Origin of the sequence: Geomonas diazotrophica (genome assembly GCF_018919385.1) — a bacterium.
GTDB lineage: Bacteria > Desulfobacterota > Desulfuromonadia > Geobacterales > Geobacteraceae > Geomonas > Geomonas diazotrophica.
In genome coordinates this window covers 114,181-165,198 of the sequence record NZ_JAHLMF010000015.1, presented here as the reverse complement: position 1 = coordinate 165,198, position 51,018 = coordinate 114,181, and the positions used below count along the sequence as shown (strand labels likewise).

The 51,018-nt window shown below is 60.1% G+C and carries 59 protein-coding genes and 5 tRNA genes (1 of these 64 only partly in view); 2 read left to right on the top strand and 62 right to left on the bottom strand.

Translation table 11 applies throughout. The features are described from left to right. A partial coding sequence (locus KOM00_RS16765) for a hypothetical protein (RefSeq protein WP_216500061.1) occupies positions 1 to 208 on the top strand: 208 nt, incomplete at its 5' end. Between the two features lie 160 nt (positions 209 to 368). On the opposite strand, the gene tyrS is transcribed toward KOM00_RS16765, so the two are convergent. The 59 genes from tyrS to KOM00_RS16470 all read right to left on the bottom strand — a co-directional run bounded on the left by tyrS (position 369) and on the right by KOM00_RS16470 (position 47,819). Then, a complete protein-coding gene (gene tyrS, locus KOM00_RS16760; RefSeq protein ID WP_216500060.1) occupies positions 369 to 1,580 on the bottom strand; it encodes a tyrosine--tRNA ligase in 1,212 nt (403 codons plus the stop codon). A gap of 102 nt (positions 1,581 to 1,682) precedes the next feature. Next, complete coding sequence (locus KOM00_RS16755) at positions 1,683 to 2,471, bottom strand: TIGR00282 family metallophosphoesterase (protein WP_216500059.1); 789 nt, start codon at positions 2,469 to 2,471, stop codon at positions 1,683 to 1,685. Continuing rightward, positions 2,461 to 4,056 carry a ribonuclease Y gene (gene rny / locus KOM00_RS16750; protein WP_407931693.1) on the bottom strand — a complete coding sequence of 532 codons (1,596 nt, stop codon included), beginning with the start codon at positions 4,054 to 4,056 and terminating at the stop codon, positions 2,461 to 2,463. Before rny ends, KOM00_RS16755 begins: the two co-directional genes overlap by 11 nt. Positions 4,057 to 4,058: 2 nt before the next feature. After that, entirely contained in the window at positions 4,059 to 4,640 is a 582-nt protein-coding gene (locus KOM00_RS16745; RefSeq protein WP_216500057.1) for a 5-formyltetrahydrofolate cyclo-ligase, read from the bottom strand. Between the two features lie 320 nt (positions 4,641 to 4,960). After that, entirely contained in the window at positions 4,961 to 5,242 is a 282-nt protein-coding gene (locus KOM00_RS16740) for a cell division protein ZapA (RefSeq protein WP_216500056.1), read from the bottom strand. 4 nt (positions 5,243 to 5,246) lie between these two features. After that, a complete protein-coding gene (locus KOM00_RS16735) occupies positions 5,247 to 5,423 on the bottom strand; it encodes a hypothetical protein (RefSeq protein WP_216500055.1) in 177 nt (58 codons plus the stop codon). 55 nt (positions 5,424 to 5,478) lie between these two features. Further along, positions 5,479 to 6,696, bottom strand: a complete 1,218-nt coding sequence (gene ftsY / locus KOM00_RS16730) for a signal recognition particle-docking protein FtsY (RefSeq protein ID WP_216500054.1) — start codon at positions 6,694 to 6,696, stop codon at positions 5,479 to 5,481. Next, positions 6,696 to 7,055, bottom strand: a complete 360-nt coding sequence (locus KOM00_RS16725; RefSeq protein ID WP_216500053.1) for a roadblock/LC7 domain-containing protein — start codon at positions 7,053 to 7,055, stop codon at positions 6,696 to 6,698. The genes ftsY and KOM00_RS16725 overlap by 1 nt, the downstream gene beginning before the upstream one ends. 134 nt (positions 7,056 to 7,189) lie before the next feature. Beyond that, on the bottom strand, positions 7,190 to 10,723 hold the full coding sequence (gene smc / locus KOM00_RS16720) for a chromosome segregation protein SMC (RefSeq protein WP_216500052.1): 3,534 nt from the start codon (positions 10,721 to 10,723) through the stop codon (positions 7,190 to 7,192). A 194-nt stretch (positions 10,724 to 10,917) separates the two neighbouring features. Then, positions 10,918 to 11,451 carry a 50S ribosomal protein L17 gene (gene rplQ / locus KOM00_RS16715; RefSeq protein WP_183351007.1) on the bottom strand — a complete coding sequence of 178 codons (534 nt, stop codon included), beginning with the start codon at positions 11,449 to 11,451 and terminating at the stop codon, positions 10,918 to 10,920. Positions 11,452 to 11,493: 42 nt separating this feature from the next. Beyond that, positions 11,494 to 12,513 carry a DNA-directed RNA polymerase subunit alpha gene (locus tag KOM00_RS16710; RefSeq protein ID WP_199396291.1) on the bottom strand — a complete coding sequence of 340 codons (1,020 nt, stop codon included), beginning with the start codon at positions 12,511 to 12,513 and terminating at the stop codon, positions 11,494 to 11,496. A 33-nt stretch (positions 12,514 to 12,546) separates the two neighbouring features. After that, positions 12,547 to 13,173: a 30S ribosomal protein S4 gene (gene rpsD, locus KOM00_RS16705; protein ID WP_216500051.1), complete on the bottom strand. Its 627-nt coding sequence runs from the start codon at positions 13,171 to 13,173 to the stop codon at positions 12,547 to 12,549. Between the two features lie 59 nt (positions 13,174 to 13,232). Further along, the gene (gene rpsK, locus KOM00_RS16700; RefSeq protein WP_216500050.1) at positions 13,233 to 13,628 is read right to left on the bottom strand and encodes a 30S ribosomal protein S11; all 396 of its coding nucleotides are present in this window, start codon (positions 13,626 to 13,628) and stop codon (positions 13,233 to 13,235) included. A 15-nt stretch (positions 13,629 to 13,643) separates the two neighbouring features. Further along, positions 13,644 to 14,012 (bottom strand): 30S ribosomal protein S13, encoded by a 369-nt coding sequence (gene rpsM, locus KOM00_RS16695; protein ID WP_183351001.1) that lies wholly within the window; start codon positions 14,010 to 14,012, stop codon positions 13,644 to 13,646. A gap of 15 nt (positions 14,013 to 14,027) precedes the next feature. Continuing rightward, positions 14,028 to 14,141: a 50S ribosomal protein L36 gene (rpmJ, locus tag KOM00_RS16690; protein WP_012529389.1), complete on the bottom strand. Its 114-nt coding sequence runs from the start codon at positions 14,139 to 14,141 to the stop codon at positions 14,028 to 14,030. A 32-nt stretch (positions 14,142 to 14,173) separates the two neighbouring features. Next, positions 14,174 to 14,920 carry a type I methionyl aminopeptidase gene (map, locus tag KOM00_RS16685; protein WP_216500049.1) on the bottom strand — a complete coding sequence of 249 codons (747 nt, stop codon included), beginning with the start codon at positions 14,918 to 14,920 and terminating at the stop codon, positions 14,174 to 14,176. After that, positions 14,917 to 15,567 carry an adenylate kinase gene (locus tag KOM00_RS16680; protein ID WP_216500048.1) on the bottom strand — a complete coding sequence of 217 codons (651 nt, stop codon included), beginning with the start codon at positions 15,565 to 15,567 and terminating at the stop codon, positions 14,917 to 14,919. The genes map and KOM00_RS16680 overlap by 4 nt, the downstream gene beginning before the upstream one ends. A 9-nt stretch (positions 15,568 to 15,576) precedes the next feature. Then, positions 15,577 to 16,884 (bottom strand): preprotein translocase subunit SecY, encoded by a 1,308-nt coding sequence (gene secY, locus KOM00_RS16675; RefSeq protein WP_183350996.1) that lies wholly within the window; start codon positions 16,882 to 16,884, stop codon positions 15,577 to 15,579. 2 nt (positions 16,885 to 16,886) lie between these two features. Beyond that, positions 16,887 to 17,327 carry a 50S ribosomal protein L15 gene (rplO, locus tag KOM00_RS16670; RefSeq protein WP_216500047.1) on the bottom strand — a complete coding sequence of 147 codons (441 nt, stop codon included), beginning with the start codon at positions 17,325 to 17,327 and terminating at the stop codon, positions 16,887 to 16,889. Between the two features lie 21 nt (positions 17,328 to 17,348). Continuing rightward, complete coding sequence (gene rpmD / locus KOM00_RS16665; RefSeq protein WP_199390454.1) at positions 17,349 to 17,525, bottom strand: 50S ribosomal protein L30; 177 nt, start codon at positions 17,523 to 17,525, stop codon at positions 17,349 to 17,351. A gap of 17 nt (positions 17,526 to 17,542) precedes the next feature. Beyond that, entirely contained in the window at positions 17,543 to 18,031 is a 489-nt protein-coding gene (rpsE, locus tag KOM00_RS16660) for a 30S ribosomal protein S5 (protein ID WP_216500046.1), read from the bottom strand. 21 nt (positions 18,032 to 18,052) lie between these two features. Beyond that, positions 18,053 to 18,421 carry a 50S ribosomal protein L18 gene (rplR, locus tag KOM00_RS16655; RefSeq protein WP_216500045.1) on the bottom strand — a complete coding sequence of 123 codons (369 nt, stop codon included), beginning with the start codon at positions 18,419 to 18,421 and terminating at the stop codon, positions 18,053 to 18,055. Between the two features lie 21 nt (positions 18,422 to 18,442). Beyond that, complete coding sequence (gene rplF, locus KOM00_RS16650) at positions 18,443 to 18,985, bottom strand: 50S ribosomal protein L6 (RefSeq protein ID WP_216500044.1); 543 nt, start codon at positions 18,983 to 18,985, stop codon at positions 18,443 to 18,445. 25 nt (positions 18,986 to 19,010) lie between these two features. Next, positions 19,011 to 19,409, bottom strand: coding sequence for a 30S ribosomal protein S8 (rpsH, locus tag KOM00_RS16645; protein ID WP_183350984.1), 399 nt, complete (start codon positions 19,407 to 19,409; stop codon positions 19,011 to 19,013). Between the two features lie 35 nt (positions 19,410 to 19,444). Next, positions 19,445 to 19,627, bottom strand: a complete 183-nt coding sequence (locus KOM00_RS16640; RefSeq protein ID WP_216500043.1) for a type Z 30S ribosomal protein S14 — start codon at positions 19,625 to 19,627, stop codon at positions 19,445 to 19,447. 21 nt (positions 19,628 to 19,648) lie between these two features. Further along, on the bottom strand, positions 19,649 to 20,188 hold the full coding sequence (rplE, locus tag KOM00_RS16635; protein ID WP_216500042.1) for a 50S ribosomal protein L5: 540 nt from the start codon (positions 20,186 to 20,188) through the stop codon (positions 19,649 to 19,651). A 14-nt stretch (positions 20,189 to 20,202) separates the two neighbouring features. Further along, positions 20,203 to 20,529, bottom strand: coding sequence for a 50S ribosomal protein L24 (gene rplX / locus KOM00_RS16630; protein WP_199396278.1), 327 nt, complete (start codon positions 20,527 to 20,529; stop codon positions 20,203 to 20,205). A 22-nt stretch (positions 20,530 to 20,551) separates the two neighbouring features. Beyond that, on the bottom strand, positions 20,552 to 20,920 hold the full coding sequence (gene rplN / locus KOM00_RS16625; protein WP_012529376.1) for a 50S ribosomal protein L14: 369 nt from the start codon (positions 20,918 to 20,920) through the stop codon (positions 20,552 to 20,554). A 21-nt stretch (positions 20,921 to 20,941) separates the two neighbouring features. Next, entirely contained in the window at positions 20,942 to 21,199 is a 258-nt protein-coding gene (gene rpsQ / locus KOM00_RS16620) for a 30S ribosomal protein S17 (protein ID WP_183350975.1), read from the bottom strand. A gap of 9 nt (positions 21,200 to 21,208) precedes the next feature. After that, on the bottom strand, positions 21,209 to 21,397 hold the full coding sequence (gene rpmC, locus KOM00_RS16615; protein ID WP_183350973.1) for a 50S ribosomal protein L29: 189 nt from the start codon (positions 21,395 to 21,397) through the stop codon (positions 21,209 to 21,211). Beyond that, positions 21,387 to 21,809 carry a 50S ribosomal protein L16 gene (gene rplP / locus KOM00_RS16610; protein WP_216500041.1) on the bottom strand — a complete coding sequence of 141 codons (423 nt, stop codon included), beginning with the start codon at positions 21,807 to 21,809 and terminating at the stop codon, positions 21,387 to 21,389. The genes rpmC and rplP overlap by 11 nt, the downstream gene beginning before the upstream one ends. A gap of 18 nt (positions 21,810 to 21,827) precedes the next feature. Then, entirely contained in the window at positions 21,828 to 22,463 is a 636-nt protein-coding gene (rpsC, locus tag KOM00_RS16605; protein ID WP_012529372.1) for a 30S ribosomal protein S3, read from the bottom strand. Positions 22,464 to 22,484: 21 nt separating this feature from the next. After that, positions 22,485 to 22,820 (bottom strand): 50S ribosomal protein L22, encoded by a 336-nt coding sequence (gene rplV, locus KOM00_RS16600; protein ID WP_012529371.1) that lies wholly within the window; start codon positions 22,818 to 22,820, stop codon positions 22,485 to 22,487. A gap of 20 nt (positions 22,821 to 22,840) precedes the next feature. Then, on the bottom strand, positions 22,841 to 23,122 hold the full coding sequence (rpsS, locus tag KOM00_RS16595) for a 30S ribosomal protein S19 (RefSeq protein WP_216500040.1): 282 nt from the start codon (positions 23,120 to 23,122) through the stop codon (positions 22,841 to 22,843). A gap of 26 nt (positions 23,123 to 23,148) precedes the next feature. After that, complete coding sequence (gene rplB / locus KOM00_RS16590; protein ID WP_216500039.1) at positions 23,149 to 23,973, bottom strand: 50S ribosomal protein L2; 825 nt, start codon at positions 23,971 to 23,973, stop codon at positions 23,149 to 23,151. Positions 23,974 to 23,996: 23 nt separating this feature from the next. Beyond that, positions 23,997 to 24,281 carry a 50S ribosomal protein L23 gene (locus tag KOM00_RS16585; protein ID WP_216500038.1) on the bottom strand — a complete coding sequence of 95 codons (285 nt, stop codon included), beginning with the start codon at positions 24,279 to 24,281 and terminating at the stop codon, positions 23,997 to 23,999. After that, positions 24,278 to 24,901, bottom strand: coding sequence for a 50S ribosomal protein L4 (gene rplD / locus KOM00_RS16580; protein WP_216500037.1), 624 nt, complete (start codon positions 24,899 to 24,901; stop codon positions 24,278 to 24,280). The genes KOM00_RS16585 and rplD overlap by 4 nt, the downstream gene beginning before the upstream one ends. A gap of 18 nt (positions 24,902 to 24,919) precedes the next feature. Further along, positions 24,920 to 25,555: a 50S ribosomal protein L3 gene (rplC, locus tag KOM00_RS16575; protein WP_216500036.1), complete on the bottom strand. Its 636-nt coding sequence runs from the start codon at positions 25,553 to 25,555 to the stop codon at positions 24,920 to 24,922. Positions 25,556 to 25,576: 21 nt separating this feature from the next. Further along, positions 25,577 to 25,885, bottom strand: coding sequence for a 30S ribosomal protein S10 (gene rpsJ / locus KOM00_RS16570; RefSeq protein WP_012529365.1), 309 nt, complete (start codon positions 25,883 to 25,885; stop codon positions 25,577 to 25,579). Between the two features lie 111 nt (positions 25,886 to 25,996). Next, positions 25,997 to 27,187 carry an elongation factor Tu gene (tuf, locus tag KOM00_RS16565; RefSeq protein WP_216500028.1) on the bottom strand — a complete coding sequence of 397 codons (1,191 nt, stop codon included), beginning with the start codon at positions 27,185 to 27,187 and terminating at the stop codon, positions 25,997 to 25,999. 34 nt (positions 27,188 to 27,221) lie between these two features. Beyond that, positions 27,222 to 29,300, bottom strand: coding sequence for an elongation factor G (fusA, locus tag KOM00_RS16560; protein ID WP_216500035.1), 2,079 nt, complete (start codon positions 29,298 to 29,300; stop codon positions 27,222 to 27,224). A 50-nt stretch (positions 29,301 to 29,350) separates the two neighbouring features. After that, complete coding sequence (gene rpsG / locus KOM00_RS16555) at positions 29,351 to 29,821, bottom strand: 30S ribosomal protein S7 (protein WP_129128342.1); 471 nt, start codon at positions 29,819 to 29,821, stop codon at positions 29,351 to 29,353. A 52-nt stretch (positions 29,822 to 29,873) separates the two neighbouring features. Beyond that, positions 29,874 to 30,245 (bottom strand): 30S ribosomal protein S12, encoded by a 372-nt coding sequence (gene rpsL / locus KOM00_RS16550; RefSeq protein WP_015719175.1) that lies wholly within the window; start codon positions 30,243 to 30,245, stop codon positions 29,874 to 29,876. Positions 30,246 to 30,403: 158 nt separating this feature from the next. After that, the gene (gene rpoC / locus KOM00_RS16545) at positions 30,404 to 34,549 is read right to left on the bottom strand and encodes a DNA-directed RNA polymerase subunit beta' (protein WP_216500034.1); all 4,146 of its coding nucleotides are present in this window, start codon (positions 34,547 to 34,549) and stop codon (positions 30,404 to 30,406) included. A 113-nt stretch (positions 34,550 to 34,662) separates the two neighbouring features. Further along, a complete protein-coding gene (rpoB, locus tag KOM00_RS16540) occupies positions 34,663 to 38,778 on the bottom strand; it encodes a DNA-directed RNA polymerase subunit beta (protein ID WP_216500033.1) in 4,116 nt (1,371 codons plus the stop codon). Between the two features lie 162 nt (positions 38,779 to 38,940). Continuing rightward, complete coding sequence (gene rplL / locus KOM00_RS16535; RefSeq protein ID WP_216500032.1) at positions 38,941 to 39,321, bottom strand: 50S ribosomal protein L7/L12; 381 nt, start codon at positions 39,319 to 39,321, stop codon at positions 38,941 to 38,943. A gap of 60 nt (positions 39,322 to 39,381) precedes the next feature. Beyond that, positions 39,382 to 39,903 carry a 50S ribosomal protein L10 gene (gene rplJ / locus KOM00_RS16530; protein ID WP_183350951.1) on the bottom strand — a complete coding sequence of 174 codons (522 nt, stop codon included), beginning with the start codon at positions 39,901 to 39,903 and terminating at the stop codon, positions 39,382 to 39,384. Positions 39,904 to 40,141: 238 nt separating this feature from the next. Beyond that, a complete protein-coding gene (rplA, locus tag KOM00_RS16525) occupies positions 40,142 to 40,843 on the bottom strand; it encodes a 50S ribosomal protein L1 (protein ID WP_216500031.1) in 702 nt (233 codons plus the stop codon). Positions 40,844 to 40,865: 22 nt separating this feature from the next. Then, complete coding sequence (gene rplK, locus KOM00_RS16520; protein ID WP_216500030.1) at positions 40,866 to 41,288, bottom strand: 50S ribosomal protein L11; 423 nt, start codon at positions 41,286 to 41,288, stop codon at positions 40,866 to 40,868. Positions 41,289 to 41,351: 63 nt separating this feature from the next. After that, the gene (gene nusG / locus KOM00_RS16515) at positions 41,352 to 41,879 is read right to left on the bottom strand and encodes a transcription termination/antitermination protein NusG (protein ID WP_216500029.1); all 528 of its coding nucleotides are present in this window, start codon (positions 41,877 to 41,879) and stop codon (positions 41,352 to 41,354) included. A gap of 12 nt (positions 41,880 to 41,891) precedes the next feature. Further along, positions 41,892 to 42,077: a preprotein translocase subunit SecE gene (gene secE, locus KOM00_RS16510; RefSeq protein WP_199390446.1), complete on the bottom strand. Its 186-nt coding sequence runs from the start codon at positions 42,075 to 42,077 to the stop codon at positions 41,892 to 41,894. A 34-nt stretch (positions 42,078 to 42,111) separates the two neighbouring features. Continuing rightward, positions 42,112 to 42,188: transfer RNA gene (locus KOM00_RS16505), tRNA-Trp, on the bottom strand. Between the two features lie 42 nt (positions 42,189 to 42,230). Next, entirely contained in the window at positions 42,231 to 42,383 is a 153-nt protein-coding gene (rpmG, locus tag KOM00_RS16500; RefSeq protein WP_012529352.1) for a 50S ribosomal protein L33, read from the bottom strand. 68 nt (positions 42,384 to 42,451) lie between these two features. Beyond that, positions 42,452 to 43,642 carry an elongation factor Tu gene (gene tuf / locus KOM00_RS16495; protein WP_216500028.1) on the bottom strand — a complete coding sequence of 397 codons (1,191 nt, stop codon included), beginning with the start codon at positions 43,640 to 43,642 and terminating at the stop codon, positions 42,452 to 42,454. A gap of 63 nt (positions 43,643 to 43,705) precedes the next feature. Then, a tRNA-Thr gene (locus KOM00_RS16490) sits at positions 43,706 to 43,781 on the bottom strand. A gap of 12 nt (positions 43,782 to 43,793) precedes the next feature. Further along, positions 43,794 to 43,870: transfer RNA gene (locus KOM00_RS16485), tRNA-Gly, on the bottom strand. A gap of 112 nt (positions 43,871 to 43,982) precedes the next feature. After that, positions 43,983 to 44,067, bottom strand: a tRNA-Tyr gene (locus KOM00_RS16480). Between the two features lie 31 nt (positions 44,068 to 44,098). After that, positions 44,099 to 44,174 (bottom strand) — tRNA-Thr (locus KOM00_RS16475). Between the two features lie 294 nt (positions 44,175 to 44,468). Next, a complete protein-coding gene (locus tag KOM00_RS16470) occupies positions 44,469 to 47,819 on the bottom strand; it encodes an FG-GAP-like repeat-containing protein (protein WP_216500027.1) in 3,351 nt (1,116 codons plus the stop codon). Positions 47,820 to 48,141: 322 nt separating this feature from the next. Between KOM00_RS16470 and KOM00_RS16465 the strand changes: the two genes are divergently transcribed. Beyond that, entirely contained in the window at positions 48,142 to 48,423 is a 282-nt protein-coding gene (locus KOM00_RS16465; protein ID WP_216500026.1) for a DUF2917 domain-containing protein, read from the top strand. Between the two features lie 8 nt (positions 48,424 to 48,431). On the opposite strand, the gene KOM00_RS16460 is transcribed toward KOM00_RS16465, so the two are convergent. The 3 genes from KOM00_RS16460 to argC form a co-directional block, all read right to left on the bottom strand. Next, positions 48,432 to 48,719, bottom strand: coding sequence for a YciI-like protein (locus KOM00_RS16460; protein WP_236027029.1), 288 nt, complete (start codon positions 48,717 to 48,719; stop codon positions 48,432 to 48,434). A gap of 14 nt (positions 48,720 to 48,733) precedes the next feature. Further along, positions 48,734 to 50,542: a YgiQ family radical SAM protein gene (locus KOM00_RS16455; protein ID WP_216500024.1), complete on the bottom strand. Its 1,809-nt coding sequence runs from the start codon at positions 50,540 to 50,542 to the stop codon at positions 48,734 to 48,736. A 134-nt stretch (positions 50,543 to 50,676) separates the two neighbouring features. Next, positions 50,677 to 51,018, bottom strand: partial view of an N-acetyl-gamma-glutamyl-phosphate reductase gene (gene argC, locus KOM00_RS16450; protein WP_216500023.1) — the final stretch only. It continues 699 nt past the right edge of the window; only the last 342 of its 1,041 coding nucleotides appear in the window; its start codon lies off the right edge, out of view — the gene reads right to left on this strand; the stop codon is at positions 50,677 to 50,679.

The window sequence follows — 51,018 nt, the reverse complement described above, 5'->3', positions numbered from 1 at the left end:
CTACTGTGGCCCTTCTTCCTGCCGGGTGGTCTATTCGGTTGCAAAGAACGTCGTGACTGCGAAGCTCAACTTTATAGCAAAGGCCGTTTCGGCTGTCAATGCTTTTTTGTTGGCCGCTGCCGAACTGAAATGCTTCGTTCGTCAGCGGAGGGTGGTTATAACAAATGCCTTTGCCTGCGTCAACGGGTTTGTTGTTTGTTTTTATTAACCAGCCAGAAGCTGCTACAAACGCTGAAGGTTTGGCTTTTGAGTGAACACTAGTGGCCCCGATGGAAGCGGTGGACACAATGGACCGAGCAACTGCTACAAACAACAAAGGGCGACGCAATTTGCGTCGCCCCCATATTATCGGACCGCTTTTTTAAAACTTAAGAGAAAAGAACCTTGGCAAAGCGACGCTTGCCTACCTGGATGATGTACTCGCCGCTGCAGGCTATCTCGAGGGTCTCATCAGAAATCTTCTCACCGTTTACTTTGACACCACCACCCTGAATGGAGCGGCGACCTTCGCTGTTGGACTTTACGAGTTGCGCCTCTGCCAGGACTTTGCACAGCAGAACCTTCTCCCCCTCTGTCTTGAGTGCAAACTCGGGCATCTCGTCTGGGGTCTCGTTGTTCTTGAAACGCTTGACAAAGTTCTCGTCTGCCTGAGTTGCTGCCTCGGCCCCATGGTAACGGGTGACCATCTCGCGCGCCAATTGCTTCTTGGCTTCCATCGGATGCACCGCCCCGCTCTTCAGGTCGGCCTTCAGTTTCTCAAAGTCGGCCATGGTCAGATCGCTCAATAGCTCGTAGTAACGAACCATCAGTTCATCCGAGATCGACATCACCTTGCCGTAGATCTCGTCAGCCGGCTCATTGATGCCGATGTAGTTGCCTAGGGACTTGCTCATCTTGTTGACGCCGTCAAGACCTTCGAGGAGCGGAACCGTGATGACGCACTGCGGCGCCTGCCCCCACTCCCTCTGCAGTTCACGCCCCACCAGGAGATTGAACTTCTGGTCGGTGCCGCCCAATTCCACGTCGGCCTTCAGCGCCACAGAATCGTAGCCCTGCACCAGCGGGTACATGAACTCATGGATACTGATCGGCAACTGGTTGGAGAAGCGGTTGCTGAAATCTTCGCGCTCGAGCATGCGAGCAACGGTGTACTTGGAGGCGAGACCGATCATGTCCGATGCGGTCATCTTCCCCAACCACTCCGAGTTGAAAACCACCTTGGTCAGCTTCGGATCGAGAACCTTGAAAACCTGCTCTTTGTAGGTTTCGGCATTCTTGAGGACATCTTCCCGGGTAAGAACCTTGCGGGTCTCCGACTTGCCGGTGGGGTCACCAATCATACCGGTGAAGTCGCCGATGAGAAAGTACACCTCGTGGCCAAGCTTCTGGAATTGACGCATCTTGTGCAGAAGCACGGTGTGCCCCAGATGCAGGTCCGGCGCGGTCGGGTCGAAACCGGCCTTGATCTTGAGCGGCACGCCGGTCTTGACGGATTTCTCGAGCTTCTCAACCAGCTCTTTTTCCACCAGGATTTCTACGGCACCCCTCTTGATAATTTCCATCTGCTCTGCAACGGTCATCACTTTCCCTCCAGATTGTATTTCAGCCACCTCCGCACGAGGCTGCGGTGGCCAAGCTCCACGTAGGCAGAAGGCTTCCGTGGGGGAGTCATTTCACTACACTTAGCCGCAGGCGATGTTGAGTCTCTCGATGTTGAGCGCCAGGCCGGACTTTTCATCAACCTCAATGACAACAGCGTTGATCCGGATGTCCTTCTTCGCTACCTCGAACTTCGAGGGGCGTTGGGTGACGAACTTCAGGATCGCCTCTTCCTTCTTGACACCAATAACGGAATCGAAAGATCCGGTCATGCCGGCGTCGGTCATGTAAGCGGTGCCGGCGGTAAGGATGCGCTCGTCGGCAGTCTGCACGTGGGTGTGGGTTCCGATCACCGCTGAAACCCTCCCGTCCAGGTACCAGCCCAGGGAGACCTTCTCGCTGGTGGCCTCGGCATGGAAGTCGACGAAGATAATCGGAGTTTCTTCCTTCAGCCTGGCGATCTCCTTGTCCGCGCAGCGGAAGGGACAGTCCAGGTTGTTCATGAAGACCCGCCCTTCCAGGTTCAAAATGGCGACCTTTACCCCGCCCGGCGTCTTGACGATGGTCGTCCCTTTGCCGGGGGTCCCTTCCGGATAGTTGGCCGGACGAACTATCCGGTCCTCACGCTTTATGTACTCGAGGGCGTCCTTCTTGTCCCAGATATGGTTGCCCGAGGTGATCATCTGGACGCCACACTTGAAGAGGTCCTGGGCGGTCTCTTCGGTCAGGCCGAAACCGCCGGCTGCGTTCTCGCCATTGGCTATCACCAGGTCAACCATGTGCCGGTCGACGATCCGGTGCAGCTCGCGGGAGAGCGCCTCCCGCCCCGGCTTGCCGATCACGTCCCCTATGAAGAGAAGCTTAACGGGCATATTCGGTTGCCCTGGTTTCCCTGATCACGTTGACCTTGATCTGGCCAGGGTAGGTCATCTCGGTTTCGATCTTCTTGGCGATATCCTTGGCCAGAACCAGTGCGCGGTCATCGGTCACCTGCTCGCTGGATACCATGACACGGATCTCCCGGCCGGCCTGGATGGCGAAGGAAGTGAGGACTCCGTCGAAGGAGGTGGCGATCCTTTCCAGGTCGTCCAGGCGCTTCACGTAGGTTTCCATCATCTCGCGGCGGGCACCCGGACGAGCGCCGGAGAGCGCATCGGCGGCCTGTACCAGGACGGCAAGGACCGTCGCCGGTTTCTCGTCCTCGTGGTGCGCCATGATGGCATGGACGATCTTCGGAGACTCGCCGTATTTCTTGGCGATGTCCGCGCCGATGACTGCGTGGGAACCTTCGATCTCGTGGTCCACGGCCTTGCCGAGGTCGTGCAGGAGGCCGGCCCTCTTGGCCTGCTTCACATTGATGCCGAGCTCGGCGGCCATGATGCCGCAAAGGAAAGCGACTTCCAGCGAATGCTGGTAAACGTTCTGGCTGTAGGAGGTGCGGTACTTCAGGCGCCCGATGAGCTTCAGGATCTCCGGGTGGATGCCGTGCACGCCCAAGTCAAAGGCGGCCTGCTCACCTGCCTCCTTCATGGCCTGCTCGATCTCCTCCTGGGATTTCGCTACGACTTCCTCAATGCGGCCGGGGTGAATCCTGCCGTCGGCGATGAGTTTCTGCAGCGACAGCTTGGCAACTTCCCTCCGGACCGGGTTGAAGCCGGAAAGGATGACCGCCTCGGGGGTGTCGTCGATGATCAGGTCAATGCCGGTGGCTGCCTCGAGAGCCCTGATGTTGCGCCCTTCGCGGCCGATGATGCGCCCCTTCATCTCGTCGGAGGGGAGGGTCACCACGGAAACGCTGCGCTCGGCAACGTACTCGCCGGCGTAACGCTGCATGGCAAGAGCCAGAATTTCCTTGGCCTTCTTGTCCGCGGTTTCCCTGGCCTCTTCCTCCATCACCTTGATCAGCTTGGCGACATCGAGCTTCGCTTCGTCTTCCATGGAGTCCATCAGGAACTTCTTGGCCTCGGCGGCAGTCATGCCGGCAATCTGCTCAAGCTTCGCCTTCTGCTCGCCCACCAGGGCGTCCAGTTTCTCTTCTTTCTGGGCAAGCCCCTGTTCCTTATTCACCAGGGACTGCTCGCGTACGGCAAGCGCCTGCTCTCTTTTCAGGAAGTCGGCGTCACGCTGGTCGAACAGGTTGGTCTTCTTGTCGAGATTCTCTTCTTTTTGCTGCAGCCTCTTCTCGAGAGTCTGCAGGTCGCGACGCTTCTCGCGGCTCTCTTGTTCAAATTGCCTTTCCAGCTCTTCCTTTGCCTGGTACACCACGTCTTTGGCCTGAACCGCGGCCTCCATGGCCACGACCTCGGCCTGACGCTTGGCATCCTCGATCATCTTGGCAGCAAGCGTTTCCGCGTTGGTCACCAAAGAATCCGATAGTTTCTTGCGCAGGACGTTGCCTATCACGTACCCGATGGCGGCCGCGACAAGCACCAGCAATATGGCAATAGTTATGTCGATTTTCACCGTTGCTCCCCCTCACATATATGTTTATTAACGCGAACCACCCGACTCTCGGTGACGATCAAATCCATCGTCACGTCGTGCGGCTCGCCGGCTATCTCTTGAAGCAGTTGGAAGTCGTAGCAAAACGCCACCAGCTTCCCGCTTCCTTCCAGGCGGTGCAGCGACCGGTCATAGTACCCCTTGCCATAACCGATGCGGCGCCCGCACAGGTCAAAGGCCACTCCCGGCACCACGATGAGGTCCGCCCCCGCTGGATCATACCCTTCACCCTGAGGCTCCGGGATGCCGTACCTGCCGGCGGCGAGCTCGGTGAGAGCGGCCACCTGGCAGAACTTCAAATCATCACCCACAACTGCCGGATAGAGTAAGCGCTTGCCTGATGCCAGGGCCGCGGCAGCTACCGCCGCGGTATCCACTTCGTGGTGGATCGGCGCATACAGCACCAGCGTCCTGGCCGCTCGGTACTCGGGCAGATCAAGGAAACGCTGTTGCAGGGCCAGGCTCAACGACGCCACCTGCGGCTTGGACAGCTCGCGGCGTCTGGCAAGGGTCGCGGCTCTATGGGCGCGCTTGGGCATAAAGCTATAATTCCGTGTTGGTTCAGAAGGTGGACGGCAAGGCCGACCGTAGAGACAGGTGCTCTGGTGGGGGAGTGCTGGTGGGTGTAACGGGTGTTGCGTTGACAGGTTTTTGATAGAATGGGCCGCGTTCAAATGAAGCGCCAAATTTGAACTTTATGTAAAGGCAGCCATTAACCCCTGGACATGCTGCTTAACGTCTTTAGGCTACTATCAGCAAACGCGGAGAAGACCACCTTCTCCACGCAGGTTCTGGCAAAGCGTTGCAACCGTACAACCAATCAGCTATATGTGGAATCTCCCGCAAGAGACCTGAAACTCTACAACTGTTGCCGGTCCAGCCTTTCAATGAGCCCCGCGACCCGCTCGCTGCAGGTCCGCTGCTCTTCCGCCAATTGCTTCCGGGCGTCCAGACAGGCTTCAGCCAAATTCATCAACGCCAGGATAACTACCAGTTGGGTATCGCCACCACTGACCTTGGCCTCCGCCTCCGCCAGCTTCTCGTTGACCAGAGCCTCAACCTGCGCCACGCGCTCAGGTGTCGCAACACTCTTCACCTGGAGATCTCGCCCCAGGACCCTGATGCTGTGCGTGGCGATCAAGCTGTCAGACCCCTTCCAACTTTTTCAGTATAGAGTCGATCCGGGACCTTAAACCTGCCCGTTCTCCGTTGAGCCGATCATTCTCGTTTTTGAGCCTGTCGTTTTCGAGTTTCAACTCGTCTACGACATTAATTAGAGAAATTATCCGTCCCTCTAGCTCATTAAACAGCTTATCACTCATTATTCCACCTTTTGCGGCAAAATCATATGCGATAAGTACTCAAAAGTCAAGGCTATCATTGGAAAAGGGCCTCGACGAACTGGACCGGATCGAAGGCACGGAGATCTTCTACGGACTCGCCCACTCCAATGAATCTGACGGGGAGTGCGTATTCATGGCTTACCGCCACCACGATCCCCCCTTTGGCGCTGCCGTCGAGCTTGGTGAGCACCACGCCGGTGACGTCCGCCGCCTCCTTGAAGAGCTTCGCCTGTGACAGTGCGTTCTGCCCGGTGGCCGCATCCAGGACGAGCAGGGTTTCGTGCGGACCGTCCGGGATTTCGCGGGTCAGCACCCGGCGAATCTTCTTCATCTCCTCCATGAGGTTCACCTTGGTGTGCATGCGGCCGGCGGTGTCGATGATCAGAACATCGGTGCCCCGCGCGATGGCGGCCTTGCAGGCGTCAAAAACGACCGCGGAGGGATCGGCCCCTTCCTTGTGACGCACGATGTCGGCACCTACACGGTTGGCCCAGGTCTCCAACTGCTCCGCTGCTGCGGCGCGGAAGGTGTCTGCCGCGGCGAGCAGAACCTTCCTTCCTTCTCCGGCATAGCGTGCCGCCAACTTGCCGATGGTGGTGGTTTTGCCCACGCCGTTCACCCCGATCACCATGATGACGAACGGCTTCTTGTCCGTAACTACCAGCGGCGCATGATGCTCCAGGAGGCGCAGCTGGATCTCTTCCTTCAGCGCCCTCTTCAAGGCGGCGCCGTCCTGCAGTTCATCGCGCTTGAGGCGCTGCTCGAGGGTGCGGATCAAATCCACCGTGGTCTTGACGCCCAAGTCAGCGGTGATCAGAATCTCCTCCAGCTCCTCAAGCGTATCAGTGTCGATCTGCTTCTTGCCCAGCAAAAGGGTGTCCACCCGGCCGATGATGGTCTCGTGGGTCTTGCTCAGGCTGCGCTTGAGGCGTTCGAAGAAGCTGGGCTTGGCCTGTTCAACAGGTTCGGATACCGGGACTGGCGCCGGCGCGGTGGGCTCGGTCCAGAGTTGGCGCGGGGCAGGGGCTGACGGCTCGGAGGGAGGGACGGGGGTTACGACAGGCTGGGCGGACTGCGCCTGTGCCGGAGACGCGGAAACGGCCGGCTCCTGAGTGGGCGCGGCCTCCTGCTGCTCCTGCTGTTCCAGTTCTTCGGTCGATTGCTCACCGGTGGCTTCGGCAGGCTCCTCGGCGCCCCCGATTCCGAGCTTTTTGAAAAGACCTTTGAAGAATCCCTTGTTTTCCTCGGACATCAGTAAATCTCCTTATGCAAAAGCTGCGCGGTGTCCCGGAACCTCTTCAGAGCCAGGAGCGGCAGGGCATTGCGGTCCATGGTCATCACCAGGGCATAGTCGTCGCCGACGGCCCCTACGATGACATACTGTTCGTCCGTGCTGATGACGGTTTCCTGCACGGCTCCGGCGGCGAACTTCTCGTGCAGTCCCTTGAGTTGGGTCAGGAGGATCCCCCAGTGGGCGGCCGTCACCTTCATCTCGAAGGGATCGCCATGGGAAAACTGCTCGACGGCCTCCCCTTCCCAATCAGCCAGGATGGCGCCATTGCCACCGGGCACGGATTCGACCAGTGTAGTCAACAGTCTCTTGAACGGCACGTCAAGCTCCTACGGGTAAAAATATGACAGCGCAAGCGACGGCGGCGCACTCAGCACGGCGCCCTCCCCCACGGCTTCAGCACATTGCACATTACGGCAACGCCCCCCCTTCCGGCGGGCGAGGGGAGCATTTCCTAGCGGTTCAGGCGCACTGAAACCAGCTTGGAAACACCGGGCTCTTCCATGGTGACGCCGTACAGGGTATCGGCGACGGCCATGGTGGCCCGGTTGTGGGTGATGATGATGAACTGGGAGTTCGCACTCATCTCACGCACCATGTCGTTGAATCTGCCGATGTTGGCGTCATCAAGCGGTGCGTCGACCTCGTCCAGCAGGCAAAACGGAGACGGCTTGATCAGGAAGATGGAGAAGATCAGGGCCACTGCGGTGAGCGCCTTCTCCCCGCCCGAAAGCAACGACACGTTCTGCAACTTCTTGCCCGGAGGCTGCACCACGATCTCGAGGCCGGTGTTAAGCAGGTCCTCCTCGTCGGTCAGGCGCAGTTCGGCATGCCCCCCGCAGAAAAGCCGCGGGAAGATCTGCTGAAACTTCTCGTTCACCATCTGGAAGGTCTCCAGGAAGCGCTTCCTGGTGGTTCGGTTGATACGCTGGATCGCCTTCTGCAGGGCGTTCATGGACTCCTCGAGGTCGTCTTTCTGGCTTGAGAGGAAAGAGAAGCGCTCCTCCATCTCCTTGAACTCCTCGATGGCCATGAGATTGACTTCGCCCATTTCATTTATCGTCTTTTGCAGCTCTGCCTGACGCTTTGAGCTATCGGCCTCGTCCCACTCGACCTTGGAGTAGTTGAGCAGGGCGTCGGCGATCTCCATGCGGTGCTTTTCCTTGAGGGTTTCCTCCAGGTGGGCGAGCCGCATGCTCACCTCGGTGAGACGCAGGCTCTTGGCATTCAACTGCTCCCTGACGGTAACGGCGTCGGAGCGCATCCCTTTCAGGAGTGCCTCTTCCTCCTGGACCTTGGCGGCTTCCGCCTCGTACCTGTCCTTCACCTGCAAAAGGGCCTGCTCGCTGGCCAGTTGCTGCTTGACCACTCCGCGCAGCGCCTCCTCCCCTTCCGCTATGGCGGTGAGTAGACGGGTGCGTTCATCGCCGGAGCCTTCGAGCTCCCTGGTGCGGGACGCGATGCGGTTGGCAAGGTCGGCACAGAGGCCTTCGACGCGGCGCAGCGCCCGCTCGGTCGATTCACCTTTCTCCCGGAGCGCTGCCACGCGGACCTTCATCGAGGTCACCAGCTCGCGCGCCTCTTCCATCTCGAATCGCGACCCCTCAAGGCGCCCCTGCAGCGCCTCGACGGTCTTTTCGAGTGCCGCCTTGCGCTCCTCGGCCTGCGCCCTTCTGGCATCGGCCTGGGCCATTTCCCCGGAGACCAGTGACTGTTCCTCGGCCAACTGCTCTTCCTCCGCCTCGCGCACCGCACCGTTTTCCTCGATGCGGCGACACTCGGACAGCGCGGTCTGCAGGTCCTTGTCAGCGTTCACGATCCGGATATCGAGGCGATGCAGGGTCTGGCGCAGCTCGACGCGGTGCGCCTCTGCCTCGTTGATCTCCCCTCTCCTCTTTTCGCGCGCCGCAGCCAGCTCCTGCACATCGGCCTCGAGGCGCTCAACTTCTGCAACCAGGGCCTTGATCTCCCTCTTCTTGTGGATGATCCCCTGCTGCGCCGCCTCGGGAGAGCCGCCATTTACGATGCCGCCGCCGTGGGCCAGGTCGCCTTCGAGGGTGACGAAGGTCGAAGCCGGGAAGGACGCGGCAAGCTCGAGGGCGTGTTTAATGTCGCGGGCGAGGTAGGCACCGGCAAGAAGCGGCTCCACCAGATGGGCGTGCCGCTCGGGCACGGTGACCCGCTCCCATAGCGGTGCCGCGCCCAGCGGCGTATCCTTGGCCGGCTGACGCCAGGGTGGCGCCGTCACGAAGCTGCAGCGACCGCCGGAGCTTCCCTTGAGGTGCGCAACGGCGTCCAGCGCGGTGGTGGAGGATTCGCAAAGGAGGTACTGCAAGCGATCACCGAGAACAGCCTCCAAGGCCACCTCGAATTCCTCCTCCACCTCCAGTGCGTCCGCAATCATAGTGAGGGAGGCGTTCTTGAAGGGCTCGGCGAGGAGCAGGTTGCGCACCCCCTGGCCGTACCCGGCGAACTGGGCCTCCAATTCCTGGAGTGACTTCAGGCGCGACGCGGCGGCGGACAGTTCATCACGCCGCTGCTGCAGCTTTTTTTCTCCGGCCTCCTGTGCCTGCTTCAGCTCTGCTTCACGGCTACCGGCCATGGTGAGTTCTTCGTCGGTGAGCGCCTTTTCCCGGCCAAGCTGCTCGCGCTCCTGCTTCAGGGCGTCGACCTTGCCGTTGGCTTCAAAGAGCCGCTCGCCGAGCAGGACCCGTTCCCGCTGGCTCGCCTGCAGGCGTTCGGCCAGCCCTGCCAGGCGCTTTTGGGCGGCGGCGTGCTGGTTTGCGGCCTGCGCCCCTTCGGAGAGGGCGGCGAACATGGCGCGTCGGGTTTCATCAAGCTCCCGGGTGACGCCCGCCTCCCCGGCGGCCATCTCCTCGAGGAGAGACTCCCGGTATTCAAGAGACTCGCTCTCCCGGGCCAGCTCTTCCTGCAGGGAGACTCGCTGTGCCTGCAGGGTGCCGATTTCCTTCTCGGATGCGGCAAGCTGGTCGCGCAGCCCCTGGAGCTCCTCTTCGAAACGGGCTCCGTGGCGCTCCAGGTTGACCAGTTCCTTGCGCTGGAATTCGAGCCGGTTTTCTCCCCCCTGCAGCGTGCTCTTCCAGCGGAAGATCTCTTCCTGGGCGGCAGTCAGCTGCCGCTCGGTTTCAAGGAGAGTGAGCCGCTTCTCCTCGACGGAGAGCTCAGCGTCGTTGAGCCTGGCGGTAACATCCACGAGCTTCGACTCGAGCTCAGCTATCTCCCGCTCAAGTGCGTTGCGCTCCTTCTCGACGCCGGCGTACCCCTTGGCCGCGAAGAGGAGTTCGATCTCCTTGAGTTCCTGCCTCACCTCGCGGAAGCGCTCCGCCTTCTTGGCCTGGCGCTGCAGGCCGTTCATCTGGCGCTTGATTTCGGAGATGATGTCGCCGATGCGCAACAGGTTCTGGCGGGTCGCCTCCATCTTCTTCATGGCTACGACCTTGCGCGCCTTGAACTTGGTGACCCCGGCGGCCTCCTCGATCAGGAAACGGCGCTCCTCGGGCTTGGCGTGAAGGATCATCCCGATCTTCCCCTGCTCGATGATGGAGTACGCCTTGGCCCCGATGCCGGTGTCCATGAACAACTCGGCGATGTCGAGCAGGCGGCAGGGGGTCTTGTTCAAGAGGTAGTCACTCTCGCCGTCGCGGTAGAGTCGGCGGGTGACCTGGATCTCGGAGAAGTTCAGGTACTTGGCGGGAACGCGGCCGTCCTCGGTGGAGAAGAAGAGGGAAACTTCGGCCATGCCGAGAGGTTTGCGGAACTCTGTGCCGTTGAAGATGATGTCTTCCATCGACTTGCCGCGCAGGTTCTTGGCGGATTGCTCCCCCATGACCCAGCGGATCGCGTCGACCACGTTGGACTTGCCGCAGCCGTTGGGACCTACCACGCCGGTGATGGGCTGGTTGAAGTCCAGAACGGCCTTATCTTGAAAGGATTTGAATCCGTGGATTTCGAGTCTTTTGATTTTCATGAGCAGCGCATCTTATCAGAGAGGGGGTTTTAATGTAAAGGGGAAAGGCGGGAGGGGCTGGGGACTTGCGGGGACGGAGCTGCGGGGCCCAGGGGCGGGGTGACGGCATAGGGCCGTGTACCAGTGATGGGCGGCAACGAAAAAAGGGACACGGTTTCCCGTGTCCCTTCTTCACTCTTTGCAACCGCTGGCGATTACGCCTCGGTTTTTTCCTCGGTGGCCTCAGCTGCCGGAGCTTCTGCTACCGGTGCCTCTTCCACAACCGCGGCCTCTTCAGCAGCCGGTGCTGCCTCGACTGCCGGAGCAGCCTTCGGAGCCTTGGCGGCCTTAGGAGCCTTGGCGGCCGGCTTGGCGGCCTTCTTCGGAGTCATTTCAGCCTCGACCAGCTCGATCACGGACACCGGAGCGGTGTCGCCCGGGCGGATGCCGAGCTTGATGATCCTGGTGTAGCCGCCGGGACGCTCTGCGTAACGCGGTGCGATCTCGGTGAAAAGCTTGGTCACGACTTTCTTGTCGCGGATGTAGGCCGCTGCCTGCCTGGTGGCGTGAAGGTCGCCCTTCTTGCCCAGGGTGATCATCTTCTCGGCGATGGAGCGAAGCTCCTTTGCCTTGGCATCGGTCGTGGTGATCTTTTCGTGCTGGAGAAAGGATGTCACCATGTTCCTGAACATAGCGATCCTGTGGCTTGTGGTCCTACCTAATCTTCTACCCGCGCTGTTGTGACGCATATCTTTTCACTTCCTTTCGATCTATAAATGAAGTCGTATGGACTATTCTTCTTTCTGCTCGCCGCGCAGGCGCCTCATGATCTCGGGATCCGGGAAGTTCTCCAGTTTCATGCCGAGGGTGAGGCCCATGTCGACCAGGATGTCCTTGATTTCGTTCAGCGATTTCCTGCCGAAGTTCTGGGTCTTCAGCATCTCTGCCTCGGTCCTGGAGACCAGTTCGCCGATCAGCTTGATGCCGGCGTTCTTCAGGCAGTTGGCGGAGCGAACCGAGAGCTCGAGCTCGTCGACCGAGCGGTAGAGGTTCTCGTTGAAGCGCTCGCGCTCTTCTTCCGGCTCCGCCTCCTCCTGGGGCTCCACGTCTTCGTCGAAGTTGATGAAGATGGAGAGCTGGTCCTTGAGGATCTTGGAAGCGTAGGCGACCGCGTCCTGCGGTTTCACGCTGCCATCGGTCCAGACTTCGATAGTAAGCTTGTCGTAGTCGGTGATCTGGCCTACGCGAGCGTTGGTGACGGTAAAGTTCACCTTGTGAACCGGGGAGAAGATCGCGTCGATCGGGATGGTCCCGACCGGTGCCTTCTCGTCACGGTTGCGGTCAGCCGGGACGTACCCCTTGCCGACTTTCACCATGAGGTCCATCTCCAGATTGGCGTCCTTGGAGCAGGTTGCGATGTGATGTTCCGGGTTCAGGATCTCGACGTTGTTGTCGGTGATGATATCCTTCGCCTTGACCACCCCTTCACCCTTCTGCACGATCCGGATCATCCGGGACTCGTTGCCGTGCACCTTGAGGCGCACCCCTTTCAGGTTGAGGATGATATCCGTCATATCCTCGGTAACGCCCGGGACAGCGGAGAATTCGTGCAGCACGCCCTTGGCCTTGACGGAGACGATGGCCGCCCCCTGCAGGCTGGAGATGAGGACCCTACGCAGCCCCGTTCCCAGGGTGGTACCGAACCCCCTTTCGAAAGGCTCGGCGTAGAACTTGCCGTATGTATTAGTCAGCGATTCTGTCTCAACCTGAAGCTTCTTCGGCCTGATCAGATCGCGCCAATTTCTATACATTTAGATCCCCCTGTATCGGTTGTTGGTCAGCCTTTACTTGGAGTAGAGCTCGACGATCAACTGCTCCTGAATCGGCATGGTGATGTCTTCGCGCACCGGGCTGGTCTTCACGGTGCCTTTGAAGGCATCCTTGTCCAGTTCGAGCCACTGCGGGATACCGCGGCGAACCACGGCCTCGAGGGACTCACCGATGACGGCGATCTTGCGGCTCTTCTCACGCAGCTGGATCACATCGCCCGCCTTCACCTGGATGGAGGGGATGTTCGCCTTACGCCCGTTGAGGGTGAAGTGGCTGTGACGCACCAGCTGACGTGCCTCGTCGCGCGAGGCGGCGAAACCGAGACGGTAGACGACGTTGTCGAGCCTTCTCTCCAGGAGGAAGAGGAGGTTTTCGCCGGTCACACCTTTCATCCGGTCTGCGGTTTCGAAGTACCCGCGGAACTGGTTCTCGAGGATGCCGTAGATACGACGTACCTTCTGTTTTTCGCGCAGCTGAACACCGTAATCAGAAACTTTTATGCGACCCTGCCCGTGCTGTCCCGGCGGATAGCTCCTTCTCTTGATGGCGCATTTGTCGGTGTAGCAACGCTCGCCTTTAAGAAAAAGTTCCGATCCTTCGCGCCTGCACAGCCTGCATGAGGGCCCTGTATACCTAGCCAATGAAGACCTCCTATGATCCTAACTGATAGTTCCGTAACGCCAGGTCCGTCGATACGGTCCTAGACTCTTCTTCTCTTCGGGGGACGGCAGCCGTTGTGCGGAATCGGCGTTACGTCGCGGATGAAGCTGACGGCGAAGCCGGCAGCCTGCAGTGCGCGCAGCGCGGACTCGCGGCCGGAGCCGGGGCCCTTCACGTACACTTCGATGGTGCGCATGCCATGCTCCTGGGCCTTCTTGGCGGCATCCTCGGCAGCCATCTGGGCTGCGAACGGGGTGCTCTTCCTGGAGCCTTTGAAGCCCTTGGCACCGGAGGTGCACCAGGCTATCACGTTACCGACCGGGTCGGTGATGGTGATCATGGTATTGTTGAACGTAGCCTGGATGTGCGCCACGCCAGTGGGAATATTCTTTTTCTCTTTTTTCTTCTTAACGACCTTCTTAGCCGGGCTCGCCATTATCCCTCCAGAATCTTATTTCTTCTTGCCAGCGACCGTACGAGCCGGCCCTTTCCTGGTGCGTGCATTGGTCTTGGTACGCTGCCCGCGGCAGGGAAGACCTTTCCTGTGACGAAGACCACGATAGCAGCCGAGATCCATGAGGCGCTTGATGCTCATGGAGATGTCGCGGCGCAGGTCACCTTCGACCTTCACGTTCTTATCGATATACTCCCTGATCTTCGAGACTTCCGCCTCGGTCAGGTTGTCGCAACGGGTGTTCATGTCAACACCGGTTGCCGTGAGAATTTCCTGGGACAGAGACCTGCCGATGCCGTAGATGTAGGTCAGTGCGATCTCTATTCTCTTATTCCTGGGTAAATCTACCCCTGCGATACGTGCCAATGCCAGCTCCTCCTATTAGCCCTGTCTCTGTGAATGCTTGGGGGTCTCGCAGATGACGCGGACTATGCCCTTGCGCTTGACAATCTTGCACTTTACACAGATCTTCTTAACCGATGCCCGAACCTTCATAGTTCACTTCCTTTTGAAGACGTTTTGCCAATCTAGATTTTCGTAAGTATCAGCGGACCGTTGTCCGTTATTGCCACCGTGTGCTCGAAGTGCGCCGAGAGCCCGCCGTCGGCCGTCACCGCGGTCCAGCCGTCCTCCAGCACCTTCACGTCGTACCCCTTCTCGTTGATCATCGGCTCGATGGCAAGCACCATGCCGCTCTTGAGCTTCGGTCCCTTACCGGGAACGCCGAAGTTGGGGATCTGCGGGCCTTCGTGCAGCTCCTTGCCGATGCCATGTCCCACGAAGTCTCGCACCACCGAGAAGCCGCGCGCCTCGACGTGTGACTGGACCGCATGAGCGATATCCGACAACCGATGGGCGGTGTCGGCGACCTCTATGGCCCGGTACAGCGACTCTTCGGTGGCCTTGATCAGCCTGGCCGCAGTCTCGGAAACCGTGCCAACCGGCACCGTGATGGCCGAATCGCCGTAGTAACCATTGAGCAGGACACCGAAGTCGAGACTCACGATGTCACCCTCGACCAGCGCGCGCTGCGTGGCGAAGCCATGCACCACCTGCTCGTTGACGGAACAACAAAGCGAAAAGGGGAAGCCGCTGTAACCCTTGAAGGCTGGCTTCGCCTTCCTCTTCAGCGTTTCCCTCTCGGCGTATGCGTCCAGCTGTGCCAGGGTAACCCCCGGTGCCACCATCTCTCTCAGACCGGCGAGAATCTCGGCCACCATCCTGCCGGCGGCAGCCATCTTCTCGATCTCGGTCCGGGATTTGAGTACTATCACCGCTCGCCCTGCAGTATGGCGACGACCTCGGACTGGATACCTTCCACACTCCCGAGACCGTTCACCGAGCGGAGCAGGCCCGCCGTCTGGTAGTAAGAGATCAGCGGGGAGGTCTGCGCCTCGTACACCGCGAGACGGTTCAGGATGGTTTCTTCCTTGTCGTCCTCGCGCTGGAACAGTTCGCCGCCGCAAACGTCGCACACTCCGGCCGCCTTGGAAGGGGCGAAGTCGACGTGGTAGCCCGCGCCGCACTTGGAGCAGGCGCGCCTGCCGGTGAGACGCTTCAGGAGCTCAGCCTTGTCAACGGAGAGAGAGACCACATGGTCAATCTTCTTGCCGATGCCGGAAAGGACCTGGGAGAGCGCGTCGGCCTGGGGCACTGTGCGCGGGAATCCGTCCAGGATGAAACCCTTCTGGCAGTCGGGCTGCGCCAGGCGCTCCTCGACGATGCCTATGACAACCTCGTCGGGCACCAAAGCACCGGAGTCCATGAACCCCTTGGCCTTGATCCCCATCGGGGTGAGCTCTTTAACGGCAGCCCGCAGTATATCGCCTGTCGATATCTGCGGGATACCAAACCTGTCTATGAGGAGTTTCGCCTGGGTCCCCTTGCCTACGCCCGGGGGTCCAAGGAGGATGAGGTTCATCGGGGCCTCCTATTTTCTACCCTGGATGCGAACGCCTTTCATGAACCCTTCGTAGCTGCGCGTAATCAGGTGCGCCTCGATCTGGGCCAGGGTGTCCATGCCGACACCGACGGCGATCAGGAGCGACGTACCGCCGAAGTAGAAGGGAAGGTTGAATTTCCCGATCAGGATCGAAGGAAGCACACAGACCGCGGAGATGTAGATCGCACCCGCGAAGGTCAGCTTGGTGAGCACCGCGTCGAGGAAGTCGGAGGTCTCCTTGCCGGGACGGATCCCGGGCACGTAACCGCCCTGCTTCTTGACATTATCGGCGACATCAACCGGGTTGAAAGTCACAGCCGTGTAGAAATAGCAAAAAAAGACGATAAAGGCAACAAATAAAATCTCGTAGAGCAACTTTCCGGGAGCCAGCTGCTTGGAGGCCGCCTGCACCCAGGGGACGTCGATGAAGTTGCCGACCGTGGCCGGGAACATGATGATCGACGAAGCGAAGATCGGCGGGATGACCCCGGCCATGTTCACCTTGAGCGGCAGGTGCGAGCTCTGCGCCCCTACCGTCTTCAGCCCCACCACCCTCTTGGCGTAGTGGATCGGGATCCTGCGCTGGCCGCGCTCCATGAAGACCACGGCAGCGATGACCAGGAACATCACGGCGATCACCAGAAGCAGCACGAACAGGGAGAGCTCGCCGGTCTTGATCAGACGGAAGCTGTTCCCGATGGCGTTCGGGATGCGGGCAACGATCCCCGCGAAGATGATCAGGGAGATGCCGTTGCCGATACCCTTCTCGGACATCTGCTCACCCAGCCACATGATGAACGCGGTACCCGCGGTAAGCGTGATCACCGTCATCAGGCGGAATGACCAGCCCGGGTTCGGGACCACCAGCTCGCCGGCCGGTCCGCGCATCGCCTCGAGGCCGATGGAGATGCCGAAGGACTGCACCACCGACAGCACCACGGTGCCGTAGCGGGTGTACTGGATGATCTTCTTCCTGCCGGCGTCACCTTCCTTGGAGAGTTTCTCGATGGCGGGAACCACCACGGTCAGGAGCTGGAAGATGATGGAGGAGGAGATGTACGGCATGATGCCGAGGGCGAAGACGGTAAGCTTCTCGAGAGCCCCGCCAGAGAACATGTCGAACATACCGAGCAGCGTACCCTGGGCAGCCTTGAAGAACTGCGCGAGGGCCTGGGCGTCGATGCCCGGAGTAGGGATGTGACACCCTACCCGGTAGACGGCCAGCATGGCCAGCGAAAAGAGAACCTTCTTTTTAAGCTCGGGGATCTTGAAAATGTTCTGGAAGGCTTCTATCAAGACTAGATCTCCTCGACGGTCCCACCTGCCGCGGTGATTTTTTCGCGAGCGGAGGCGCTGAATTTGTGAGCCTTGATGGTCAGAGCGTGGGTCACGTCGCCGGTCCCGAGCACCTTGATGCCGTCGCGGATGCCGGAGATGAGGCCGCTCTTCAGCAGCGCCTCGGCGTCCACTACGCTGCCCGCTTCGAAGATCTCGAGCTGGCACAGGTTCACCAGGGCGTACTCCTTCTTGGTGAGCGGGGTGAAGCCGCGCTTGGGAAGCCTTCTGTGCATCGGCATCTGGCCGCCCTCGAAGCCGGGCTTCACGGAGCCGCCGGAGCGTGCCTTCTGGCCCTTGTGACCCTTGGTCGCGGTCTTGCCGTGGCCGGAGCCCGTGCCCCTACCGATGCGCTTTCTATTCTTGGTCGACCCGATGGCCGGTTTGATGGTATTCAATTGCATGATTGTCACCTTTAGGGGGAATTACTCTTCGACGCGTACCAGGTGGGCGACCTTGGCGATCATCCCACGGACTTCCGGGGTATCCTTCAGGACCACGGTCTTCTCACGCTTGGTGAGCCCCATGCCGAGCAGGCGGCCCTTCATTTTCTCGCATTGACCGATGGAGCTCTTGACGAGCGTAACCTTCAGTTCAGACATATTCAGCTCCTTAAATACTATTCGGTGATGCCGCGGCGCGCCATCAGCTCTTCCGCAGTCTTCAGCTGGGCAAGCCCGGCGAATGCGGCCTTGACCACGTTGTGCGGGTTGTTGGAGCCCAGGCACTTGGCGAGGATGTTGTGCAGGCCCGCGGACTCGAATACCGCGCGGGCGGCACCGCCGGCGATGACGCCGGTACCGGCGGAGGCCGGCATCATAAGCACCTTGCCTGCGCCGAAGTGGCCGAGGATCTCGAACGGGATGGTCTGGCCGCCGACGATGGGAACCCTGATCAGGTTCTTCTTGGCCTGCTCGACGCCCTTGCGGATCGCTTCGGGGACCTCGTTGGCCTTGCCCAGGCCGTAGCCCACCACGCCGTTACCATCGCCCACCACAACGAGTGCGGAGAAGCTGAACCTGCGGCCGCCCTTGACCACCTTGGCGACGCGGCTGATATGGACGACCCTATCGGTAAGATTCATTTCACTGGCATTGATCTTAAGCAAACTAATTCCTCCTTACCTGCCCTAGAAGGACAGACCGTTTTCGCGTGCGGCTTCAGCCAGAGCTTTAATCCTACCGTGGTAGAGGAAACCGTTACGGTCGAAAACGACCGCTTTGATGTCCTTCTCCAGGGCTTTCTTGGCGATGGCGGCGCCGACTTTAGCGGCGGCCTCGATGTTGCCGGTGTACGAAAGCCCTTCGGCTACCTCGCCCACCAGGGTGGATGCGGCGGCGAGCGTCGCACCAGTGGTATCGTCGATCAGCTGAGCGTATATGTGACGAGCACTCTTGAAGACGTTCAGTCTCGGGCGTGCCGGCGAACCGGTGATTTTCTTCCTGACCCTGGTCTGTCTCTTAAGACGAGCTACCTGTTTTTGGGCTAAAGAACTCAAGGCACTTCTCCTTAGCAATTGCTATTTTTTGCCGGTTTTGCCGGCTTTTCTCAGAATGGTTTCGTCAGCGTATTTGATACCCTTGCCCTTGTAGGGCTCCGGGCCACGGAAGTCGCGGATCTTTGCGGCGATCTGACCGACCAGCTCCTTGTCGATCCCGAGCACCTTCAGCTTGGTCATCTTGTCGACCTCGACGGTGATCCCGGCCGGAAGCTCGAAGTTGATCGGGTGGGAGTAACCAAGGGCGAGGTTCAGCACGTTCCCTTTCACCTCGGCACGGTAACCGACGCCGTTGATCTCGAGCAGGGTCTCAAACCCCTTTGAGACACCGATGACCATGTTGTTGATCAGGGTCCTGGTCAGGCCGTGGGCCGAGCGGGACTTGATGGTGTCGTCCTTGCGGGTCACGGTGACAGCCTCGCTGGTCACGTCGATGGCGACGGCGTCGCCGACGAGAACGCGGGAGAGTTTCCCTTTCGGGCCCTCCACCTTGATCTCAGGCGCGCTGTATATGACTTTCACCCCCGCAGGGATCGCGATGGGAAGTTTTCCTATTCTAGACATGCAAAGCTCCTTAAAGCGAAAATGACTACCAGACCGTGCAAAGGACTTCGCCGCCGATGCCCAGCTCGCGCGCGGTCTTGTCGGTTACCAGCCCCTTGGAAGTCGAGAGGATGGCGACGCCCAGTCCGTTTTTCACCTGCTTGATCTTGTCGGAGTGGACATAGACCCGGCCGCCCGGCTTGCTGATCCTCTTGATCTCGTTGATGACCGGCTCTTTCTCATCGATGAACTTGAGGTATACCCGCAGAATCCCCTGCTTGCTGTCGGCGATGACCTTGAAGTTCTTGATGAAGCCTTCGGCGCGCAGCACCGTGGCGAGGCTCACCTTAAGGTTCGACGAAGGGATGTCAACTTTCTGGTGTTTTGCCATACCAGCGTTCCTGATTCTGGTCAGCATGTCGGCAACTGGATCTGTCATGCACATATGAAACTACTCCTCTTTCCTAAATCGGAATCTTTTTACCAACTGGACTTTATCACACCGGGGATCTGGCCGGAGTTAGCGTACTTCCTCAGGCAGATCCTGCACATATCGAATTTCCGGTAGTATGCTCTGGGGCGACCGCAGACAGCGCAGCGATTGCGCTCGCGCACTTTGTACTTGGCCCTCTGAGCTTTTATGATCATAGATGTCTTAGCCACGGAATTCCTCCAAACCCTTTATTAGTTCCTGAACGGCAGGCCCATGAGCTTGAGAAGCGCCTTGCCCTCAGCGTCGGTCTTTGCCGTGGTCACGATCGTGATGTTGAGACCCTTGATCTTGTCGACCTTGTCGTAGTCGATCTCGGGGAAGATCAGCTGCTCCTTGATGCCCAGGGAGTAGTTACCCTTGCCGTCGAAGCCCTTGCCGTTGATCCCCTTGAAGTCACGCACGCGCGGCAGCGAGACGCTGATCAGGCGGTCGAGGAACTCGTACATCTTCTCGCGACGAAGCGTGACGGAGCAGCCGATCGGCATGCCCTGGCGCAGCTTGAAGCCCGCGATGGACTTCTTCGCCTTGGTGATCACGGGCTTCTGGCCCGCGATGGCGCCCAGCTCCTCGGCGGCGGAATCCAGGATCTTCACGTTCTGGATCGCCTCGCCAAGGCCCATGTTCAGGACGATCTTCACGAGCTTGGGGACTTCCATGATGTTTTCGTAGTTATGGTCCTTCATCAGTTGCGGGACCATTTCTTTATTGTAAAGCTCAGCCAGCCGTGCCATTGAATCCTCCAAAACTATTTGTCAAAGGACTCGCCGCATTTGACACAGCAGCGCGCCTTCTTTCCGTCTTCCAGGACGGTGGTCCTGGTCCTTACAGGCTTGTTGCACTTCCCGCAGAGCAGCATCACGTTGGAGATGTGCACCGGCGCCTCCTTCTCCAGGATGCCCCCCTGCTCGGAACCGCGGGGCTTCACGTGGCGCTTCACCACGTTGATCCCCTCGACGATCACGCCGTCCTTCTTCGGATGGATGGAGAGCACCTTGCCGCTCTTGGAACGATCCTTACCCGCGGTAACAACGACGGTATCGTTTTTCTTTACATGTAATTTTTTGCCCAGCATCTCTATTCTCCAGGATCTAGTCTTAAAGTACCTCAGGGGCGAGGGATATGATCTTCATGAACTTCTTGGCGCGAAGTTCCCTGGCGACCGGCCCGAAGATACGAGTGCCGACCGGCTCCTTGGCGTTGTTGATGACCACGCCGGAGTTGGTGTCGAAACGGATGTAGGAGCCGTCCGGGCGCCCCACAGCCTTGGCGGTACGCACCACGACAGCCTTCACCACGTCGCCCTTCTTCACCTTCGAATTGGGGAGAGCTTCCTTGACGGAAGCGACGATGATGTCGCCAATCCCGGCGTAACGGCGCTTGGAGCCGCCGAGCACTTTAATGCAAAAGAGCTTCTTCGCGCCGGAGTTGTCCGCCACGTCCAATAGTGTCTGCATCTGAATCATTGTTTAACTCCCGGCGAGCCCTTAAGCCTTGGACTCGATAATCTGTCTGATCTTCCAGCGCTTGTCCTTGGAAAGCGGACGAGTTTCAACGATAAGAACACGGTCCCCGATCTTGGCGGAGTTATCGATATCGTGCGCCTTGTACTTGGCGGAGCGCTTGATGTATTTGTTGTAGACGGGGTGCTTCACCAGGCGGTCGACCTTTACCACTGCGGTCTTGTCCATCTTGTCAGAGACGACCACGCCGATCTGAGTTTTCCTGTTGCCTCTTTCGCTCATATCTATCTCTTAGCCTCTCTTTTCGCGGAGTATGGTCTTCACGCGGGCAATGTCCTTCCGGAGGTTGGCCACCTTGGCGGTGTTCTCCAGACGCCCGGTGTGAAGCTGAAACTTCACGTTGAAGAGTTCCTTGGTAAGCTCGGCGCTCTTGGTCTCAAGCTCTGCTGCCGTCGCGTTTTTAAGTTCGTTAGCCTTCATTGATTTCCGCCCTCGTGATGAACTTGGTGGCTACGGGGAGCTTGTGCGCCGCAAGCCGGAATGCCTCGCGCGCCACTTCCTCGGTGACCCCTTCCATTTCGTAAAGGACACGGCCAGGCTTGATGACGCAGACCCAGGAATCCGGGGAGCCTTTCCCCTTACCCATACGAGTCTCGGCGGGTTTCGAGGTCAACGGCTTGTCCGGGAAGATGCGGATCCAGATCTTGCCGCCCCTCTTGATATAGCGGGTCATGGCGATACGGGCAGCCTCGATCTGGCGGGAATCCAGCCAGCCGCACTCCGTAGCCTGCAGACCGAACTCGCCGAACGCGAGCGATACGCCGCGCGTCGGGGTGCCGGTCATGCGACCTTTCATTTGCTTTCTATGCTTAACTTTCTTGGGCATTAACATCGCAAAAAACTCCTGTTCCTATTTTTTAGCGGAGAGCACTTCACCCTTGAAGAGGAGCACTTTTACGCCGATGATACCGTAGGTGGTCTTCGCCTCGGCGAAGCCGTAGTCGATGTCCGCACGCAGCGTGTGCAGCGGCACCCTTCCTTCGCGGTACCATTCAGTCCTGGACATCTCTGCCCCGCCCAGGCGACCCGAGCAGGTGATCCTGATCCCTTTGGCGCCGAACTTGAGCGTCGAGGTGACGCTCTTTTTCATGGCGCGGCGGAAAGCGATACGACGCTCCAGCTGCATGGCCACGTTCTCGGCGACGAGCTGCGCATCGAGCTCGGGCTTCCTGACTTCCTGTATGTTAAGGTAGACCTCTTTGTCGGTGAGCTTGGCCAGCTCCTTCTTCAAGGTCTCGACCTCGGAGCCCTTCTTACCGATGATCAGGCCCGGACGAGCGGTGAAGATGTTGATCTTCGCCTTGCCCGCAGCGCGCTCGATCTCGATCTTGGAGACGCCGGAATGATACAGCCTTTTCTTAAGGAAATTGCGCAGCTTCAGGTCTTCGTGAAGAAGCTTTGCATAATCTTTCTCTGCGTACCATTTGGAATCCCAGGTTTTAATAACCCCGAGCCTGAAACCTATAGGATTTACTTTCTGACCCAAAACATCACCTCCGACCCGTTCTTATTTCTTTTCCGCAAGGACCACGGTAATGTGGCTCGTCGGTTTTCTGATCTTGCTAGCCCGGCCCATGGCGCGGGGGGTGAAGCGCTTAAGTACCGCGCCGCCGTCGACGAAAATCGTCTTGACGAAGAGCTTGTCCACATCGGAGCAACCCTTCTGCTCGGCGTTGGCAACGGCCGAGGAAAGGAGCTTCGAGATAAGCTTCGCCGACGGTTGCGGCGAGAAACGCAGGGTGTTCAGCGCAGTCTGAATGCCCTTGCCCCTGACGAGGTCCACGACCAGGCGTGTTTTCCTCGGGGAGAGGCGGACAGAGGATAATTTAGCGGATGATTCCATTACAAAACTCCTTTAGGACCTTACTTCTTCTTGAGCTTGCTCTTCTTGTCAGCAGCGTGGCCGTAGAAGGTTCTGGTAGGTGAGAACTCGCCCATCTTGTGGCCGACCATGTTCTCAGTGACGAACACAGGGATGAACTTCTTGCCATTGTGCACCGCGAAGGTGAGCCCGATGAATTCCGGGATGATGGTCGAACGACGCGACCAGGTCTTGATCACCTTCTTGCTGCCGGCCTGTTCTGCCTGGGCTTTCGCTTCCAGATGTGCGTCAACGAAAGGCCCCTTCTTTATAGATCTTGCCATCTTTTAAAATCCTCTATCCAGATGAGTTATTTGCTGCGCTTCTTCACGATGAAGGCCGTGGACCGCTTGTTGGTGCGCGTCTTGTAGCCCTTGGTGGGGATACCCCACGGGGTTACCGGGTGACGGCCGCCGGAGGTCCTGCCCTCGCCACCGCCGTGCGGGTGGTCGACCGGGTTCATCGCGACGCCCCTTACGTGCGGGCGAATGCCGAGCCAGCGGGAACGGCCAGCCTTGCCGATGGAGACGTTCTCGTGATCCACGTTGCCCACCTGGCCGATGGTCGCCTTGCAATCCATGAGGATCATGCGGACTTCCGAGGAGGGGAGCTTCACCTGGGCGTACTTCCCTTCCTTGGACATGAGCTGGGCGAAGGTGCCGGCGGAACGGGCCAACTGGGCCCCCTTGCCGATCTTCAGCTCGATGTTGTGGATGATGGTACCCAGCGGGATGCACCTGATGGGGAGCGTGTTGCCCGGCTTGATATCGGCCTGCTCGCTGGAGATAACGCTATCGCCCACTTTCAGGGAGAGCGGAGCCAGGATGTAGCGCTTCTCGCCGTCGGCGTAGTTCAAAAGCGCAATGCGCGCGCTGCGGCACGGATCGTACTCGATGGAAGCGACCTTGGCCGGGATGTCGGTCTTGTCACGACGGAAATCGATGATCCTGTACTTCTGCTTGTGGCCGCCGCCGACGTTCCTGGAAGTAACGCGGCCGTTCGAGTTCCTGCCACCGCTCTTCTTGAGGTTCTCGACGAGAGATTTCTCAGGTTTGCAGGCGGTGATCTCCTCGAAGGTCGAGCAGGTCTGCGCCCTTCTACCCGGAGAAGTAGGTTTGTAAGTTTTTATAGCCATTATCTAAATCCCCACAGATTTTTTTATGCTTCGAAGAAATCGACGTCGGAACCCTCTGCGAGGGTGACGTATGCCTTCTTCCAGTTGGAGCGCTTGCCGATGCCCTTCGCGGTGCGCTTGGTCTTGCCGGCCACGTTGACGGTGTTCACGGCGCCGACCTTGGCGTTGAAGAGCTTCTCGACGGCAGCCTTGATCTCGATCTTGTTGGCGGCACCGTTCACCACGAAAGCGATGACGTTCTTGTCGTCTTTCTCTACCGTGGTCTTCTCAGTGATGAGCGGTTTCTTTATGACGTCATAGATGTTCATGACTGTAATGCTCCTTCAACACGACGAACGGCGGCCTCGGTAAAGACGACGCTCTGGTATTTCATGATGTCGAAAATATTGAGACCTTCGGGACCCAGCACTTTGACGTTTTTCACATTGCGGGCGGAGAGCTCCAAAGTAAGATTCGCAGTATCTGTGATAACGAGCGTCTTGTCAAGGTTAAAAGCATTTAGTACCTCGACAAATGCCTTTGTCTTGACTGCGGGAAGCTCGAAGTTATTCAGAACCGTGATCGCCTCTTTCTTGTAGAGCATGGAGAGGGCGCTTCTCAGAGCCGCTTTCCTCGCCTTCTTGTTCATGGAGAGGTTGTAGGTCTTCGGCTGCGGACCGAAAGCCACCCCGCCGCCGGGGTACTGGGGCGCCCTGGAGCAACCCTGACGGGCCTGGCCGGTACCCTTCTGCTTGAAGGGCTTCTTGCCGGAGCCGGAAACCGCTGCGCGGTTCTTGACGGCTACGGTCCCCTGCCTGCGGTTGGCGAGCTGGATCTTGACGGCCTCGTGGATCAGGTACTCGCGCACGTCGTCGTTGAAGACGGCGTCGGAGACTTCGATCTCACCGACCTTTGCTTTTTTGATGTCAAATACGTCTAACTTTGCCATGTCTATCTCCAGCCCCCGTTATCTCTTCGCCTTGACGGAGTCCTTGATAAGGACAACGCCGTTGGCGGAACCGGGGATCGCTCCACCGAGCAGAATCAGATTGTCAGCAGCGTCCACGCGTACCACTTTGAGACGCTGCACGGTCACCTTCTCGTTACCGAGCTGGCCCGGCATCTTCTTGTTCTTGAAGACCCTGGAGGGGGTCGCGGAGCAGCCGATGGAGCCCGGGGCGCGGTGGAAACGGGAGCCGTGGCTCGACCGGCCGCCTTTGAAGCCCCAGCGCTTGATGACGCCGGCAAAACCCTTACCGATGGAGGTGCCGGTCACGTCGACCAGGTCGCCCTCGGCGAACACGCCGGCCTCAATCACGTCGCCCACGTTGTAGGCCTCGGTGTTGTCCATGCGCAGCTCGCGGTAGTGAGTGAACACGCCGGCACCGGCGCCCTTGCAGTGACCCACCTGGGCCGCGTTGGCCTTGGAGGCCTCCTTCGCACCGTAACCGACCTGGATGGCGCTGTAGCCGTCCTTCTCTACGGTCTTCTTCTGGAGGACGACGCACGGCCCAGCCTCGACGACGGTCACGGCGATGCGCCTGCCGTCCTCGGCAAATATCTGGGTCATGCCCAGTTTTTTCCCAATCAATCCCTTATTCATGGTCGACTTCCTATCCTTGTATTAAAGCTTGATCTCGACGTCCACACCTGCGGAGAGGTCGAGTTTCATCAGAGCGTCGACAGTCTGCTGGGTCGGCTCGAGGATATCAATCAGGCGCTTGTGGGTCCTGATCTCGAACTGCTCGCGCGACTTCTTGTCGACGTGCGGTCCACGCAGCACGCAGTACTTGTTGATGACGGTCGGCAGCGGGATCGGGCCGGCAACGCGTGCCCCGGTCCTCTTCGCGGTATCGACGATCTCGCCAACGGAAGTATCAAGCAGCTTGTGGTCGTATGCTTTCAAGCGGATTCTAATTTTCTGACTAGGCATCTCTTCCTCGTGATGAAACAAGTTTTTCAGTTTACAGTCCATGGCATCCGGGAGGCACACTGGCGCGGCCTCCCGGACACCCGGATCTGCAAACCGTATGTTTTTCTATTCTTACTCGATGATGGAAGCAACCACGCCTGCGCCGACGGTACGGCCGCCTTCGCGGATTGCGAAGCGCAGACCTTCGTCCATTGCGATCGGGGTGATCAGGTTGACGGTCACGGAGACGTTGTCGCCCGGCATAACCATCTCTACGCCGGCCTCGAGGTCAACCACGCCGGTAACGTCGGTGGTCCTGAAGTAGAACTGCGGACGGTAGCCGTTGAAGAACGGGGTGTGACGGCCGCCCTCTTCCTTGGACAGGATGTAGGCTTCTGCCTTGAACTTGGTGTGCGGGGTGATGGAGCCCGGCTTGGCGAGAACCTGGCCGCGCTCGATCTCTTCACGCTTCACGCCGCGCAGCAGGGCGCCGATGTTGTCGCCTGCACGACCCTCGTCGAGGAGCTTGCGGAACATCTCGACGCCGGTGACGGTGGTCTTGGTGGTGGCCTTGATGCCGACGATCTCGACCTCCTCGCCGACCTTGACGATGCCGCGCTCGACACGACCGGTGGCGACGGTGCCGCGACCGGAGATGGAGAACACGTCCTCGACCGGCATGAGGAACGGCTTGTCGATGGCGCGCTGCGGCTCCGGGATGTAGGCGTCGACGGCGTCCATCAGCTTCATGATGGCCTGCTCGCCCAGCTCGCCCTTGTCACCCTCGAGCCCCTTCAGAGCGGAACCCTTGATGATCGGGATATCGTCGCCCGGGAAGTCGTAGGAGGAGAGGAGTTCGCGAACTTCCAGCTCGACCAGTTCGAGGAGCTCCTCGTCGTCCACCATGTCGGCCTTGTTCAGGAACACGACGATGTAGGGGACGCCGACCTGACGTGCGAGCAGGATGTGCTCGCGGGTCTGCGGCATCGGGCCGTCGGCTGCGGAAACAACCAGGATCGCGCCGTCCATCTGCGCAGCACCGGTGATCATGTTCTTGACGTAGTCGGCGTGGCCCGGGCAGTCGACGTGTGCGTAGTGACGCTTGTCGGTCTCGTACTCGACGTGTGCGGTGGCGATGGTGATGCCGCGCTCACGCTCTTCCGGAGCGTTGTCGATCTGGTCGAAGGCCTTGAACTCGGCCTGGCCCTTGCCGGCGAGCACCTTGGTGATAGCTGCGGTCAGGGTGGTCTTGCCGTGGTCGACGTGGCCGATGGTGCCGATGTTTACGTGCGGCTTAGTTCTTTCAAATTTAGCTTTTGCCATTTCGGAATCCTCCTCAGTAGGGAAATTGAATTATTTAGCCTTTGGCCTTCGCTACTATCTCCTCGGCAACCGACTTCGGTACCGGCTCGTAATGATCGAAGGTCATGGAGTAGGTCGCACGACCCTGGGTTGCGGAACGCAGGTCGGTGGAATAGCCGAACATCTGGGCCAGCGGCACCATCGCGGTGACGACCTGTGCGCCTGCGCGCCCTTCCATGCCCATGATGCGGCCGCGGCGGGAGTTCAGGTCGCCGATGACGTCGCCCATGTACTCCTCGGGAACCACGACTTCCACCGACATGATCGGCTCCAGGATGATCGGGGATGCCTTGGCGCAACCCTCTTTGAAGCCCATGGAACCTGCGATTTTGAAGGCCATCTCCGAGGAGTCGACCTCGTGGTAGGAACCGTCGACCAGGGTGACCTTGATGTCGACCACCGGGAAGCCGGCCATGACGCCGTTGTCCAGCGCCTCTTTGATACCCTTGTCGACCGCCGGGATGTACTCGCGGGGAACGACGCCGCCCTTGATGGCGTCGACGAACTCGTACCCTTTCCCGGCCTCCTGCGGCTCGATCTCGAGCCAGACGTGGCCGAACTGACCGCGACCGCCGGACTGACGTACGAACTTCCCTTCCGCCTTGACCTTCTTGGTGATGGTCTCGCGGTAGGCAACCTGCGGCTTGCCGACGTTCGCTTCAACCTTGAACTCGCGGAAGAGACGGTCCACGATGATCTCGAGGTGCAACTCGCCCATGCCGGAGATGATGGTCTGGCCGGTCTCCTCGTCGGTCTTGACGCGGAAGGACGGGTCCTCGGAAGCGAGCTTGCCCAGGGAGAGACCGAGCTTTTCCTGGTCTGCCTTGGTTTTCGGCTCGATGGCGATGGAGATAACCGGCTCCGGGAACTCGATGGACTCGAGGATGACGGCGTGGTTCTCGTCGCACAGGGTGTCGCCCGTGGTGGTGTATTTCAGGCCTACCGCGGCGGCGATGTCGCCGGCGTAGACTTCCTTGATCTCTTCACGCTTGTTGGCGTGCATCTTCAGGATGCGGCCGATCCTCTCGCGCTTGCCCTTGGTGGCGTTGTACACGTAGGAACCGGACTGGATCACGCCCGAGTAGACGCGGAAGAAGCAGAGCTGCCCCACGAACGGGTCGGTCATGATCTTGAAGCCGAGGGCCGAGAACGGCTCGGAATCAGATGCGTGGCGCTCGATGGGCGCCTCGGTGTTGGCGTCGACACCCTGGATAGCGGGGATGTCGGTCGGGGCCGGCATGTAGTCGAGCACCGCGTCGAGGAGGTGCTGCACGCCCTTGTTCTTGAAGGCGGAACCGCAGATGACCGGGCAGATCTTGATGTCGAGGGTCGCCTGACGGATGGCGGCCTTCAGTTCGGCGTTGCTGATCTCCTCGCCGCCCAGGTATTTCTCCATGAGGGCGTCGTCGTGGGAGGAAACTTCCTCGATGAGCAGCTCGCGGTACTCGTTGGCCTGGTCGACCAGGTCGGCCGGGATGTCAACCACGTCGTACACGGCGCCCATGGTCTCGTCGTTGAAGACCATCCCTTTCATCTCGATCAGGTCGACGAGGCCCTTGTAGTTCTCCTCGCTCCCGATCGGGATCTGCAGGGCGACCGGGTTCGCCTTGAGGCGATCCTTGATCATGGCGATGCCGCGGAAGAAGTCCGCGCCGATGCGGTCCATCTTGTTGATGAACGCGATGCGCGGAACGCGGTACTTGTCAGCCTGACGCCATACGGTCTCGGACTGGGGCTCGACGCCACCGACCGAGCAGAAGACGGCGACGGCGCCATCGAGAACGCGCAGGGAACGCTCGACCTCGATGGTGAAGTCGACGTGACCCGGGGTGTCGATGATGTTGATACGGTGGTCCTTCCAGTTGCAGGTGGTAGCCGCGGAGGTGATGGTGATGCCGCGCTCCTGCTCCTGCTCCATCCAGTCCATGGTAGCGGCGCCGTCGTGGACCTCGCCGATCTTGTGGGAAACACCGGTGTAATAGAGAATACGCTCCGTGGTGGTGGTCTTCCCTGCATCTATGTGAGCCATGATCCCGATATTACGGGTCATTTCCAACGAAACCTGACGTGCCACTTACTGTTCCTCCGAGTTGCTTTCTAAGCCTAAATGGGTGCCGCCGTGAACTACCAGCGGTAATGGGCGAAGGCGCGGTTCGCCTCGGCCATCTTGTGGGTGTCCTCACGCTTCTTGACCGCGGAACCACGGTTGTTGTAGGCATCGAGGATCTCGCCGGCGAGCTTGTCGGTGACGGTCTTCTCGCTGCGGGCGTTGGAGTACTTCACCAGCCAGCGCATGGCCAGAGACATGCGGCGCTCCGGACGGACTTCGACCGGAACCTGGTAGGTGGAGCCGCCGACCCTGCGGGACTTGACTTCCAGCATCGGCTTGATGTTGTCCAGGCACTTCTTGAGCACCTTCACCGGCTCGTCGCCGGCCTTGCCAGCCGCGATCTCGAGGGCACCGTAGAGAGCTTTCTCAGCGGTGGACTTCTTGCCGTCCAGCATGATTATATTGATCAGCTTGGCAACCACCCTGTCACCGTATTTCGGATCCGGGAGGATCACCCGCTTTGCTACTTCTCTTCTTCTTGGCATGTCTTAACCTCTCACTTAAAATCGGTTACTTGGGTCTTTTTGCACCGTACGGCTACTTGGGCCTCTTCGCACCGTACTTGGAACGGCTCTTCATGCGACCCTTGACGCCGACAGAGTCGAGCGTGCCACGGACGATGTGGTAACGAACACCCGGAAGGTCCTTTACCCTGCCGCCCCTGATCAGGACGACGGAGTGTTCCTGGAGGTTGTGACCAACACCCGGAATGTAGGAGGTCACCTCGACGCCGTTGGTAAGCCTGACCCTGGCGACTTTACGAAGCGCGGAGTTCGGTTTCTTCGGGGTTGTGGTGTAAACCCTGGTGCAAACGCCCCTCTTCTGCGGGCAGCTCCTGAGTGCCGGAGCAGTGGATTTTTCACCCTTTGACTCCCGACCGTGACGAATAAGCTGATTAATAGTTGGCATACATTCCTCTCACGCGTTTCTTCTCCACGCACAGACGTACCCCGCGCGCGGAAGCGACGAAAATAGCAATAACGTACGTGCTTGTCAAGTTTTATTTGATAAAAGTGAGACGCCGGCCAGTGAAGCGGGGAACCCGCTCTCACTGGCCGGATACTGGACTAGGCTTCTTCTTCGTAGATCTCTTCATCTTCCGGTTCAACTGGCTCCGGAATGATTACTGGCTCCTCAGCAACCATGCGCAGGTTGCGGTAAAGAGCCAATCCCGTACCCGCCGGGATCAGGCGGCCCATGATCACGTTTTCTTTCAGACCACGCAGACTGTCGACCTTACCTTCTATTGATGCCTGTGTCAAGACTTTTGTTGTTTCCTGGAAGGAAGCAGCAGAAATAAATGACTCAGTCGAGAGCGACGCCTTGGTTATGCCAAGGAGCAGGGACTCTGCAGTGGCAGGACGCCCGCCCTTATCCATCGCCTTCTCGTTCTCTTCCTCAAACACCCAACGCTCGATCTGATCGTCGATCAAGAGGTTGGTATCGCCCACGTCCTTCACCCTGACGCGGCGCAGCATCTGACGTACGATGGTCTCGATGTGCTTGTCGTTGATCTTGACGCCCTGGAGGCGGTAGACCTCCTGCACCTCGTCGACCAGGTACTTGGCCAGTTCCTTCTGGCCCAGTACGCGCAGGATGTCGTGCGGGTTGGAGGAGCCGTCCATGAGCGCCTCGCCGGCGCGGACATGGTCCCCTTCGTGGACGCTGATGTGCTTCCCTTTGGGGATGAGGTATTCCTTCGGCTCGCCCACTTCCGGGGTGACGATGACTTTACGCTTGCCCTTGGCGTCCTTGCCGAAGGCGACCACGCCGTCGATCTCGGTGATGACCGCGAAGTCTTTCGGCTTTCTGGCCTCGAAGAGCTCGGCGACGCGCGGCAGACCGCCGGTGATGTCCTTGGTCTTGGTGGTTTCGCGCGGGATCTTGGCGATCACGTCACCCGCGGCGACCACGGTGTCTTCCATCGCGTTGATGTTGGAGCCCACCGGCAGGTAGTAGCGCGCCATGCTCTCGCCGATCTTGGCGGTCTTGCCGGACTCGTCCTTGATGGTGATGCGCGGACGCTTGTCGGCGTCGCGGGTCTCGATGATGACCTTCCTGGAGAGACCGGTGACTTCGTCGACCTGCTCCTCCATGGTGACGCCCTCGATCACGTCCCCGAACTTGATGCGGCCGGAGATCTCGGTGAGGATCGGCATGGTGTACGGGTCCCACTCGGCCAGCGACTGCCCCTGGGTGACCTTCTCTTCCGGGCTCACCTTGATCTTGGCGCCGTAGACGATGCCGTATTTCTCGCGCTCGCGCCCGGTCTCGTCCACGATGGCCAGCTCACCGTTACGGTTCATAACGATGTGGTGACCTTCCGAGTTGGTTACGTAGTGCAGGTTGATGAACTTGGCGTAGCCCTCGTTCCTCGACTCCAGAGAGGTCTGCTCGGCGCGACGGGATGCGGTACCACCGATGTGGAAGGTACGCATGGTCAGCTGGGTGCCCGGCTCGCCGATGGACTGGGCGGCGATGACGCCGACCGCCTCGCCGCGGTTCACCAGGTGGCCGCGTGCCAGGTCGCGGCCGTAGCACTTGGCGCAGATGCCGCGGCGGCTCTCGCAGGTGAGCACCGAGCGGATCTTGACCTTCTCGAGACCGGCGGCCTCGATTCTCGCCACCAGGGTCTCGTCGATCTCCTGGTTGGCCGCCACCAGCACGTCGCCGGTGACCGGGTCGAGGATGTCGTCCAGGGCCACGCGGCCGAGGATACGGTCGCCGATGTGCTCGATGACCTCGCCACCCTCGGTGAGGGAGGAGACGGTCAGGCCGTCGATGGTGCCGCAATCCTCCTCGGTGATGATGGCGTCCTGGGCGACGTCGACCAGACGGCGGGTGAGGTAACCGGAGTTCGCCGTCTTGAGCGCGGTATCGGCCAGACCTTTACGGGCACCGTGCGTGGAGATGAAGTACTGCAGCACGGTGAGGCCTTCGCGGAAGTTCGCGGTGATCGGGGTCTCGATGATCTCGCCGGACGGCTTGGCCATGAGTCCCCTCATCCCGGCCAGCTGGCGGATCTGCTGGGCACTACCCCTCGCGCCGGAGTCGGCCATCATGTGGATCGCGTTGAAGGACGGTACCTTGACTTCCTTCCCATCCGGGTCGGTGATGGTGTCGCGGGAGAGGTTGTCCAGCATCTCTTTCGCGATGTCCTCGGTCGATTTGGCCCAGATGTCGATGACCTTGTTGTAACGCTCGCCGTCGGTGATGAGACCCTCGGTGTACTGGTTCTGGATCTCCTGCACCTCTTCGGTGGCGCGGTTGATGATGGCCGGTTTCCCTTCCGGGATGACCATGTCGTTGATGGAGATGGAGATACCCGCTTTCGCCGCGTAGCGGAAGCCGATCGACTTCAGCTTGTCGGCGAGGATGACGGTCTCCTTGTTGCCGGCCAGACGGTAGCAGGTGTCGACCAGGTTGGAGAGCTCCTTCTTGGTCATCACCTTGTTGATGGCCGAGAACGGCACCGCGTCCGGCAGGATCTCGCGCAGCAGCACGCGGCCGACGGTGGTTTCCACCAGGGCCGGCTTCTCGTCGGCCGGGAGGTTCTTCATCCTGACCTTGACGCGGGCCTGAAGGTGCACCTCGGACGCATCCCAGGCGATGGACACCTCTTCCGGGGAGGCGAAGATCTTGCCGTCGCCCTGGGCGAAATGCTTCTCGCGGGTCATGTAGTAGATGCCGAGGACCATGTCCTGGGACGGCACGATGATCGGCTTGCCGTGCGCCGGCGACAGGATGTTGTTGGTGGACATCATGAGCACGCGGGTTTCCACCTGGCTCTCGACGGAGAGGGGGAGGTGGACCGCCATCTGGTCACCGTCGAAGTCCGCGTTGAAGGCGGTGCAGACCAGCGGGTGAAGCTGGATCGCTTTCCCCTCGATGAGCACCGGCTCGAAAGCCTGGATGCCCAAGCGGTGCAGGGTCGGGGCGCGGTTCAGCATGACCGGGTGCTCCTTGATGACCTCCTCGAGCACGTCCCAGACCTCCGGCTTCTCCTTCTCCACCATCTTCTTCGCGCTCTTGATGGTGGTGACGAAGCCGCGCTCCTCGAGCTTGTTGTAGATGAACGGCTTGAAGAGCTCGAGAGCCATCTTCTTGGGCAGGCCGCACTGGTGCAGGCGGAGTTCCGGGCCGACGACGATAACGGAACGGCCGGAGTAGTCGACACGCTTACCGAGCAGGTTCTGACGGAAGCGGCCCGACTTGCCCTTGAGCATGTCGGAGAGCGACTTGAGCGGACGCTTGTTGGGACCGGCGATGGCGCGGCCGCGACGGCCGTTGTCGAACAACGCGTCGACCGCCTCCTGCAGCATGCGCTTCTCGTTCCTGATGATGACCTCGGGGGCCTGCAGTTCCATCAGGCGCTTCAACCGGTTGTTGCGGTTGATGACGCGGCGGTACAGGTCGTTCAGGTCGCTTGTAGCGAAGCGGCCGCCGTCCAGGGGGACCAGCGGGCGCAGTTCCGGCGGCAGCACCGGGATGCACTCGAGGATCATCCACTCCGGCTTGTTGCCCGAGTTCTTGAATGCCTCGATGACCTTGAGACGCTTGGCGGTCTTCTTGCGCTTGGCCTCGGAGGTTGCCTCCTGCATCTCGATGCGGAGCTGCTCGGAGAGCTGGTCCAGGTCCATCGAGGTGAGGCAGGTGCGGATTGCTGCCGCGCCCATGCCGGCCTCGAAGCCGTAGTTGTACTCCTCGAGGGCCTTCTGGTACTGGTCCTCGGAGAGCACGGTGCCGAACGGCATGCCGGTTTCCTTCGGGTCGGTCACCACGTAGGCCTCGAAGTAAAGCACCTTCTCGAGGTCCTTCAGGGTGATGTCCATCAGGTTGCCGATGCGGGACGGCAGGGACTTCAGGAACCAGATGTGCGCCACCGGGGTGGCCAGGTCGATGTGCCCCAGGCGCTCGCGGCGCACCTTGGACGGGATGACCTCGACGCCGCACTTCTCGCAGACGATGCCCCTGTGCTTCATGCGCTTGTACTTGCCGCAGTTGCACTCGTAGTCCTTGGTCGGTCCGAAGATCTTGGCGCAGAACAGGCCATCGCGCTCCGGTTTGAAAGTGCGGTAGTTGATGGTTTCCGGCTTCTTCACTTCCCCGAAGGAGCGCTCGCGGATCTTGTCCGGCGAGGAGATCGAGATCTTGATGGACGAGAAGTGAAGCGGATCTTTCGGCTTATCGAAAAAATTGAAAATATCTTCCAAAGTATTTTCCTCCTTAGCGGTAGGAGTTACGTTATCGGTTTCAAGCAGCTTGTCGGACGTCGGACATCGGACCAGCCCGACTAGTCAGACTAGTCGGACCGGCCTGACAGCTACTAGTCCTCGTCGCTCTCCAGGAGCTCCACGTCGAGACCAAGGGACTGCAGTTCCTTGATGAGGACGTTGAACGACTCCGGCAGGCCCGGCTCAAGGGTGTGCTTCCCTTTGACGATGGCCTCGTACATCCTGGTGCGGCCGGCCACGTCGTCGGACTTGACGGTGAGGAACTCCTGCAGCGCATAGGCGGCGCCGTAGGCTTCCATGGCCCAGACCTCCATCTCCCCGAGTCGCTGACCACCGAACTGCGCCTTGCCCCCCAGCGGCTGCTGGGTGACCAGGGAGTAGGGACCGATGCTCCTTGCGTGGATCTTGTCGTCGACCAGGTGGTGCAGCTTCAGCACGTACATGATGCCGACGGTGACCTTGTGCATGAACTTGTCGCCGCTCTTGCCGTCGTACAGGGTGACCTGGCCGGTGGTCTCGAACCCGGCGTGCTTCATCATCTCCTGGATCGACTCCTCGCTCGCCCCCTCGAAGACCGGGGAAGCCATCGGGACGCCGCGCTTTAAGCGCTTGGCCACGTTGATGAGCTCCTCCCCCTCGAGCTTGTCGATGAAGCGGTGCATTTCCGGATCGTGGTACACGCCCTTCAGGAAACGCTTCACCTCGTCGTGCGGGGTGTTCTTCTCGAGGAACTCCTCGATCTTCCACCCCAGGCCGCGAGCGGCCCACCCCAGGTGCGTCTCCAGGATCTGTCCCACGTTCATACGGGACGGAACGCCCAGCGGGTTTAAGACGATCTCGACCGGACGACCGTCTTCCATGTACGGCATGTCCTCCTCGGGGAGGATCCTCGAGACGACACCCTTGTTGCCGTGACGGCCGGCCATCTTGTCGCCCACCTGCAGCTTGCGCTTGATGGCGATGTAGACCTTGACCATCTTGATCACGCCCGGCGGCAGGTCGTCGCCACGGCGCAGCTTCTGCACCTTGTCGTCGAAGACGTACTTGATGATGTCGATCTGCTGGTTCAAGGTGGCCAGGGTCTGCGCCACTTTCTCGTCGATGGTGTCGTCGTCGGCGATGGAGATCTCGTCCCAACGGTCCATGGAGAAGGACTTCAGCATCTCCTCGGTGATGGCTGCCCCTTTCGGGATCAGCACCTTGCCGTCGGTGCCCTCGATCTTCACGGCGGCGGTCTTGCCCACCAGCAGCTTCTTCAGCTTGCCGATGGCCGAATCACGGATGATCCGGATCTCGTCCTGCTCGTCCTTCCTGAGACGCTGCTCCTCGGCCTTCTCGATGATCTCGGTACGGGCGTCCTTGTCGGCACCCTTCCGGGAGAAGATCTTGGCGCCGATGACGGTGCCCTCGACCCCCGGCGGAACCCTGAGCGAGGTGTCGCGCACGTCGCCCGCCTTCTCGCCGAAGATGGCGCGCAGCAGTTTCTCTTCAGGGGAGAGCTGTGTCTCGCCTTTCGGGGTGATCTTGCCGACCAGGATGTCGCCCGGGCGGACCTCGGCGCCGATCCTGATGATGCCGGACTCGTCCAGGTCCTTCAGGGTCTCTTCGCCCAGGTTCGGGATGTCGGAGGTGATCTCCTCCTTGCCGAGCTTGGTGTCGCGGGCGACGGCCTCGAACTCCTCGATGTGGATCGAGGTGTAGCGGTCGTCCTTGACCAGGCGCTCCGAGATGAGGATGGAGTCCTCGTAGTTGTAGCCGCCCCACGGCATGAAGGCGACCAGGACGTTCTGGCCCAGGGCCAGCTCGCCCATGTCGGTCGAAGGACCGTCGGCGATGATGTCGCCGGCCTTCACGTGATCGCCCACCTTCACCACCGGCCTCTGGTTGATGCAGGTGTTCTGGTTGGAACGGGCGAACTTGATCAGGTTGTAGATGTCGACACCGGTGCCGGTGGCATCGTACTGGTCCTCGTCGATCTTGACGACGATCCTGGAGGCGTCGACGCTTTCCACGACGCCGTTGTGGCGGGCGACCGAGGAAACCCCCGAATCGCGGGCCACGACGCGCTCCATGCCGGTACCGACCAGCGGGGAGTCGGCGCGCAGGAGAGGCACCGCCTGGCGCTGCATGTTGGAACCCATGAGTGCGCGGTTCGCGTCGTCGTTCTCGAGGAACGGGATCAGCGAGGCCGCGACCGAGACCAACTGCATCGGGGCGACGTCCATGAGCTCCAGCTCGTCGCGGCCGACCAGCACGAACTCGCCGGACTTCCTGGCGGAGATGTAATCGGCCATGAAGCGGCCGGTCTCATCCATTTCGGCGTTGGCCTGTGCGATGGCGTGCCCTTCCTCCTCGAGCGCGGAGAAGAAGCGGACCTCGTCGGTCACCTTCCCTTCCTTGACAACGCGGTACGGCGTCTCGACGAAACCGTGCTCGTTGATGCGCGCGTAGGTGGAGAGCGACGCGATCAGACCGATGTTCGGCCCCTCCGGGGTCTCGATCGGGCAGACGCGGCCGTAGTGGGTCGGGTGTACGTCGCGGACCTCGAAGCCCGCGCGCTCGCGGGTAAGACCGCCCGGTCCGAGAGCCGAGAGACGACGCTTGTGCGTGACCTCGGAGAGCGGGTTGGTCTGGTCCATGAACTGGGAGAGCTGCGAGGAACCGAAGAACTCCTTCACGACGGCGGAAACCGGCTTGGAGTTGATCAGGTCGTGCGGCATCAGGTTCTCGACTTCCTGCAGGCTCATGCGCTCCTTGATGGCGCGCTCCATCCTGACCAGGCCGATGCGGTACTGGTTCTCGAGGAGTTCACCCACGGCGCGCACGCGGCGGTTGCCCAGGTGGTCGATGTCGTCGATGTTCCCCTTGCCGTTTTTCAGCTCGATCAGGTAGCGCACCACCTCGAGGATGTCCTCGCGGGTGAGCGTCATGCAGTCAAGCGGCACGTCCACGCCGAGCTTGTAGTTGAGCTTCAGGCGGCCGACGGCGGAGAGGTCGTAGCGCTCCGCGTTGAAGAACAGGTTCTCGAAGAGAACCAGCGCGCTCTTCAGGGTCGGCGGATCGCCCGGACGCAGGCGGCGGTAGATCTCGATCAGCGCCTCGTCGGTGGAGCCGATCTTGTCGATCAGGATGGTGTCGCGGAAGCTGGAGGTGACGTGCAGGTTGTCGATGAAGAGCACCTGGAAGGAGGTGATCCCCTTCTGGACCATCTCCTCGAGCTTCGCCTGGGTGATCTCCTCGTTGCACTCGACCAGGATCTCGCCGGTGGCCGGATCGTAGATGTCGTGGGAAGCGACCTTGCCGACCACTTCCTCCTCGGCAATCGGGATCTCCTTGATGCCGTGCTCGGCCATCTTGCGGAGGGCCGCCTTGGTGAACTTGCGGTTCGCCTTGAGGATGACCTCCTGGGTGCCCGGGTCCACGATGTCGGCGGTGGCCTTCTGGTTGGAGAGGAGTTCCGCGTCCACGAGCTTCGTCATGGCGCCGTTTTCACCGACCCTCACTTCCTCGGACTTGTAGAAGTAGTTGATCAGCGCGTCGTTGGAGTAGCCAAGGGCCTTCAGCAGGACGGTGGCCGGCATCTTGCGACGCCTGTCTATGCGAACATAAAGGATGTCTTTATGGTCAAATTCAAAGTCAAGCCACGAGCCGCGGTACGGGATCACGCGGGCCGAGTAGAGCACTTTGCCACTGGAGTGGGTCTTGCCCTTGTCGTGGTCGTAGAACACGCCCGGCGAGCGGTGCAGCTGGCTCACGATGACGCGCTCGGTGCCGTTTATGATAAAGGTCCCGTTGTCGGTCATCAGCGGGATTTCGCCGAAATAAACCTCCTGCTCCTTGATGTCGCGGATCGATCTGGTACCGGGGTCCTTCGCCACATCCCACACTACCAGCCGTACCTTCACCTTCATCGGCGCGGCAAAGGTCATCCCCCTCTGGTGGCACTCCTCGACGTCGTACTTCGGCGCGCCCAGCGAATACGAAACGTACTCAAGCGAAGCGGTATCGCTGAAGTCCCTGATCGGGAACACGCTCCTGAACACGGCTTCCAGGCCGGAATTCTTGCGTGCGTCTACGGGAGTGTCGAGCTGGAGGAATCTCTTGTAGGAATTTTTCTGGATGTCGATGAGGTTCGGTATGTCGATGATCTTGTGGATCTTGGCGAAGTTCTTGCGCAACAGGGGGTTATTCGCGATTGAATAAGCCATATCTTCTCCTTGTGGTGAACGCCTTGGAAGACCTCCACCCCCTTGAATTTCCTGCTGTTCTGGTCGGACGTGGCTGCGGGGTGAAGCGGCCTCAAACTAAAATAGAACAGCCAAGGCCGCAAAAAGCGACCTTGGCTTTGGTAAAGATCGGTGCAGAACAGCTTACTTAACTTCCACTTCTGCGCCTGCCTCGACCAGCTGCTTCTGTGCGTCGGCAGCTTCTTCTTTGGAGATGCCAGTCTTGACCGGCTGCGGAGCGCCGTCGACCAGGTCCTTGGCTTCTTTGAGGCCCAGGGAGGTCAGGCCGCGAACGACCTTGATGACAGCGATCTTGTTAGCGCCAGCAGCTTTCAGGATGACGTCGAACTCGGTCTTCTCTTCAGCAGCTTCAGCCGGGCCAGCAGCCGGGCCAGCAGCAGCCACAGCAACCGGAGCTGCTGCGGAAACGCCGAACTTCTCTTCGAGCTCTTTCACGAGGCCGGCAAGTTCGAGGACGGACATGTTTTCGATGAAGCTGATTACTTCTTCTTTGGTGATAGCCATTTCTTATTCCTCCAGAGAATATTGTTAGATGTTTAAAGCGAAAATTGTCGGTGACTGCGACTAGGCAGCCTTCTGGATCCTGATCTGTTCCAGCGCGCGTACGAAACCGCCCGGGACAGCCGCGAGAACACGTACGAAGTTGCTTGCCGGTGCCTGCATGCTGCCCAGCATCTTAGCGATAAGCACTTCGCGGCTCGGCAGGTCTGCCAGAGCCTGGATCTCAGCCACGTTGATGGTCTTGCCGGTGAGTACGCCAGCTTTCAAGGTAAACGGGTTGGTGTTTTCCTTGTTGAAGCGGGACAGCACCTTGGCCGCTGCGACGGGATCATCGTAGCAAAGGGCGATGGCGGTGGGGCCTGCGTAGTACTGCGACAGACCTTCCTTGTCGGTCCCCTTGGAAGCGATCTCGAGCAGGGTGTTCTTGACGACCTTGTACTCCGCGTTGGCTTTCCTGAGTTCATTTCTGAGCTCGGTGGCCTGGCCGACGTTCATCCCGCGAAAATCCGCGAGGAATACCGCCTGCGCCCTCTGGAGCTTGTCGTGCATCTCGGCAACAAGTTCTTGTTTGTTTTCCTTATTCAAGCGCCTTCCTCCTTTCTTTTGGTATACGGGTACGGAACCCCGCCAAAGTCAGGAAGTTGCGGAACATGCATTTTCGCGCAACATCTGCAAGTCTCGGTTGGCCGCCCGGAGGCATTTAAACCTGAGGAGCAGATTAAGACTAGGATTAAGACTAAGGAAACCTCAATCTTTATCTCAATCTTTATCTGTTTCTAGGCACCCACTGTCTTTGACTTTGGCTTTACAGCGGTACTGCTCTTTATTTCAAGATCGCGCTGATGTCAGCGAGATCGATGGTGACGCCCGGGCCCATGGTGGAGGACACGGCAACCTTCTTCATGTAGGTGCCCTTTGCTGCAGCCGGCTTCGCCTTCTGGAGGGCTTCCACCAGGGCGACCACGTTCTGCCTGAGGGTCTCGGCGCTGAAGGAGACCTTGCCGACCGGCGCATGCACGATGCCAGCCTTCTCGACGCGGAACTCGACCTTACCGGACTTGGACTCCTTGATGGCGCGAGCCAGGTCGAAGGTGACGGTGCCGACTTTCGGGTTCGGCATCAGGCCGCGGGGACCGAGGAGCTTACCGATCTTGCCCACGACACCCATCATGTCCGGGGTAGCGATGGCGGTGTCGAACTCGAACCACCCTTCCTGGATCTTGGCGACCAGGTCGTCGGCACCGACGTAATCGGCACCGGCCTCGCGGGCCTCCTTCTCCTTCTCGCCCTTGGCGAAAACCAGGACGCGCACGTCCTTGCCGAGGCCATTGGGGAGCACGACAGCGCCGCGCACCATCTGGTCGGCGTGACGCGGGTCGACGCCCAGCTTCACCACCAAGTCGACGGTCTCGTCGAACTTCGCATAAGCCGAGCTCTTCACGAGCTCAAGGCCGTCGGTCAGGGGATAGGTTTTGGTCCTGTCGACCTTGGCGCGAGCCTCTTTAAGCTTCTTTGACATAGACATTTCTGATAACCCTCTCTTTAACTTAAGCTATTTCAACGCCCATGCTGCGCGCGGTACCTTCGATGGTCTTCATGGCAGCCTCAAGGCTCGCGGCATTGAGGTCGGGCATCTTCTTAGTTGCGATCTCGCGCACCTGCTCCTTGGTCAGCTTGCCAACCTTGGTCTTGTTGGGGGTAGCGGAACCGCTCTGCAGACCGAGAGCCTTCTTGATGAGGATCGGAGCCGGCGGAGTCTTGGTGATGAAGGTGAAGGACCTGTCGGCGTAGACAGTGATCACGACCGGGGTGATGGTCCCTTCGTCTGCCTGGGTCTTCGCGTTGAAGGCCTTGCAGAACTCCATGATGTTGACGCCGTGCTGACCGAGTGCGGGACCGATCGGAGGAGACGGGTTTGCCTTCCCTGCGGGTACCTGCAGCTTTATGTAACCGGTGATCTTTTTCGCCATTTTCCTACTCCTTTTTCATTCCTTCGAACTGCCTGAAGCTTCTATCGGTAACAGAAGGTCGCCCTACTGCTTTTCTACCTGCATGAACTCGAGCTCGACCGGGGTGGCGCGCCCGAAGATGCTTACCATGACCTTGAGTTTCCCCTTGTCCGGCTTGACGTCCTCGACCACGCCCGAGAAGTTGAGGAAGGGACCGTCGATGACCCTGACCGTCTCGCCCACTTCGAAGAGGACCTTGGGACGGGGCTTCTCGGCCCCCTCTTCCATCCTCTTGGTGATCTTGTTGACCTCGTCGTCCGGAATCGGGAAGGGGTTGTTTCCACCGACGAACCCTGTCACCTTCGCGGTCTCCTTGACCACGTGCCAGGTGTCGTCGTTAAGTTCCATGTTCACCAGGATGTATCCGGGGAAGAACTTCCTGGAAGAAGTCTTCTTCTCCCCCTTCTTAAGTTCGACGACGGTTTCGCACGGGATCAGGATCTCGCCGAAGAACTCCTCCATGCCGAGATTCTTGATGCGCTCTGCAAGCGAGAGCCGCACCTTGTTCTCGAAGCCGGAGTAGGTATGTACGCCGTACCATTTGTGTGCCATTTGATGAGTCCTCTAGCGGAGTATCGACTTGATGAGCTTAGTAAGGACCACGTCGCAGACGCCAAGGTAAAGTGAGATGATCACGATGATGACGACAACCACCTGAGCAGTAGAGAAAGTCTCTTTACGGGTCGGCCAAGTCACCTTGGCGAGCTCCGCCTGTACATCCTCAAAAAAAGTCTTGGCTTTCGCGAGCACTTGTCACTCCTCACTTCGTGAAGATAAAAAAAAATGGCAGGCCAGGAGGGATTCGAACCCCCAACACCCGGTTTTGGAGACCGGTGCTCTAGCCGTTAGAGCTACTGGCCTGCGGCGAGGGTCCCCGGAGAGATCCGGGAACCCCAAATCAAACTATTTGGTTTCCTTGTGCAGCGTGTGCTTCTGGCAGAAGCGGCAGTACTTGTTGAACTCCAGCTTCTGAGGCGTATTCTTCTTGTTCTTCGTGGTGGTATAGTTACGCTGTTTGCACTCGGTGCAGCCAAGGGTGATGATGTCTCTAGGCATTTTCTTTCGTCCTTTTCAAACTATTTTCGCGTCCCGATCCTTCCGGAACTCAAAGAACCCGTCAGGTCCTACTCGATGATGGAGGCTACGACGCCTGCACCGACGGTACGGCCGCCTTCGCGGATTGCGAAGCGCAGACCTTCGTCCATTGCGATCGGGGTGATCAGGTTGACGGTCACGGAGACGTTGTCGCCCGGCATAACCATCTCCACGCCGGCCTCGAGGTCAACCACGCCGGTAACGTCGGTGGTCCTGAAGTAGAACTGCGGACGGTAGCCGTTGAAGAACGGGGTGTGACGGCCGCCCTCTTCCTTGGACAGGATGTAGGCTTCTGCCTTGAACTTGGTGTGCGGGGTGATGGAGCCCGGCTTGGCAAGAACCTGGCCGCGCTCGATCTCTTCACGCTTCACACCGCGCAGCAGGGCGCCAATGTTGTCGCCTGCACGACCCTCGTCGAGGAGCTTACGGAACATCTCGACGCCGGTGACGGTGGTCTTGGTGGTGGCCTTGATGCCGACGATCTCGACCTCCTCGCCGACCTTGACGATGCCGCGCTCAACACGACCGGTGGCGACGGTGCCGCGACCGGAGATGGAGAACACGTCCTCGACCGGCATGAGGAACGGCTTGTCGATGGCGCGCTGCGGCTCCGGGATGTAGGCGTCGACGGCGTCCATCAGCTTCATGATGGCCTGCTCGCCCAGCTCGCCTTTGTCACCCTCGAGACCCTTCAGAGCGGAACCCTTGATGATCGGGATATCGTCGCCCGGGAAGTCGTAGGAGGAGAGGAGTTCGCGAACTTCCAGCTCGACCAGTTCGAGGAGTTCCTCGTCGTCCACCATGTCGGCCTTGTTCAGGAACACGACGATGTAGGGAACGCCGACCTGACGTGCGAGCAGGATGTGCTCGCGGGTCTGCGGCATCGGGCCGTCAGCTGCGGAAACAACCAGGATCGCGCCGTCCATCTGCGCAGCACCGGTGATCATGTTCTTGACGTAGTCGGCGTGGCCCGGGCAGTCGACGTGTGCGTAGTGACGCTTGTCGGTCTCGTACTCGACGTGTGCGGTGGCGATGGTGATGCCGCGCTCACGCTCTTCCGGAGCGTTGTCGATCTGGTCGAAGGCCTTGAACTCGGCCTGGCCTTTGCCGGCGAGCACCTTGGTGATAGCTGCGGTCAGGGTGGTCTTGCCGTGGTCGACGTGACCGATGGTCCCTATGTTTACATGCGGTTTAGTTCTTTCGAATTTAGCTTTAGCCATGAGGAATCCTCCCTGATGTATCTACTACAGCTTTTATGTGAATGTTTTTTTCTAGAAGGGGAGTGGAGCCCACAACCGGATTCGAACCGGTGACCTCTTCCTTACCAAGGAAGTGCTCTACCTACTGAGCTATGTGGGCATATTCTGTTTTTGGAGCGGGAAACGGGACTCGAACCCGCGACCCTCAGCTTGGAAGGCTGATGCTCTAGCCAACTGAGCTATTCCCGCCAATTCCCTGCTCTGAAGTTTTTTGACTCGAATCGTTCTCGACCCAACCAGTACCAGCGACCCGCTAAGGTCTCCTGGATTGAGCAGACGCTCATCTCATCTGCAGTTTGTATGGTGGAGGGAGGAGGATTCGAACCTCCGAAGTCGATGACGACAGATTTACAGTCTGTTCCCTTTGGCCGCTCGGGAATCCCTCCAGACAGAAGTGAGGCTATTAAGTTTTCAATCTGGAGCTGACGATGGGACTCGAACCCGCAACCTGCTGATTACAAGTCAGCTGCTCTACCAATTGAGCTACGCCAGCTGATTCGCCACCATCCGCTACCTTTCCGCGTCCGCGCCTTGCGTTGCGAAGCGAATCCCTGTTCTAAAGCAAAAGGGTCTCAGTGTCAACATCTTTTTTCCGGGCATGTGAAATATTTTCCACCACACGCCGTATACGTCTCGCGCCCTGGGAGATGCCTGCACCGGGGACGAAAACAAAGCGATACTATATCCATTGTTTAGACAAGCGCAAGCCTGAAAGCGCCCCACGCCCCCCGCAGCTGCAAAAATTTCCCGACTGTGCAGTTGCGGGGAGCACAACAGCCCCCGGGTGTTACTTGAACTGGTAGAGGCTCAGGTTGGAGCCGAGGTAGATCTCCTTCTTGCCGTCCCCGTCGCAGTCCTTGACGCCCATGTGGTTGTACCACCCCAGGTTGGCGGAGAGGTCGCCGCTTTTCCATTTGAGCCCCCCCGCCCCGTCGAGCACGGTCAGCACGCCGCCACTGGCCACCAGCCACTCGAGGCTCCCGTCCCCTGCCAGATCCGCAACCTGGAGGGCATCCACTGGCGCAGTACTGGTGGTGTTGACGGTCCTCTCAAGCTGAAGCGTGGCGCCGGAGAAGACATCGACCTTGCCGTCGTTGCGACCGACCAGCAGTTCCTTGGTCCCGTTGCCATCAACATCGGCCACCTCCAAGGCGCGGGCCGGGTGCTGGATCAGCAATTTCAGATCATGACTCACGCCGTCGTACACCATGAGCCTGCTGGTGCCCGAGCAGGAGGCGATGATCTCCTTCACGCCGTCGCCGTTCAGGTCGGCGAGCTTCACGTCGTAGATGCCGGACCAGGACGCCCCGGTATCCACGCTGCGCCACTTCTCCGCCAAGGTCGCGCCATCCAGCACCAGGAGGTAGCTCCCCGTGGCGCCGGTATGCTCGATGCCCTGTCCGGCCACGATCTCGACCTTGCCGTCCCCGTCGACGTCGCCGATGGCAAGCGCGGTGAAGAAGTTGCCGTTGTACCCTGCGCTTTGCTTCTTCAAAAGGTGCGTGGCGCCGTTGTAGACCCTGATGACGCCGTCGTAGATGTTGCCGGTAGCGACCACGAATTCGGTTTTGCCGTCGCCGTCGACATCGCCGATCTTCACCGAGCGCACCCCCATCCAGTCGGTGATCCCGAGCTTCTGACGGAACTCCAGGGCATGGCTGCGGGCGTTGAAGATGTGGATGACCCCTTCGGCGTAACCGCTTTCGCTCTCGAAGGAGACCATGACGATCTCGTCCTCGCCGTCGTCGTCCACGTCACCCACCGCCACGGCGCTCAGCGGACCGTCGATATGCACGCTCTGCCACTTCAACGTGCCGGTGAGCGGATCCGCCACGTAGAGGTAATCGGCACCGGTGCTGCTGCCTCCGGCCCCCCAGAGCAATTCCTTCTTGCCGTCCCGATCCAGGTCCGAAAGCGCGAGCCCGGAGACGCCGTGCTGCGGGTTGGCGACCGCCCACCTCTCGGTCCTGGTCCGTGCATCGACGGCGTGCACCTCGCCCCACTGCCCGTCGCCGTAGACGATCTCGGGGATCCCGTCGCCGTCCGCGTCCGCGACCAGCAGGGCTGCGATGTCGAGCGAGGTGGCGATTTCCCAGACCGGGGTGCTGCGATCGGCGTCGAAGACGGTGATCTTGTACCAGCTGGAGGCACCGACGATCTCCAGCATGCCGTCACCGTCCAGGTCGCCCAGCGCCACCTTCGAACCGAAGCCGTTCAGGTACTCCCAGCTGATGGCCTTGGTCACGCCGTCGATCACGTACCCCTTGCCGCCGTAGGTGGTGGTGACGATCTCGAGAGCGGCGTCGGCATCGACGTTGCCCACGGCAAGAGAGGTCCCGCCGCCGGTGGCGAGGCTCCACTTGAGCGCGCCGCTTTGGGCGGCGTAGACGTAGAGCTTGGTGCCGTCGCTGGTGATGATCTCCTTGGTGCCGTCCCCTGCCAGGTCGGCCACGGCCACGGCGCACAGCCCGTTGGCGGTAGTGATGGTACGGACCAGCTGAGGAGTCGCCCCCGCGCTGTAAACCTCGATGGTGCCGTTGGCGAGGGCCACGACGATGTCGTCCTTGCCGTCGCCGGTCAGGTCTGCGAGGAAGAGCTTCACGACCGTCGAGCCGTACCCCTTGCTGCGCCAAAGCTGCTGATAGTCCCCCGAGGAGGTCCTTTGCAGTACGTACCACAAGCTGTTGGCCCCGAAGCCGCCGGCGGAAGCGCTGCTCACTATCTCCGGGGTGCCGTCGCCATCGAGGTCGACGCTGATAAGGCCGGCCTGGCCGATGCTGGTCCCCATGAGGCCGTACTGCCAGTTAAGTTGCAGCAGGTTCGGATCGGACGGCTGCGGCTGCGTTACCGTGACGGTCACCGTGTCGTAGGAGCTCGCGTAGTTACCGTCCGAAACGGTGAGGCGCAGGACGTAGCTCCCCGGCACCACCGGGGTAAAGGACGCGGTCGCGGTGTTGGTTCCCGAGAGCTGGGGGTAGCCCCCCTGCGGGTAGGAGTCCACGTTCCAGTAATAGGTGAGCTGGTCATTGTTCGGATCGAAGCTGGCGCTGCCATCGAGGGTGACCGTCGCCCCCTGCGTGACACTCTGGTCGACGCCCGCATCGGCAATCGGAGGCATGTTGACGTCCGGTGCGCTGTCCACCGCGTGCCTGGCCTGCCAGTCCACCACCTGGTCGTTGTCGAGATCCACGAGCACGGAATAGTTCTGGGACTCGAACTGCATGCCGACCCAGGCACTCTGTCCGCCGGAACACTTCACGCTTCCGGCGGCAGGCCAGTTTTTGCCGTAGTAGATGACGAGACTGGTCGGCGTGCTCAGGTCGACGTAGCCGATCTCGGGGTCGTAGTAACGCCCGGTCAGTGTCTGGGTGAGGTAATCGGCACCGTAGGTGTCGGCGAGTCGGTAATCCTTAAACCAGTAAGTCTTCCCGCTGTCCACCAGGACCATATTGACGGTGAGGGAATCGCCGGAGGTGGCCGGGGTGTACCCCCAGGAGAGGGAACCGATCAGCGTGTAAACGTCCCCGCCTATGGACATGGAAAGCTCTTTGAAGGAGAGGGTTAGCCTGGTGAACCCCTGGTAATTCTCGTCGAAGGTGCCGAGAATGTCGGTCTTGCCGTTGAGGGTAAGCCCTCCAGAGGCATAGCCGTTGTAGGTGACGGTCCCGGCGAAGGTCCGGTCGGACTGGTTAACGTCGATGCTGTAGGTGGCGTACCCGCCATCGCCCCCGGTGAGCTGAAAGGTCTCGACCTTCGCAACCCCCTTGCCCCCCTTCGCCCCCCTTGCCTCGACCAGCTTCCGGGCGGCACGCGGGATCTGCATGCGCCGGAGGGAGGCGTTGACCACCTTCGCGGTCTGCCGTACCGGGATCTCGCGGCGCGTGGCGGCGGCCTTGCCGGCGGCGGCTTTCTGCATGACGACGGCCGTCCCGAGGGTCCCCCCCGCGTAGGCACTGGTCGCAAGTCCTTCCGCGTTGGCGACGCTCAATGCCGCCGCGGTCTTCACACCGGTATAGTAGGGGGCGGGATCTACGATGCTGACACCTTTGCTCCCCCCCCCACCGCCGCAGGCGGCCAGAGAGAGTATCGTGACGAGAACAAGGAGCAAGGAGAGGACGGATCTGGCAACAGGGGGCATAGCGGAATCTCCAACCGGTCTTTATTATTGGGCAAAAGCCCATCTGCGCGAGCGCAGACGCACCTTACCAAGTTCTAATTGTAAATGCAAACCCATTTGACCTTTTTTACCGCCCGGCCCGACCGGATGAACGCAAAACCGACCGACAACGATCCGCCTCGCCGCGCGACAAGACGCGAGACGGATACAGTTGCCTGTGTTTCCGGCGGTTACAGTGCCAGCTCCCCGCGACTGTCATGGGTACAAAACAGTTTTCCTGTGTCTGTACTCATGGCGCGGGCACGGTTATAGTGGACTCACTTACGAGAAAAGGGAGGACGCGATGGAGTGTTCGCTAGGTAAAGGGGAACTTTTGAGCCTGACGGGTGGGGCGCACGGTCTCACGTTGCGCTGTCTCATCGGAACTATCTGGCTCACCAAGGGAGACGGCAGGGATTACCTCGTGCGACAGGGGAACAGCTTCGAACTCAGCAAGGGGGAATCGGCCCTGGCGGAAGCCCTCGAAGCGGCGGAACTACAGGTGAGGGCGGCGGGCGTGACGCGCGGCAGCAGGTCCACGTTCGCCGCACAGCCGGCGGGACCTTTCCTGCCGCGACTTCTCTAGGAGAAAAGCTAGGGGTGGACCGGTGCGTGGGCCTGCGGGCCAACGACGGTGTGCCAGCCACGTACCGTCCACTTCTGCACCAATCCGTTCAAAACGTAAGGATCCGCCTTGGCGAAGGATGCAGGCACGTCGGGACTATCGGCCTTGAACAGCAGCACGGCACCGTCCGCCGGGTCGGTCAGCGCCCCGCCCAGGACCAACTCGCCACGCTCAGCCGACTCCCAGGCCAGCGCCAGGTGCTCCGCACGATACCCACCCCTCCGCTCCAGGTAATCCGGGGCGACCTCATACAGCAACAGGTAATGCATTCCTACCTCCTTTTGTTCTGCCCGAACAATTCAGCCGCGGCATCCTCGCGGCCACACTCCTTCAGCGCCGCCAGGCAATTCTTTCTTTCCTCCGGCACGTGATATAGAAGCAGCGACTTCTGGAGTCCCTTTTCCCGGTCGGTATGCGCGACGTAAACCTTTTCCCCGGTGAATGGATCGACCCCCGTGTGGTAGATGCACGTCGACAAGGTCCCGGGCGTGGGGGTGAAGTCCTGCACCTGCTCCACCCGCATGCCCCAGCGCTTCAGCATCAGGGCGAGGTCGACCATGTCCGAAAGGGTACAGCCGGGGTGTCCGGAGATGAAGTAGGGGACGATGTACTGCCTTTTCCCGGCCTTGGCGCTCTCCTTCTCGAAGGAGTCCCTGAAACGCTCGAAGCAGTCGTGCCCGGGCTTGCGCATCACCGAGGTGACCCGGTCGGCGAGGTGCTCCGGCGCCACCTTCAAAAGGCCGCTCACGTGCTGCGAGACCAGTTCGCGCAGGTAGCGGGGTTGGCGCTCCATCAGGTCGTAGCGCACACCGGAGGACACGGCGACGTGCTTCACCCCGGAGACGCGGCGGGCCTTGGCGAGAAGCCTGGAACTGCCGGTATCGTCGGTAACGAGGTTTTTGCAGATCCTGGGGAACAGGCAGCTCTCGCGGCGGCAGTTGGCACCGGCAACTGGATCGCCACAGGAAAGCCCGAACATGTTGGCGGTCGGACCGCCGAGGTCGCTCACGCTGCCTCGGAACCAGGGGAGTGCGGCCAGCTGCTCCAGCTCCTGCAGCACGCTCCGCTCGCTCCTGGACTGGATCGTTTTCCCCTGGTGATGGGTGATGGCGCAGAAGGCGCAGCCGCCGAAGCAGCCGCGATGGGTGGTGATGGAGTTGCGGATCTGTTCGTAAGCCGGGATGGTCTCCTTGTAGCCTGGGTGCGGCGCCTTCACAAACGGCAGCGCGTAGATGGCGTCCAGCGCCTCCTGGGACAAGGGCCAGGCGGGAGGATTGCAGACCAAATACCTTTGCGCGTGGCGCTGGATCACGGTCTTGGCGCAGCCGGGATTCTGCTCCGCCGACAGGAGGCGGAACGACAGCCCGTAGGCCCCCTTGTCCGCGCTGACCGTTTCGTAGCTTGGCAGCTCGACCAGCTCCGAAGCAGGCTCGGGGGGGGCCGAGGCGGGATACGCCGTGCCGCGGATGTCCCGGATCGACGCAAAGGGCTCCCCTTTTTGCAGCCGCTGCACCAGTTCCAAGAGCGGGCTCTCCCCCATCCCGTAGACGAGCAGGTCGGCCTTGGCATCGAAGAGTGCCGAGCGGCGCACCTTGTCTTCCCAGAAGTCGTAGTGGGCGAAGCGCCTGAGGCTCGCCTCGATGCCGCCGATCACCACCGGCACGTCGCGATAGGCCTCCTTGAGGCGGGAGGTGTAGATGATGGTGGCGCGGTTGGGGCGCGCCCCGTGTCGGTTGCCGGGGGTGTAGGCGTCGTCGCGGCGCAGTTTCCTGGCCGGCGTGTAGTGCGCCACCATGGAATCCATGGCCCCGGCTGCTACCGCGAAGAACAGGCGCGGGCGCCCGAGCGCCATGAAGGGCTCCTTGCTGCGCCAGTCAGGCTGGGGGATGATGCCGACCCGGAGCCCCTTCGATTCCAGCAGCCGCGCGAGAAGCGGCACGCCGAAAGAGGGATGGTCCACGTAGGCGTCGCCGGAGACGAAGATGACGTCGAGTTCGTTCCAGCCGCGGGCCTTGGCTTCTGAAAGGGTGATGGGGAGGAACCGGGAAGGAGAAGACTGCTTGAGGCGTGCTTGTTTCATATAAACCTTAAAACATGAGCCACGGAGAACTTCTGAGAAAATCCGAGAGAGGCGAAAGCCAGGAGGGAAAACAGACTCCTGTTTTTGGTTTTACTCGGATGTCCTCAGATTTTCTCCGTGGCCAGGTTTTGCCTTTACGGGAAGATCCCCAGGAAATCGAGCCCCAGGGTTTCGGGGAGCCCGCACATGAGGTTCATGTTCTGCACCGCCTGCCCGGACGCGCCCTTCACCAGGTTGTCGATGGCGGATACCACGATGATCCTGCCGGCCCTGTCGTCGACCACGACGCCGATGTCGCAGAAGTTGGAACCCCTCACGTGCGCCGTGGACGGAAGCACCCCCTCGGGGAGCACCCTGACGAACGGCTCCCCCTCGTAGAAGGTCTCGTACAGCGTGATCAGCTCCGCCGCGGCCACCTTGCCGGTCGGGACGCTGTAGATGGTGGAAAGGATGCCGCGGTCCATCGGGACCAGGTG

Excerpts from the sequence above, each read along its gene's own strand:
- tyrS (WP_216500060.1), bottom strand. The coding sequence starts at position 1,580 with ATGACCGTTGCAGAGCAGATGGAAATTATCAAGAGGGGTGCCGTAGAA.
- KOM00_RS16755 (WP_216500059.1), bottom strand. The coding sequence starts at position 2,471 with ATGCCCGTTAAGCTTCTCTTCATAGGGGACGTGATCGGCAAGCCGGGG.
- KOM00_RS16745 (WP_216500057.1), bottom strand. The coding sequence starts at position 4,640 with ATGCCCAAGCGCGCCCATAGAGCCGCGACCCTTGCCAGACGCCGCGAG.
- KOM00_RS16735 (WP_216500055.1), bottom strand. The coding sequence starts at position 5,423 with ATGAGTGATAAGCTGTTTAATGAGCTAGAGGGACGGATAATTTCTCTA.
- ftsY (WP_216500054.1), bottom strand. The coding sequence starts at position 6,696 with ATGTCCGAGGAAAACAAGGGATTCTTCAAAGGTCTTTTCAAAAAGCTC.
- smc (WP_216500052.1), bottom strand. The coding sequence starts at position 10,723 with ATGAAAATCAAAAGACTCGAAATCCACGGATTCAAATCCTTTCAAGAT.
- rplQ (WP_183351007.1), bottom strand. The coding sequence starts at position 11,451 with ATGCGTCACAACAGCGCGGGTAGAAGATTAGGTAGGACCACAAGCCAC.
- KOM00_RS16710 (WP_199396291.1), bottom strand. The coding sequence starts at position 12,513 with ATGTATAGAAATTGGCGCGATCTGATCAGGCCGAAGAAGCTTCAGGTT.
- rpsK (WP_216500050.1), bottom strand. The coding sequence starts at position 13,628 with ATGGCGAGCCCGGCTAAGAAGGTCGTTAAGAAGAAAAAAGAGAAAAAG.
- rpmJ (WP_012529389.1), bottom strand. The coding sequence starts at position 14,141 with ATGAAGGTTCGGGCATCGGTTAAGAAGATCTGTGTAAAGTGCAAGATT.
- KOM00_RS16680 (WP_216500048.1), bottom strand. The coding sequence starts at position 15,567 with ATGAACCTCATCCTCCTTGGACCCCCGGGCGTAGGCAAGGGGACCCAG.
- rplO (WP_216500047.1), bottom strand. The coding sequence starts at position 17,327 with ATGCAATTGAATACCATCAAACCGGCCATCGGGTCGACCAAGAATAGA.
- rpmD (WP_199390454.1), bottom strand. The coding sequence starts at position 17,525 with ATGTCTGAACTGAAGGTTACGCTCGTCAAGAGCTCCATCGGTCAATGC.
- rplF (WP_216500044.1), bottom strand. The coding sequence starts at position 18,985 with ATGTCTAGAATAGGAAAACTTCCCATCGCGATCCCTGCGGGGGTGAAA.
- rpsH (WP_183350984.1), bottom strand. The coding sequence starts at position 19,409 with ATGTGCATGACAGATCCAGTTGCCGACATGCTGACCAGAATCAGGAAC.
- rplE (WP_216500042.1), bottom strand. The coding sequence starts at position 20,188 with ATGGCACGGCTGGCTGAGCTTTACAATAAAGAAATGGTCCCGCAACTG.
- rplX (WP_199396278.1), bottom strand. The coding sequence starts at position 20,529 with ATGCTGGGCAAAAAATTACATGTAAAGAAAAACGATACCGTCGTTGTT.
- rplN (WP_012529376.1), bottom strand. The coding sequence starts at position 20,920 with ATGATTCAGATGCAGACACTATTGGACGTGGCGGACAACTCCGGCGCG.
- rpsQ (WP_183350975.1), bottom strand. The coding sequence starts at position 21,199 with ATGAGCGAAAGAGGCAACAGGAAAACTCAGATCGGCGTGGTCGTCTCT.
- rpmC (WP_183350973.1), bottom strand. The coding sequence starts at position 21,397 with ATGAAGGCTAACGAACTTAAAAACGCGACGGCAGCAGAGCTTGAGACC.
- rplP (WP_216500041.1), bottom strand. The coding sequence starts at position 21,809 with ATGTTAATGCCCAAGAAAGTTAAGCATAGAAAGCAAATGAAAGGTCGC.
- rplV (WP_012529371.1), bottom strand. The coding sequence starts at position 22,820 with ATGGAATCATCCGCTAAATTATCCTCTGTCCGCCTCTCCCCGAGGAAA.
- rpsS (WP_216500040.1), bottom strand. The coding sequence starts at position 23,122 with ATGGCAAGATCTATAAAGAAGGGGCCTTTCGTTGACGCACATCTGGAA.
- rplB (WP_216500039.1), bottom strand. The coding sequence starts at position 23,973 with ATGGCTATAAAAACTTACAAACCTACTTCTCCGGGTAGAAGGGCGCAG.
- KOM00_RS16585 (WP_216500038.1), bottom strand. The coding sequence starts at position 24,281 with ATGAACATCTATGACGTCATAAAGAAACCGCTCATCACTGAGAAGACC.
- rplD (WP_216500037.1), bottom strand. The coding sequence starts at position 24,901 with ATGGCAAAGTTAGACGTATTTGACATCAAAAAAGCAAAGGTCGGTGAG.
- rplC (WP_216500036.1), bottom strand. The coding sequence starts at position 25,555 with ATGAATAAGGGATTGATTGGGAAAAAACTGGGCATGACCCAGATATTT.
- rpsJ (WP_012529365.1), bottom strand. The coding sequence starts at position 25,885 with ATGCCTAGTCAGAAAATTAGAATCCGCTTGAAAGCATACGACCACAAG.
- tuf (WP_216500028.1), bottom strand. The coding sequence starts at position 27,187 with ATGGCAAAAGCTAAATTTGAAAGAACTAAGCCGCACGTAAACATCGGC.
- rpsG (WP_129128342.1), bottom strand. The coding sequence starts at position 29,821 with ATGCCAAGAAGAAGAGAAGTAGCAAAGCGGGTGATCCTCCCGGATCCG.
- rpsL (WP_015719175.1), bottom strand. The coding sequence starts at position 30,245 with ATGCCAACTATTAATCAGCTTATTCGTCACGGTCGGGAGTCAAAGGGT.
- rpoB (WP_216500033.1), bottom strand. The coding sequence starts at position 38,778 with ATGGCTTATTCAATCGCGAATAACCCCCTGTTGCGCAAGAACTTCGCC.
- rplL (WP_216500032.1), bottom strand. The coding sequence starts at position 39,321 with ATGGCTATCACCAAAGAAGAAGTAATCAGCTTCATCGAAAACATGTCC.
- rplA (WP_216500031.1), bottom strand. The coding sequence starts at position 40,843 with ATGTCTATGTCAAAGAAGCTTAAAGAGGCTCGCGCCAAGGTCGACAGG.
- rplK (WP_216500030.1), bottom strand. The coding sequence starts at position 41,288 with ATGGCGAAAAAGATCACCGGTTACATAAAGCTGCAGGTACCCGCAGGG.
- nusG (WP_216500029.1), bottom strand. The coding sequence starts at position 41,879 with ATGGCACACAAATGGTACGGCGTACATACCTACTCCGGCTTCGAGAAC.
- rpmG (WP_012529352.1), bottom strand. The coding sequence starts at position 42,383 with ATGCCTAGAGACATCATCACCCTTGGCTGCACCGAGTGCAAACAGCGT.
- tuf (WP_216500028.1), bottom strand. The coding sequence starts at position 43,642 with ATGGCTAAAGCTAAATTCGAAAGAACTAAACCGCATGTAAACATAGGG.
- KOM00_RS16470 (WP_216500027.1), bottom strand. The coding sequence starts at position 47,819 with ATGCCCCCTGTTGCCAGATCCGTCCTCTCCTTGCTCCTTGTTCTCGTC.
- KOM00_RS16465 (WP_216500026.1), top strand. The coding sequence starts at position 48,142 with ATGGAGTGTTCGCTAGGTAAAGGGGAACTTTTGAGCCTGACGGGTGGG.
- KOM00_RS16455 (WP_216500024.1), bottom strand. The coding sequence starts at position 50,542 with ATGAAACAAGCACGCCTCAAGCAGTCTTCTCCTTCCCGGTTCCTCCCC.